Here is a 57,671-nt window from a genome sequence, read left to right as displayed (position 1 = left end):
ATATCGGTTGGGTAGGAGAAATCGACACCATTCAAACAGAGCTGATTACAGCCCTAATTGAAAATGATTTTATTCCTGTCATAGCACCTATTGCTTGTGATGAAAACAATAATACTTATAATATCAACGCAGACTACGTAGCTGGAGCCATAGCTGCTAAATTAGGTGCAGAAAAATTGATTTATTTGACAGATGTAGAAGGGGTCTTAAGAGATGTAAAAGACAAGACCAGCCTCATATCAAAGATTAAAGTAGATGAAATACAAAGATATAAGGACGACAAAATCATACAAGGTGGGATGATTCCTAAAGTAGATTGTTGTGCAGAAAGCATCAAAAATGGAGTAGCCGGAGTACATATACTAGATGGGCGGGTAGAACATAGTATTCTATTAGAACTTTTTACAAATTCTGGTATAGGGACAATGTTAATGCCGTAAAAAGTGCTAAAGGCACTTTTTAGGTGGTAAGGTGGTAAGGTGGTAAGGTGGTAAGGAAAAACCAAACTCGCCTATAGGCGAGTTTGGTTTTCATTTCAGCTTTCAGCTTTCAGCATAAAAATGTATGAAGTATATATATGTATATGAAAGGACGATTATTATGGAAAATAGCACCATTACAAAAGGTAACGAATATATTATGAGCTCTTATTCTCGTTTTCCACTAGTGCTGGAAAAGGGCGAGGGAGTTTATTTGTATGATGATAAAGGAAAGAAGTACTTAGATTTTGTAGCTGGTATTGCTGTGAATTGCTTGGGGTATGCTCACCCCGCTTTTGTAAAGGCTATAACAGAACAACTTCAAAAGATGAACCATGTTTCCAATCTTTATTGGACGAAGCCACAGGTCGAAACAGCTGAATTGTTGGTAAAATACTCTGGGCTAGATCAAGTGTTTTTCTGCAATAGTGGAGCAGAAGCGGTAGAATCGGCATTAAAATTAAGTCGAATTTACAGCGAAAAAAACAAAGGACAGGATTGTTACGAGATCATCGGCATGAACAAATCTTTTCACGGCAGAACTATGGGGGCTCTCTCATTGACTGGTCAAGAGAAATATCATGCAAACTTAGCTCCTTTGCTCCCAACGGTAAAGAGAGTAGAGTTTAATAATCTTCAAGACTTAAAATCTCAAATTTCAGAGAGGACTTCTGCTATCATCTTAGAGCCTATTCAAGGAGAGGGTGGCATATATCCTGTAGATATTGATTACTTAAAACAAGTAAGAAAAATCTGTGATGAGCAAGATATTGTCTTAATCTTTGATGAAGTACAGACAGGAATTGGACGTACAGGTAGCTTATTTGCTTATCAAGAATTAGGTGTGGTGCCAGATATTGTCACTTTTGCAAAAGGTTTAGGAAATGGAATTCCTATAGGTGGTATTATTGCTAAAAAGAAATTCTCTAAAGAATTTACACCAGGTACTCATGCATCTACTTTTGGTGGAAACTCTATCTCTACTACTGCTGCAAAAGTAGTCTTGACAGAGATTATGGAAAATGGAGTATTAGAAAGTGTTAAAGAAAAAGGAAATCATTTGAAGAAATCCTTAGAAGAATTAAAAAATTCCTTTGACACTATAGTAGATATAAGGGGAATGGGTCTAATTCAAGGAATTGAAGTGACAGCACCTGTTGGAGTTATTGTTAATAAAGCCATGGAAAAGGGACTGCTCCTAGTATCTTCAGGAACCAATGTAATTCGTTTTGTACCACCACTTATTATTACAATAGAACAAATTGACCAAGGTATAGCAATCCTAAAAAGCGTGCTGGGGGAAATAGAATGAAATCATTCATCTATTTAGAAGATGGAACAAAATTAGAGGGCAAAACCTTTGGCGTTAATAAAACGGTAGTGGGAGAATTGGTATTTAATACGGGAATGACAGGGTATGAGGAAGTGTTGACGGATCCTTCTTATAAGGAACAAGTAGTTATTATGACTTACCCATTAATAGGAAATTATGGCATTAATAAAAAAGACAAAGAATCATCAACAATTCATTTAAAAGCATTTATTGTAAGAGAGTATGCAAAAATACCAAACCACTACGAGAGCTATGAAACCCTTAATCAATTCTTAAAAGAGCATGATATTCCTGGAGTATATGATGTGGATACCCGAATGCTCACAAAAAAGGTTCGCGAAAAGGGCAGTATGAAATGCTTAATTACTTCAGAAGAGCTAAAGAATCCAGAGGCGTTATTACAAGATTATGAATTTCCTAAAGATGTAGTTAAAATAGTATCTCGAAAAAAGAAAGAGTGTTTTCCGGGAAGAGGAATAAAGGTAGGTATTTTAGATTTAGGACTAAAGGATGGAATTATAAATCATTTACAAAAAAGAAATTGCAGTATAAACATTTATCCTTATGACACAAAAAAAGAAGAGATTGTAGAGGATGGCATCGAGGTATTATTAATCTCTAATGGTCCGGGAGATCCCAAGAATTGCACTGAAGTCATTGAATTAGTAAAGCAGTTAACAGGTGTTATACCCATATGGGGGATTTGCTTAGGACATCAAATACTGGCATTAGCATTAGGTGGAGATACCTATAAAATGAAATTTGGTCATAGAGGAACAAATCACCCAGTGCAGGACATTACAACTGGAAAAATACTAATCTCTTCTCAAAATCATGGCTATGCAGTAGAGGAAAATTCGCTTCCTTCCTACGTAGAAAAAACCTACATGAACATTAATGATAATACATTAGAGGGGTTTGCATATCCTAAATTTTCTATAAAGGCTGTTCAATTTCATCCAGAAGAAGGACCTGGCTCTATTGACGGACATAGTATATTTGACGAATGGCTACATAATTTGAAAGCAGGTGAAGACTATGCCTAAGAGAACTGACATTAAAAAGGTTTTAGTAATCGGTTCTGGCCCTATTATTATTGGTCAAGCGGCTGAATTTGATTACGCAGGAACTCAAGCTTGTAAGGCTTTACGAGAAGAGGGAATGGAAGTAGTATTAGTCAATAGCAATCCTGCTACGATTATGACAGATGAAAATATTGCAGATCGGGTATATATAGAACCGATTAATTTAGAAGCGATTACTTATATTATTGATAAAGAAAGACCAGATGGCTTACTTGCTACTATTGGAGGGCAGACAGGGCTAAATATGGCAGTAGAACTAGAAAAAGCAGGTGTGCTAGACAAGTATAAGGTTCGATTGCTTGGAACATCTTTAGAAGCTATTGAAAAAGCAGAAGATCGTGAAAGCTTTAAAGCTTTAATGGAAGAAATAGGAGAGCCTATTCCTAGCAGTGAAATTATCTCTACTGTAGAAGACGGTGTGGCTTTTTCAAAAAAGATTGGATTTCCATTGATTATTCGACCTGCCTATACTTTAGGGGGTACAGGGGGAGGCATTGCCGAGAACGAAGAAGAACTTCGTGAGATTGTTCATACGGGAATTATGTTTAGCCCTATTAATCAAGTCTTAATTGAACAAAGTGTGGCTGGATGGAAAGAGTTAGAGTACGAAGTCATGCGAGACAGCAACGACACTTGCATAATCATCTGCAATATGGAAAATATAGATCCTGTAGGAATACATACTGGAGATAGCATCGTTGTAGCTCCTTCTCAAACCCTAACAGATAATGAGTATCATATGCTTAGAGAATCTGCTCTTAAAATCATTCGAGCTTTAAAGATTGAAGGTGGGTGCAATATTCAATTTGCCCTAAATCCTAAGAGTAAAGAGTATATTGTCATTGAAGTTAACCCAAGAGTAAGTCGATCTTCAGCCCTAGCGTCAAAAGCGGCAGGCTATCCTATTGCAAAAATTGCCGCTAAGATAGCAGTTGGACTACAGCTTCACGAAATTGACAACGCTGTAACAAAAAAGACAAAGGCTGCCTTTGAACCTACTTTAGATTATGTGGTTATTAAGATACCAAAATGGCCATTTGATAAGTTTGAGTATGCTAATCGAAAATTAGGTACCCAAATGAAGGCTACTGGAGAGGTGATGGCTATTGACCGTAACTTTGAAAGTTCTTTTCTAAAAGCAGTTATCTCATTAGAAGGCAATATTATTTCTATGAGAAAACAAGATTTAGAAAAATTAAGCAATAAAGAAGTAGAAGATTTACTTTATGTTGCAGATGACAGTCGAATCTTTACAATCTTTGAAGGTCTTCGAAGAGGTATCTCGATTGATAGAATTCACGAAATTACTGCAATAGATGAGTGGTTTTTAAACAAGTTTAATAACATCATCAATGTAGAGAAGGAAATGATGAACCAGCCATTAAATTACGAGTTACTTTATAAGGCTGAGAAATTAGGATTTACAGATAAGGAAATTGAAATTTTATCTGGTGAAAGCAGCAAGGTCATCGATGCCATTCGAAGAGCTCATCATTTGTATCCGGTATATAAAATGGTTGATACTTGTGCTGGAGAGTTTGAATCTTCAACCCCTTACTATTATTCTACTTATGAAACAGAAGATGAAAATGTCATCAGCAAAAAAGAAAAAATCATCGTCATAGGATCAGGTCCAATTCGAATTGGTCAAGGAATCGAGTTTGATTACTGTTCTGTTCACGCAGCTTGGGCTATACAAAAATGTGGCTATGAGTCTATTATTATCAACAATAATCCTGAAACAGTCAGTACAGACTTTGATACAGCAGATAAATTATATTTTGAGCCATTATTTATTGAGGATGTGTACAATGTCATTCGAAGGGAAATGCCCAAAGGTGTCATTGTTCAATTTGGTGGGCAAACATCATTAAACTTAGCTGAAAAGCTCATGAATCGGGGAGTTCAGATTTTGGGGACATCAGTTAATGCCATTGACGTAGCTGAAGACAGAGAACGCTTTGACCGATTGCTCCAAGAGTTGAATATTTTACGTCCAAGAGGAACAGCCGTTACAAGTAAAGAGGCAGGGATAGCAGCTGCAAAAGAAATAGGTTATCCTGTACTCGTCCGCCCATCTTACGTCATAGGGGGAAGGGCTATGCAAGTGGTTTATGATGAATCAGAACTCGTTAAGTACCTGAAAGAAGCAGCTCGAATTTCTACAGAACATCCTATACTTATTGATAAATATATTTTAGGTAAAGAAGTGGAAATTGATGCTATTAGCGATGGAACGGATATTTTAATACCTGGTATTATGGAGCATATCGAAAGAACAGGTGTCCATTCAGGAGATAGTTTTAGCGTATATCCTCCACAAAATATGAGTCCAGGTGTAGTAGAAAAAATTGTAGATTATACAAAGCAAATATCACGAGCCTTAAATGTAAAGGGCTTAGTTAATATTCAGTTTGCTATTCAAAATGAGGAAGTTTATATTATAGAAGTCAATCCTAGAGCATCTCGAACAGTGCCAATTATGAGCAAGGTTACAGGTGTGCCAATGATTGATTTAGCCATGAATGTTATTTTAGGAGATAAATTAGAAGATTTATCTTATGGAATTGGACTTAGGGAAAGTGGCAAATTAATTGCTGTAAAAGCCCCGGTATTCTCTTTTCAGAAGCTACTAGATGTAGATCCTGCTTTGACTCCTGAGATGAAATCTACAGGTGAAGTATTAGGGGTAGACCAAAAATATGAGCTGGCATTGTTAAAAGCATTTTTAGGTGCTGGATATAAGTTTGATTTAAAAGGTAAGGTTCTCTTTACAATTAATGAAAGAGATTTAGCAGAAAGCATAGAATATGGAAAAGAATTTAAAACTTTAGGTTATGATATTCTCGCTACAGACCACACTTATAAGTATTTTAAAGACAATGGTTTAGAATCAGAGATTATGAATAAATCTCAGATAGAAGAAATTAAGGGGCAAATCAAGAGTGGGGAAATCTGCGCAGTTGTCAATACGCCAACAATAGGAAAAGACCCAGATAGAATAGGATTCCAAATTCGTTCTTACTGCCAAATGTTAAATGTGCCGTGTTTTACGAGCTTTGACACCGTAAATGCGTATATTATAGCATTAAAGGCATTAATGGAAAATAAGGATATTACTTACGATACTATAGGGGAATACCTCTAAGTTGTAAGTTGTAAGATCTACGTTCTATGTAAAAGCCCTTAGGTATTCTTTTGGGGAAAAACAAAACAGCCCCATAAGGGGCTCAAATAATAAGTAGAAGGTGGGCTACATTTAAATGTGGCTCACCTTCTTTATCATTGTGGTCACCATCGGTGGACATATCTTTTACTTAGAACTTAAAACATACAACTTAGAACTGAGCTATGCTCTTTGTGATTGATTCCTAAATCTCTTTCGTTCTAATTCTGTCAATAATTTCTTTCGAATACGAATGGCGTCTGGAGTGATTTCTACTAGTTCGTCGTCGTTGATGAATACTAGTGCTTCTTCTAGACTCATAATTTTCGCTGGTGGTAATTTTATAGCATCGTCTGAGCCAGAGGCACGGACGTTTGTTTGTTTTTTTGCTTTGGTTGGGTTTACAGTCATATCATCGTTTCTAGAGTTTAAGCCGATAACCATACCTTCGTATACTTTAGTACCTGGTTCAATGAAGAGCTCTGCTCTTTCGGCAAGATTGTTTAAGGCATAACCCATCGCCTCTCCGTCAAATTGAGAGATTAGTACTCCGTTTGTTCTTTGTGGAATATCCCCTTTATACTCTTCAAATCGCTCAAATCTTCTTACTAATGTTCCTTCACCTCTGGTATCGTTGATGAATTCACTGGCATAGCCAAGTAAGCCTCTTGTAGGCACAAGATATTCAATATCTGTGTATTCTCCTTCACCAGACATTGATTCCATTACACCTTTTCGTACATTTAACTTTGAAATAACGGCACCAGAATATTGTTGAGGAACAGAGATTATTACCTTTTCAATAGGTTCTAATAATTTGCCGTTTTCTCTTCGCATAATAACTTCAGGCTTAGACGCGCTTAGTTCATAGCTTTCTCTTCTCATGTTTTCCATTAAAATAGACAAATGCAATTCACCACGGCCAGAAACTTTGTACCCATCTGTTCCTTCGATAGGCTCTACCCTTAACCCTACATTGACCTCTAATTCTTTTTCTAATCTTGCTTTTAAATGCCTAGTAGTAACATATTTTCCACTTTGTCCTGCAAATGGAGAAGAGTTGACTAGGAAGTTCATAGATAAAGTAGGCTCATCAATATGGATCATTTCCATAGGTTCAACCTTATCAATTTGGCCAATGGTTTCGCCAATGGTAATATCTGGTATACCTGATATTACCACGATATCGCCACATTCTGCTTCCTTTACGGAAGTTCGGCTCAGCCCCCTGTATACAAATATCTGACTTACTTTACCTTTGCCAATAGTACCGTCAATTTTTGCAATATCTACAGTTTGTCCTTCTTTAATAATACCTTTATAAACTCGACCAATTCCTAATCTTCCTAAGTAATCGTCATAGGCAAGAGAGGAAATCTGTAACTGGAGGTTTTCCTCTGTCAAATCAGGGTAGGCATCCACGTGTCCTAAGATGGTCTCAAACAAAGGTATAAGTCCGTTAGGTTCATCATCCATTTCTTTTTTTACAATTCCCTGTTTGGCAATACCATATAGTATAGGGAAGTTTAGTTGTTCATCATTAGCATTTAGATCAACGAACAAATCAAAGACCATATCTACAACTTCTTCTGCACGTTGGTCTTGTTTATCTATTTTATTAATCAAGAGTATTGGCTTTAGACCCATTTCAAGAGATTTGTTTAATACAAAACGAGTTTGAGGCATAGGACCTTCGCTTGAATCTACAAGAAGGATAACAGTATCTACTGTTTTGATAATTCGTTCAACCTCAGAAGAAAAATCTGCATGACCAGGAGTATCTACTATGTTTATTTTGATGTCATTATACATAACAGAACAGTTCTTTGAATAAATTGTAATGCCTCTTTCTCTCTCTAAGTCGTTGCTATCCATAACGCAATCTACAATATCTTCATTATCTCTAAAAACACCACTAGAAGATAAAAAAGCATCTACTAAAGTAGATTTTCCAGCATCAACATGGGCAATTACAGCAATATTTATTATTTTATTAGACTTCATTAACGTGCTCCTTTTTTTAAATTAACCTTATATAGTGTATACCTTAAGTGGCTTGATTACAAGTTTATTCTTTCAATAGTGATATTATTTTTTTTGAAAAAACAGATAGTAAACGTGTGCAGTTTTTCGCTCTAGGCAAAATATTCTCTTTTATTTTTAGATATCGATTCGCAAATATGTATATTCGTAGGCGAAAAGGTTGGACGAGAAAAGCTTAACTCGCCTATTGGCGAGGATGTTTTGCTTACCACCTTAAATAAATTTTAAAAAGTCTGATTTATTATGAAAATGTTAAGATTTGCTATTCATATTTCAAATGTTTTGTTGTATAATAACAGTGTAGAAACAATGAGTTCCTGAGATGTACGGCATACTCTAATATTTTGAACCTACAATTTTTTACCGGGAGTTCTTGTCCTTATGATAATGTCAGGCCCCTTTAAGGGGAAGGCAGAGGCATACGGCGGGACACCCACCTAGACTAGTCTAGGCGTCAAAATTTAGAGGACGGCATTTTGGGGCTCAACCTTTAAGCACCTTAGGGTGCTTTTTTTGTGTCTGTAGTTAAATTTCTTGTTTTAATTAAATTTTTTTAATAGAGCTAATTATGAAAAGCTACTGGGCTGAAAGTGGAAAGTGAAAAGTGGAACTCGCCTATAGGCGAAAAAGTTTGAATTTTTGACCTCTTACTTTTACATATCATCTGATTGTCTAGAGTGTATCTTTCATAAAAGCCACCATGGGTGACTAGTGACCTTTCCGCATTCCACATTCTACATTCCACGCCTTACATCTTTATTTTTTTCCAACATTTGTGTATAATTCATATAACTAAGGAGGGATTATGTCAAAATATAGTGAAAATTATCGTACTTATATATATACAGTGGAGCTTCCCGTAAAAATTAGAGCTAGAGATTATCTTGTGGAATACTGTAATTACTCTTCTCGATTAGTTCGCAAGATTAAGAGAGAAGGAGATATCTTAGTTAATGGCCAAAAGGTTACCCTATCATATTTAGTGGCAAAAGGCGATAAACTGATTATCTATCTAGGCGAGGAGGATATTGATGCAGAGCCAGAAAATATTCCTACAACCATTGTTCATGAGGATGAGGACATACTGGTTTTAAACAAAGATCCAGGTTTTGTAACTCATGCTACATTAGGTCATCCTACGGGCAATTTGGCAAATGCTATTGCTTATCATTGGAAAAATACGGGTGTACAAGCTAAAATTAGATTTGTCAATCGATTAGACCGAGACACCTCAGGTATTATTGTCATTGCAAAGAATAAATTTGCCCACCAATTTATTCAAGATGAAATGAAAGAAAATAAAGTAGAAAAAATATATTGGGCTATTGTAGAGGGTGCTGTTCAAGCTGAAAAGGGTACAATTGATGCAGCAATTGGAAGGCCATATGAAGATTCTATTGAGAGGGTAATCATGGAAGAAGGGCAAAGGGCTGTTACCCATTACCAGGTTATAAAGAGATTTAAGAATCACACTTTGATTCAGTTGCAATTAGAAACAGGAAGAACTCATCAAATTCGAGTCCACGCAAAAGGTATAGGTCATCCAATAATTGGCGACAATCTGTACAATCCCCATTCTATCGAATTGATACAAAGACAAGCCCTTCATGCAAAGAGAATAAAATTTGTACATCCGAGGACGAGGAAAATGATGGGGTTTGAGGCGGAGTTGCCTAGGGATATGAGTGATTTGGTTGTAAGTGAGAAACTGTAAATAAGGTGGTCAGGTGGTAAGCAAAAGCACAAAAACTTCAATGCACAGAGAAAAATGAACACTGAACATTGAACAGTACAAATATGCGACTTTTTATTAAGTCTTTTATATATTATTCATTGTTCATTATTCATTGTTCATTGCGACGTAAGTCGCATATTTGCTGACCACCTATAAAAGAGGTGAATATATCAATGAAAAAATTAATATTAATAGTGGCGATCATCCTAGTAACAATCTTCATCGCTTTTGGATGTAGTTATTCTCCTGTTGATGTGCAAAGTTATGAGTATAAACCTAATCAGAAAACTCAATACATATCATCAGATGGTGAACTTATTGAAGAGGCATATAATCAAAATAGAACCTATGTCAAATTGCAGGATATGCCACAGGATCTTAAAGATGGAATTATTGCAGTAGAGGATTCTCGCTTTTATGAGCACAAGGGTTATGATCTAATAGGAATAATTAGAGCTCTTTTTACCAATGTGAAAGAAGGAGAAATAGCCGAAGGAGCTAGTACTATTACACAGCAATTAGCTCGAAATCTATTTGAAGAGATTACTACAGAACAGACCGTCATGAGAAAAATAAATGAAGTGATGGTAGCAAGGCAGTTAGAAAAAAAATACAGTAAAGATCAAATTTTAGAGATGTATTTAAATGAAATCTACTTAGGTTCTGGGACATATGGCGTTCAAGAAGCTAGCGTAAAATATTTTGGCAAGGATGTAAAAGATTTAGATTTGGCAGAAAGTGCTATGCTAGCTGGGCTCCCCCAAGCGCCAAGTGCTTATGCGCCGGATGAACATTTTGACTTGGCAAAGAAAAGGCAAGAAATTGTCCTGAGGAGAATGGTTTCGGGAGAATATATTACTGAAGATGAAGCTAATAAAGCTAAGGAAGCTGAGATTATAATTGTCAGTGCAGAAGTAAAAGAGGATGATAAAGTTGACGGTGAATACAGAGCTTTTATCAATCAAGTAGTACTAGAATATGTTGGCATTTTACAAGAAAAACATCCTGATAGAGAGATTACGAGAGAAGACGCAAAGGAAAGCATACAAAATGATGGACTAACGATTCAAACGACTCTCGATAGTAGGGTGCAAGCACTAGGAGTAGAGTCCATAAATGACGGTCTCCGCTCCAGTGGATTGGACGAACTAGCAACAGGTGCACTTGTGACTGTTGATCATTCTACAGGTGCTGTGCTAGCTTATTATGGAGGAAACACCGAAATTGATATGGCAAGTAAGCCCAGATCTCCAGCTTCTGTTATTAAACCCTTTATCTACGCCAAGGCCTTTGACGATGGCTTGCTAACTCCAAATTCACTTATAAAAGATGAATCTATTACTTTTGCAAATTATACTCCCCGAAATGTTGATAATAAATTTGTAGGTTATCTTACGGCCAGGGAGGCTATTGTAGATTCAAGAAATATACCAGCTATTAAAACCATGAATGCCATTGGTGCCAACAATACCTTAGAGTACATTAAAAAGTTTGGTATTACAACGATTGCTCAAAAAGATTACAATAATCTAGCTATAGCAACAGGTGGAATGACAAATGGAATTACACCAATAGAAATGACTCAGGCTTTTAGTGCCTTTTCAAATGGAGGTGTAATTAATGAAGTTCATTTTATAAAGTCCATAACGGATAGTAATAAAAAGATAATCTATGAAAGGAAAGCTAGTGAAAAGAATAATTGGCAGATGATGAAGCCAGAAACGGCACGTGAGATGAAAGATATCCTCGTTGACGTTGTTGGACGAGGAACAGGGACAAATGCAAAATCTTCATATATAACCGGTGGAAAGACAGGGACCAGCAGTGAGAATAAAGACCTATGGTTTGTTGGATTTACTGGAAATATAACTAGCTCGGTGTGGATAGGCAATGTAGACAATAAATCATTATCTGGAAGCAGTAGTAGATCTGCACAAATTTATGGTGATTATACGAACAAATTAATTCAAGAAAATCTAATTCAGAAAAATAGTTTAAAGCCTGTTGTTAGCCATAATGATACTACATCTATCTTTATATTGTCACCAGATGTAAATTATACTGAAGGTCAAAGTATTTCCATTGGACAAGTGATCTCAATTGTAGTTCCAGCGGATCAAATAGGTTATTTTGAGGATAAAAGAGTATATCCAGTAGAAATTGATAAAGAAAGCGGCAAGCTATTTGTAGAAGATCACTGCCCGGTACAGAATAAAGAAACGAGATACTACCTAATGGGACAGGGACCAACACAGACTTGTGATTTAGATCACCTTTGGGATAAAATCGAAGATTTCTTCAATCCCGTTCCCAAAGAACCAGGTGAAGGAATAGAAAATACAGATGAACCAAATCTAGAAATAGAATCTCCAAACAGAGATTCTGATGATAATGTTTAAGTATTTGACTTTAATCCTAAGTAAACATACAAGAATAATACTTTTGTGGTCACCAATGTTTTAATACTTTGGTGACTTTTTTATATAATAGAAAGGTCCTACTTTTGACATAGGCTCTTACCTAGTCATCCTGAGTTTGAGCGAAGGATGTTGATCCAAAAGGAATACCCAAATGCTAGTGACTAAAGACTAATGACTAGCGACTAATGCGCCACAGGCGCTTTATTGCTCAAAGAAGATTATTACGAAAATTCTCTCTTTCTCGCTTATATGTGAGTTCTTTTCGGGTTTCCAGCTTCCACTATCTACTTTAAGCTTTCTACCAATTTAGTGCATAAATATTAACAAAATGATAAGAAATTAAGTGTATACAAAATCCAGGAATACGATTACAGTTGTTATATAAGTGACAAATTGGAGTCGATTTAGAAAAAGGAGTTGACATTGATGATGTTGTGATTTGTTTTTGCAAAACATAAAAATACATTCTTGAATGTTAGAAAATTTAGAAAATACTAATTATATCTTCTTAGCTTGTCCATTAGAAAATGGTTAAATTATTGCATTTATAAACTAAAAAATCTTAATAAAGAGAATAACTTTAAACATAAAGTCTTTAAAAAACAAACAAAGTGGCATATAGTATAAGAGTCTTTTTTATTCATCAAACAATAAAAAAAGATGGTCAACTTATCTTTTATACCACTAGAAAGTAATCGTTTTACACAAGTGACAACAAATTAACAAAAAACTCATAAATATTTCATTTTAGTATTGACAAATACGTGTCCAAAATATAAACTGATATTGTAAAGTTGTATATACAGGTTATTTGAGTATCTTAAAGGTCATGTTATTTAAAAGGAGGATTACAAAATGAGTCATGAAGCTCTAAAATTTGACAAAATCGCTGGTCCATTAATCGAAAAAGCAAAACAAGATGGCGCTGAAACAATGTGGGACAGAGATGTTGCAATGAAATCACGTTGTGGTTTCGGTGACAAAGGTATCTGTTGTAAAATCTGTAATATGGGTCCATGTAGACTAAGCCCAGTTGAAGGCAAAGGTGCACAAAGAGGTATTTGTGGTGCTACAGCAGACACAATCGTAGCAAGAAACTTTGCAAGAATGGTTGCAGCTGGTTCATCTGCTCACTCAGATCATGCAAGAAGTCTTCTACACACACTACATATGACTTCTCCAGATGGTGACTATCAAATAAAAGATGAAGCAAAATTATTAAGTCTTGCAAAAGAATACGAAGTTGAAACAGAAGGCAGAGATATTTATGACATCGCTCACGAAGTTGCTGAAATCGGTCTTATGGAATTCGGAAAACCTTTTGGTACACAAAGATTTATCAAACGTGCGACAGAGGGAAGACAAAAACTGTGGAAAGAACTAGGTGTTGAGCCAAGAGCAATCGATAGAGAAGTTGTTTCTATCATGCACTCTACTCACATAGGTTGTGCGAGTGATATGGAAAGCATATACGCATTAACAGTAAAATCAGCATTATCTAATGGATGGGGCGGATCAATGATTGGAACTGACGTAAGCGATATCATATTTGGTACGCCAACAGCTAGACAATCAGAAGCAAACTTAGGATGCTTAGAAGAAAACATGGTAAACATTCTTGTTCATGGACATGAGCCAGGATTATCTGAGATGATCGTATTTGCATCTCAAGATCCAGAAATAGTTCAATTAGCAAAAGACAATGGCGCAGAAGGTATCAACTTAGTTGGTATGTGCTGTACTGGTAATGAAGTATTAATGAAACATGGTGTTCGACTTGCTGGTACTTTCTACCAACAAGAATTAGCTGTTATTACAGGTGCGTTAGAAGCTGTAGTTGTTGACGTACAATGTATCTTCCCGGCACTTGCAACATTATCTGAATGCTATCACACTAAATTTATTGCGACTTCTCCAAAAGCAAAAATGGAAGGCGCTAGATACATCGAATTTGATGAAGAACGCGCATTAGAAATTGCAAAAGAAATCGTTACAGAAGCGATCTTAAACTACAAAAACAGAGATCGAAATAAAGTATTAATTCCACAAGAAAAAAATAAATCAACAGTAGGTTTCAGCATCAATACAATTGTTGGTGGATTAGATAAAGTAGTAAATAGTAATGTTGATCAACTTGGTACAGTAAAACCACTTGCTGACTGTATTATGGCTGGTGTACTAAGAGGAGCAGCTGGCGTTGTAGGATGTAATAATCCAAAAGTTGCTCACGACAATAGCCACCTTACAATCATAAAAGAAATGATTAAAAACGACGTTATCGTTGTAGTTACTGGTTGTGCAGCTCAAGCAGCAGCAAAAGCAGGTTTATTACAATATGAAGCAAAAGAATTAGCAGGTAGAGGACTTAAAGAAGTATGTGAAAGAGTTGGTATTCCACCAGTTTTACATATGGGCTCATGTGTAGATAACACTCGAATTCTTCGACTTGTAACAGAAGTTGCTAAATACTTAGGCGTAGACACTCCAGTTCTTCCAGTAGTCGGTGCAGCTCCAGAGTGGATGAGTGAAAAAGCAGTAAGTATTGGTACTTATTTCGTATCTTCTGGTGTTGATGTATTCTTAGGAACAGTACCTCCAGTAACAGGTTCCGCTAGATTTACAGATTACTTAACAAATGGATTAGAAGATGTATACGGTGCGAAATTCACTGTAAATGAAGATCCAGTTCAACTTGCACAAGCTATGTTAGACCGAATAGAAGAAAAAAGAACTCGCTTAGGAATATAGTTTAGGAATATAGGTGATCAAATGAAAATTGCTATTACAGGTAAAGGCGGAGTCGGCAAATCAACTCTCTCCGCCGCTCTTTGCAGAAGTTTTGCCGAATTAGGATACAATGTTCTTGCTGTAGATGCAGACCCAGATGCCAATCTTGCATTGGCACTAGGAATGGAAACAGGGAAAGCATCTAAAATTATACCAATTTCTGAGATGAAAGATCTCGTAGAAGAGCGTACTGGAGCGCCAAGTGGGACTTATGGTAGTACCTTTAAGCTAAATCCCAAAGTAGACGATATACCTGAAAGGTATGCGACGATATTTGATGGAATAAAAGTCTTGGTAATGGGTAGTGTAGATGCAGGTGGTACTGGTTGCGTTTGCGCTGAACACGTTCTTTTGAGAAATCTTATGACCCATCTAATTCTTAGAGAAAAAGACGTCGTCATTATGGATATGGAAGCTGGCATAGAACACCTAGGTCGAGGAACTGCCAGTGGCGTCGATGCGTTTATTACAGTTGTTGAACCTGGTGAAAGAAGTGTCCAAACTTACGACAAAGTAACGAAACTCGCTGCAGACATCGGAGTAAACAAGGTGATGGTAATTGGAAATAAGATAACCGAAAAGGACGATGAGGAATTCATTAAGGGCCATGTAGGAGAAGAGAACGCTCTAGGTTTTATCTATTACGATAAGAAAATTAGCGTATCGGACCGTGAAAATACATCCTCCTACAAGGCTAGTGAATCCCTTAAAACAGCAATCCAAGAGATTACTCAAAAACTGTTAGATAGTGTTAGTTAATTTTAGTAAAGTATGAGATAGTAAAAAGGAGGATAAGCAGAATGAATCTGTTTAAGGTTATATACACAGGTGCAAACCAAGCAGTAGAACTAGCAGGTCAATTAGTACAAAAGGCAATCGATGAAAAGGGCAAAGATGCTAGCGTAAGTTTTCCAAATACAGCTTACTCATTGCCAGTAATTTATGCAGCTACAGGTCAAAAGATTACTACACTCGCGGAATTAGAAGGTGCAGTAGGTGTAGCAAAGAGTTTGATCAACGAAACTACTCATTTACAAGATGCTTTAACTGCTGGTCTAGGCACAGCTGTAGCATCAGAAATTATTGAAGCATTAAAATACGTACTAGATGATGAGCCATACAAAGCTCCAATTCAAGGACATTTATCAGATGCTCAAGTAAGATCTCTTGGTGTACCTCTAGTAACAGGTGATATCCCTGGTGTACCAGTTATCATTGGAGAGTGCAAAGACAGCGCTACAGCTGCTAAAATCGTAAGAGAATATCAAGAAAAAGGTCTTCTTACTTTCTTAGTTGGTAAAGTTATCGACCAATGTTTAGAAGAAGGCGTAAAAATGGGCTTCGACTTACGTGTTGTTCCATTAGGATATGATTTAACTGCTGTAATTCACGCTGTATCAGTAGCGATAAGAGCAAGTTTAATCTTCGGTGCAGTTGCTCCTGGAGATTTACAAGCACATAAAGAATACACTAAAAACAGAGTAAAAGCATTTGTAAACGTATTTGGCGATATCAATGAAATTCTCGTTTCTGCAGGTGCTGCGGCTATCGAATTAGGCTTCCCATGTGTTCTTGATGTTCCAGTTCCAGAAGTTCCAACATTACTTTTATACCAACCAGATCACGAAAAAACAGTTGCGACCTCATTAGAAGCAAGAGAAATTAAAATCAAAGTTACAAAAATCGATGTACCAGTTGGCGTAGCTTCAGCTTTTGAAGGTGAAAGAATCCGTAAAGGTGACATGCACACTGAATTTGGTGGAAACAAGACAAAAGCTTGGGAATTAGTTCAAATGAAAGAACTTAATGAAGTAGAAGATCACAAAATTGAAGTAATTGGACCAGATATTGACACTGCAGATAAAGTTCCATACAATATGCCTTTAGCTGTTGTTGTAGATGTAGCTGGTAAAGCAATGCAATCAGACTTTGAACCAGTATTAGAAAGAAGATTGCACTATTTCATGAACTACACAGAAGGCGTAATGCATATAGGACAAAGAAATATCGCTTGGATTCGTATCGGAAAAGAAGCGTTTGAAAAAGGCTTTAGATTAAAACATATTGGTGAAGTTATCTACGCAAAAATGAAAGATGAATTTGATACAGTAGTAGATAAATGCCAAGTTACAATCTACACAGATGCTGATAAAGTAGCTGCTTTAGAACAAGAATTAGCATTACCTAGATACAAAGCTAGAGATGAAAGACTTGCATCTTTAACAGATGAAAGCGTAGATGTATTCTATTCTTGCTCTTTATGTCAATCTTTTGCTCCAGCACATGTTTGTATCGTAACACCTGAAAGACTAGGTCTTTGTGGTGCAGTAAGCTGGTTAGACGCTAAAGCAACAAAAGAATTAGATCCAACTGGAGCTGCTCAACCTGTACTTAAAGAAGGTTTAGAAGACGAAGTAAAAGGTATTTGGGCTTCTATGAATGAAGCGGTAGAATCTATTTCTCAAGGAGCTGTTTCTAGAGTATCCATGTACTCTATCCTTGAAGATCCAATGACTTCATGTGGTTGCTTCGAGTGTATTTGTGGTATCGTACCAGAAGCAAACGGTGTAGTTATTGTAAACCGTGAATTCGGCGATCCAACACCAACAGGTATGACATTTGGTGAATTAGCATCTATGACTGGTGGTGGAGTTCAAACTCCAGGATTCATGGGTCATGGTAGACACTTCATCGCTTCTAAGAAATTCATGAGCGCTGAAGGCGGTATCGCAAGAATCGTTTGGATGCCAAAAGAATTAAAAGACGATGTAGCTGAAAGATTGAATGCAACAGCTAAAGACTTATACGATATAGACAATTTCTCAGATATGATCTGTGATGAAACAATAGCTACAGATTCTGAAAGCTTATTAGAATTCTTACAACAAAAAGGACATCCAGCATTGACTTTAGATCCATTAATGTAATTAAATGACCTTTGAAAGGTCTGGGCTGTAGGGTCGCTGAATACAGCGACCCGTTACTCATTTTAGACAGAGAAAAATGTAAAATAAAGTATTAAAATAAAGTATTAAAATATAGTAAATATACATATAAAAACTTGTATATTAGGATGAGAATTTGTTATAATAGACATGGCTAATATAATGTTGCTTTAAAACTAGTAATTACAAAATTGACATAAGGTGCATTGTACACCATTTACAAACGAGGAGGCAAAAATATGTACAAAAGAATTGCCGTAGCTGGAAAAGGCGGTACTGGTAAAACTAGTTTAACTGGTTTAATTATCAATTATTTAGTTCAATCTGGTAAAGGTCCTATTTTAGCAGTAGATGCTGACTCCAACTCCAATCTTAATGAAGTCCTGGGCATCGATGTAGAACAAGATATTGGTAGAATACGTGAAGAAGTGAACTGGGCAGAAAGAAAAGGAACACCAATTCCTGGAGGAATGACAAAAAACGAATACCTAGAGTATCAGTTAAATTCCGTTGTCAGTGAAGGCAATGGTTTTGATATGTTAGTCATGGGTAGAACTCAAGGAGAAGGGTGTTATTGTTTTGTTAATGGTATTTTAAAGCGCCAAATAGAAAAGTTATCAAACAATTACAACCATACTGTAATCGATAATGAAGCAGGTATGGAGCACATCAGTAGAGGTACTGTTGGCAATATGGATTTATTATTATTAGTAAGCGATTATTCTAGAAGAAGCATACAAGCCGTTGGTAGAATTCAAGTACTTGCAGAAGAATTAAAATTGAATATTCCAAAGGTTGGATTGATTGTTAATAAAGCACCTAATGGTGAATTAACAGAATCCATTATGGAAGAAATTCAAAATCAAAACTTGAATTTAATTGGTGTTGTGCCATTAGATCCAATGATTTCAGAATATGATGCAAAAGGTATTCCGTTAGTACAAATGCCTGAAGAAGCTACATCTAAACAGGCGTTAAAAGATATACTAAATAAACTACAACTCATTTAAAGGAGGTTCACACATTGGCTTACAAGAAAGTTTCAAAAAAGTATAATGGAAAGATTAGTGAAGTAGTAATTGGTACTGGTGACAAGGCTACAGCTATTGGTGGAAGAAATGTACTACCACTTCATACATTTGATGGAGAAGCAGGCCAAGCACCAAAATTAGGATTAGAAATCGTTGACATTGCACCAACAGATTGGATTGATGCATTTAACGGAATCTATGGAGATGTTTGCAACGACGCTGCTGCATGGGCAAAATTAGTAGAAGAAAAATATGCACCAGATTTTATTTATTTAAGATTTGAAGGTGCTGACCCAGCTGGACAAAATAAAAGTGCAGAAGAATGTGCAGAATTAGCAAAAAAAGTTGCTCAAAACATTACTCTTCCATTAGTAGTTGGTGGATGTAATAACGCTGAAAAAGATGCTGAAGTATTTAAAGCAGTATCTGAAGCTCTTGAAGGAAAGAACATTTTAGTACTTTCTGCAAAAGAAGAAAACTACAAAGCAGTAGGAGCTGCAAGTGGATTAGCTTACAAACAAAAAGTTGGTGCAGAGTCTGCAGTTGATATCAACTTAGCAAAACAAATAAATATCCTATTAACTCAATTAGGCGTAAACAAAAACGACATCGTAATGAATGTTGGTTCTGCAGCAGTAGGTTACGGTTTTGAATATGTAACTTCTACTATGGATAGAATTATTTTAGCTGCATTAGGCCAAAATGATGAAACTTTACAAATGCCAATCATCACTCCTGTAGCTCAAGATGCTTGGTCTGTTAAAGAATCAATTGCATCAGAAGCAGACGCTCCAGCTTGGGGACCAACAGAAGATAGAGGTATCCACATGGAAATTTCTACAGCTTCTGCTTGTATTGCTTCAGGATCAGACGCAGTAATTTTAAGACATCCAAAATCTTTAGAAACTATGAAAACTTTTGTTCAAGGAATAATCGGATAATTATTTACATTAAGGAGGTATAACGATAATGGCTTTAAGCGGAATTGAGATATTTAAACTAACACCAAGAACCAACTGTAAGGAATGTGGTTTCCCTACTTGTATGGCATTCTCTATGAAAGTAGCATCTGGCGCAGTAGAAATTGGAAAGTGTCCACACATTTCTGATGAAGCAAAAGAAAAACTTTCTGAGGCTACAGCTCCACCAATGAAAACAATCACTGTAGGAACTGGTGACGCTGAAAGAAAATTAGGCGGAGAAACAGTATTATTTAGACACGAAAAAACATTAGTAAGCAGACCATTAGTTGCCGTACAATTTGCTGACTCTATGAGTGATGATATAATTGATGCAAAAATTGCAAATGTTCAAAAAGTTGACTATGAACGAATCGGCGAACAAATGAATGCTGAATCAGTTAGTGTTAAGTTCGACGGCGATAAAGATAAATACATAAAGCTTGTTGAAAAAGTAGCTGCATTAAACAAAGTAGTTGTACTTGTTTGTGATGATGTTGCTGTTGCTACAGAAGCTCTTGCCCTTGTAAAAGGAGCAAAACCAGTTTTAGTTGGTGCAAACAAAGATAATATCAACGAAATGGTTGCATTAGCAAAAGACAATGGTGCAGTATTAGGATTATGTGCTGATACAGTTGAAGAAATGTACAGCCTAGTAGAAACTGCACAAGCTGCAGATTATAAAGAGTTAATCTTGAATCCTGGCACAGCAAGCATGGCTAAAACATTAGAAAACACAATTGAAATTAGAAGAACAGCTATTACAGGTGGAGATAGAGTATTAGGTTACCCATCTATCGTATTTGTAAATGATTTAGCAGGTGGAGATCCATACTTAGAAACTGCTTTAGCTGCTACTTATGTTCTTAAATACGGTTCTATTATCGTATTAAGTGACATAACTTATGCACAAGCATTACCATTCTTTGGATTAAGACAAAATATCTTTACAGATCCTCAAAAACCAATGAGAGTCGAACCAAAAGTTTATGAGTTCGCTAATCCTAAAGAAGATTCTCCAGTACTTTTAACTGTTGACTTTGCACTTACTTACTTCGTTGTATCTGGCGAAATTGAGCGTGCTAAAGCACCAGCTTATTTACTAATTCCTGATGCTGGTGGATACTCAGTATTAACCTCTTGGGCAGCTGGTAAATTTGGTGCAAGCGTTATTGCAAACATGGTTAAAGAAAGCGGTATCGAACAAAAATTAACAGTTAAAAAACTTGTTCTTCCAGGTAAAGTAGCTGTATTAAAGGGTGACTTACAAGAAGAATTACCAGGTTGGGAAATTATTGTAGGACCAGAAGAAGCAATGCAAATTCCAAAATTCCTTAATGAATTTAAATAATAGGCACTAGTCTAATATAAAAAATTAAGAAAGTAGGTTTATTATGGCAAAATTTATGGTTATTGGGGAACGTATTCACTGTATCTCACCAGTTATTAGAAAAGCAATTGAAGAAAGAGATCCAGCACCAATCTTAAAAAGAGGTAAAGAACAACTTGATTGTGGAGCAACTTACTTAGATGCTAATATCGGTCCAGCAGAAAAGAATGGCGAAGAAATTATGCAATGGATGGTTCAAATTCTTCAAAATGAATTTGATAATGTGCCACTTGCATTAGATACAGCTAATACTAAAGCTATTGAAGCAGGTATTAAAGTTTATAATCGTTCTAAAGGAAAACCTATCGTTAACTCAGCTGATGCAGGCGAAAGAATAGACAATATTAACCTTGCTGCTGCAAATGATGCTATGGTTATCGCACTTTGTAGTGCAGAAGGTGTTCCAAGAGACAACGATGAAAGAATGGCATATTGCCAACAAATGCTTGAAAGAGGAATGGAAGCTGGCATGGATCCTGAGGACATGTTATTTGATCCATTATTCTTAGTAATCAAAGGAATGCAAGAAAAACAAGTTGAAATGTTTGAAGCTATTAGAATGCTTACTGAAATGGGCTTAAAAACTACTGGTGGCTTAAGTAATGTTTCTAATGGTGCACCAAAAGAATTAAGACCTATCATGGACGCTTATATGGTCGCAATGGCTATGCAAGCTGGATTGACTTCAGCTATTGTAAATCCATGTGATAAAAAATTAATGGAAGCTATCAAAACTGCTGACATCATTTTAGGCAATACTTTATATGCTGATTCTTACTTAGATCTGTAAGATCAATTAAAAAAAGAATATGATTTGTAAAAAAGGTGGTTTTAAAACCACCTTTTTCTATAAGAAAAAAAAAGTGTATTATAAACACAGTTTATTAAGAATCCGTTAAAATTAAAAACACTTTTAAGAGTACAAAAATATATTTATATATAAATGATTTAGACATTGCTTTCCAGAATGTAAAATCTGTATAATATAGACAGAGAGAATAATACATTAGTTTACTTAAGCTAGTTGTAATACTGGAGGGAATTATATTGGAAATTGAATTAAGATTACCTGAAGAGGTTAAGGTATTTGAAGCAAATGAAAATGATATTCTCATAAATGTGATTCGAAATGTAGGGGTACATATTGATGCACCTTGTAATGGAAGTGGAACTTGCGGAAAATGTAAGGTAAAACTCATTGAAGGAAAAGTTGGCACAATAGCGAATGGTCATAGACTTACTGATGAGCAGTCACAGCAAGGGTTTATCCTAGCTTGCCAAAGTATCGTTACTAGCCCTATTATTGTAGAAGTTCCTAAAGAATCCATTTTAGAAGTAACACATATTCGGGTAGAAAAAAGAACCCATAAGGATTTAGAAAAATACTACAATTTAAGAGAAGAGTTTTCAAGAGAACATGATTCCATGAAAAACTTAAGTATCTTAAATGTTCAATTGGATGAACCTAATCTAGATGACAATATTTCAGATGTAACGCGAATTAAAAAGTTCGTTGCAAAAGAATTAAACAATGATCATGTCCAAATAGGTGTTTTTTTGCTTAAAAAAATTCCACATGTCTTAAGAGAAAGCGCTTTTAATGTCTCAATTATTTATACAGAAGAAAAAGGCATCATACGAATAATAGATATTAGACCACAAGGCGATACTCAAATTTACGGTGTTGCAGTTGATATTGGAACTACTTCTGTTTCTGCTTGTTTGGTTGATTTAAATGATGATACTATTTTAGGAGAAGTATCCTGTGCAAATGCTCAATCTAAGTACGGTGCTGATGTAATTAATCGTATTGTATATTCTACCAAAAAGAATGGATTGAAAAATCTAAAAGAAGCTATAGTAGAAGAAAGCATCAATCCTCTAATAAATGAATTATGTAATAATCATAAAGTAAAAAAAGAGGATATATTGATATTTGCTGCTTCGGCAAATACCACTATGGCGCATTTACTTTTAGGAATACACTCAGATGATCTTAGAAAAGAACCTTATATCCCTGCCTTTACTAGTACAGAAGATGTAGACATTCGTGTAGACGATATAGGATTAAGCTTAAATAAAGATGCTTTAATTCTTATTTCACCCTCTGTAGCTAGCTACGTAGGTGGAGATATTTCTGCTGGCGTTATAGCTGCAGGTATGAGAGAAAGTGATGAGAATTCAATTCTAATTGATTTAGGTACCAATGGAGAAATCGTATTTGGTAATAGAGATTTTCTAATGACCTGCGCTTGTTCAGCTGGACCAGCATTTGAAGGTGGGGAAATTTCTTGTGGTATGAGAGCTGCAAATGGTGCAATTGAAGCCGTTCATATTGATCCGAATACTTTTGTAGCTGAGTTAGATATTATTGGCTCATGCGCTCCTTATGGATTATGTGGTTCTGGTATTATTGATTTAATCTCAGAATTAAAGAGGGTAGAACTTATTGATCCTAGAGGACGTTTTATAAAAGATAAAAATACGGACAGAATTCATTTTGATGAATACGGTATAGGCAGATATATAGTTGCTCGTAAAAAAGATTACGATTTATCAGGAGATATTTACATTACAGAAGTAGATATTGATAATTTTATTCGTGCAAAAGCAGCAGTGTATTCTGCGACTTATGTCTTGTTGTCAAGTTTAGGACTAGACTTTGATATGGTAAGTGAAATTAAAGTAGCTGGTGGAATTGGAAGTCATATTAATATTGATAGCGCCATTAATATTGGTTTATTCCCTGATATTGATAAAGATAAATATGCTTTTATTGGAAACAGTTCATTAACTGGCAGCTATATGAGCTTAATCAATAAGAAAGCAAAAGAGTATATTGACGATACAGCAAACAATATGACTTATATTGAATTAAGCGTGTATCCAGGTTATATGGACGAGTTTATTTCTGCATCTTTTATACCACATACGGATTTAGTGCGATTCCCGACACATAATAAATAAGGTGGTCAGGTGGTCAGGTAGTCAGGTGGTCAGCAAAACCTTAAATACGAAAAGCTGAAACTCGCCTTTAGGCGAGAAATGTAGGGGCGAACAATGTTCGCCCCTTTTTTGCCACCATTGGTGGCGTATTTGCTTTTACTGACCACCTTAAAGCTGACCACCTGACCACCTATATATGACGTTAAATCATTGACTTTACATGAATTTTAGATTATCATATTAGAAATACATAAAAATACATAAAGGGGTGAGTCCAATATGAAAGCGGCAAAGATCATTATGAAGTGTTTAAAGGAAGAAGATGTAAACCTTGTCTTTGGATACCCTGGTGGAGCTGTTTTACCTCTATTTGAAGCAATGCGAGAATCGGATATTGAGCATGTATTAGTTCGCAATGAACAATCCTTAGTTCATTATGCAAGTGGATATTACAGATCTACTGGTAAAGTAGGTGTTTGCATTGCCACTTCTGGTCCAGGTGCTACGAATACGATAACAGGGATAGCAACTGCTTATCTTGACTCCATACCAGTGGTTCTCATTACTGGGCAGGTCAATACGGATTTATTGGGTACAGATGCTTTTCAAGAAGCAGATATAAAAGGTGCTACGGAACCTTTTACGAAGCATAGCTACTTAATAAAAGATGCAAACGATATTCCAAGAGTCTTTAAAGAAGCATTTTATCTTGCAAATAGCGGAAGAAAAGGCCCGGTATTAATTGATATTCCTCGAAATGTTCAAGAAGAAAATATAAAGTATCAAAAGTGTGAGGAAATCAATATTATTGGTTATCAACCAACTCTATTAGGTCATCGAGGCCAAGTGAAAAGAGCCATAAATAAAATAAAAGACTCTCAACGACCTGTCATTTATGCAGGAGGAGGGGTTATCCTAGCTGAGGCCGAAAAACAATTACTAGAGTTTGCAGAAAAGAACAAAATACCTATTATTAACTCATTGATGGGTCTTGGTAGCTTTCCTCAAGATAATCCTCTTTATGCAGGTATTGTTGGCAGCCATGGATACCAATACTCCAATAGAATTATTTCTAGAGCGGATCTACTTATAGTAATAGGTGCTAGAATGTCAGATAGAGCTACTGGTAGATTTCATCAATTAAATAGCAATTTACAGTATATTCATATTGACATCGACCCTGCTGAAATCGGAAAAAATATAGAAGCTATGGTTCCCATAGTAGGAGATGCAAAACTAATTTTAGAAAATTTAACAACTAAAGATATTTCTGTAGATACAAGCAATTGGCTTGAGGAAATTGAATCTATTAGAGAGGCACTTCCAATTAATATGGATATGCAGCCAGGGTGCAATTATATTAATCCTAAAGAAATTATTGCAAGCATATCTGATATTACAGACGACTCCGCTTGTGTTGTCGCGGATGTAGGTTTAAACCAAATCTGGGCAGCTCTTTATTACAAATTAACAGCAAAACGAAGCTATTTTACATCTGGAGGCCTTGGAACCATGGGTTATAGCTTGCCAGCAGCTTCAGGTGTGAAAATTGGCAACCCTCAAAGACAAGTTATCTGCATCATGGGTGATGGAAGCTTTCAAATGACATTAGGAGAATTAGCTGTCATAAGAGAACAAAATATTGGCATTAAAATTATTCTCTTTAACAATCAAAGATTAGGTATGGTGAAAGGTCTGCAGGATAACTTTTATGGAAAAAACCATAACTGCGGTGTTCATTTAGAATGTAAAATTGAGTTTACAAAGCTAGCAGAAGCCTACTCTATACCGGCTTATAAAGTAGATACTATTGAGAGCTTTAGAGAAGTATTTAGTCAAGTTATGCAAAATGATGAGCCTTGTCTTATTCAGTGTCTCATTGATCCTGAATATACGGCATTTTAGGAGGAGTTTACATGAAAAAATACGTATTATCTTTATTAGTTGAAAACAACTCTGGTGTACTTAGCAGAATTGCAGGTTTATTTGCCAGAAGATGTTACAATATAGACAGTTTGACCGTAGGGAAGACAGAAAATCAAGAAATTTCAAGAATGACTATCACAGTAATTGGAGATGAACAAATATTAGAACAAATAAAAAAGCAGCTTAATAAATTAATTGAAGTAATTAAAATCGTAGAATTGACTCCAGGAGATTCTGTAAGTAGAGAATTAGTCTTTGTAAAAGTCAAGGCAGACAATACTACAAGATCAAATATCATACAAATATCTAATATATTTAGAGCTCAAATAGTGGATGTAGCTCGCAATAGCTTAATCTTGCAAATAACTGGAGATGAAGAAAAAGTAAAAGCCTTTATCGACATGCTTGAACCATTTGGCATCTTAGAATTTATCCGCTCAGGCGCAACAGGACTTCAAAGAGGAGATAAGGTTTTAAGTATATAAAAAAAGGTGGTAAGGTGGTAAGGTGGTAAGGTGGTAAGGTGGTAAGGTAAAAGCCATCTTCGATGGCGTAAATGAAGACGATAAGAGCGTAGCAAAAGGGGACACATTTATAAATGTGTCCCCTTTGTCCCCCTTTTTCACATCTTGTTAGCTGTTTCTAATTTGAATAAGCTAATTTTACAAGTTTATCGTTAATTGTATCTCCTACAAATGCTAGATCTTCTGCACTAAAATAAAAGGGTACATTATCGCTAAATAGGATTTGGGCGCTAGCAGAAAATTCTTCGTCTTGGGCGTACATGATGATATCTAAGTAAATATTTGGTAAAAATCTGACCCTATAGGAGAGATCTCCTAAGTCAAGACGCTCTGCATCAAGTTTTTCTAGGGCTATAGCTAAAAGATCAAATTTGTTTTTAAAAGTTTTAGCTAATCGTAGCAGGCACCTACCATAAAAATTATGGTAATATAGATTTCCATCTTGAACATCTCTATAGTTGATCATTTTGCCAGTGCCCTCAATATCTTTTCCTGAAAGAAGATATCGTAAAATCAAGGTCTTTAAAGAGTATTTAATATTAGGATTACCTTCATCTACTTCTCCAGAGGGATAGGATACAGTGTGGATATCACCTAATAGATTTACTTTGAAAACATTTTCTGTCTCGTGGAAAAGGACTGCTGAGTTGCCTAATATGAATTCAGCGCTTAAGGCTTTAAACTCTTCTTTGTAATATTCATAAGGAATTTTATCTTTTCTCTTTTCAATAACAGCTTCTGGTTTCATAATTCACCTTCTTGTCATTTGTTTTGATAATATTATATCATAAAATAATTTGGATTTATCGACTATTGTAGAATTTTGTGTTAAACTTAGAAGTAGGATACATAAATTGTAAACGAAATGAAAAGTATAACATTTAACGAACATTACGCAAAATAAGTTCTTGGCTTTACCTTTTTATAGTATAATATAAGATAAATTTGTAGAAAATAATCTAAAATTGACAATTTACTAGAGTTAATGATAGAATTAACTATAATTTGGCTTTTAGATACTAGGAGGTATTTTGATGATAGATATAAGCAAATTGTCACAGGTTATGGGAGATTTAGATGATGATGCAGTAATACAATTTGTAGAAGATTTTATGAAGTCTAATCCTACTCCAGAAGATGCTGACCAATTAATGACTGCAGCACAGGAAGGGATGGCTATTGTAGGAGATCGCTTTGAAAGAGGTGATTACTTTGTAGGCGATCTTATTTACGCTGGAGAGATACTCGCCGATGTAATTGATATGATTAGGCCTATACTTAGTGAAGTAAGCCAAGAACTAAATAGAGGTAAAATTGTTTTAGGAACAGTTAAGGGTGATTTGCATGACATAGGAAAAAATATCTTTAGAATTATGGCTGAAGCTGAAGGGTTTGAAGTTCATGATATAGGAATCGATCAACCAGTAGAAGCTTTTGTTGAAAAAGTAAAAGAAATACAGCCAGATATCGTAGGTTTGAGCGGAGTCTTAACACTTGCTCTAGATGCTATGAGATTGACTGTAGATGGATTAAAAGAGGCAGGCTTACGTGATGATCTAAAAATCATTATAGGTGGAAACCCAGTAAGTAAAGACGCAAACGATCAAATTGGGTCTGATGCATTTACTACAAATGCAGCACATGGGCTGAATATCTGTAAAGAATGGATGGAAGAAAAAAAATAACATCTAACGATGTTATTTTTTAGTCCCTAGTCTTTAGACACTAGTCCATAGCTTTTTAGCCCCTTATGGGGCTTTTTGCTTAAGAGGAATACCCCAATGCTAAAGACTAAGGTCTAGTGACTAGAGACTATCTCATTACTATTTATAGACTTCGACTTTATTCAAATACGTATTCTTCATATAATTCTTCGTAAAACTTGGATTTGTAGCAATTTCTATGTGTATTGCGTTTTTGGCGATTTCTATGCACTTTTCTTTTTCTTCTTGTGACAATAGGAAAAGTTGTGAGCCTGTAGCTGCTGCATTTCCAATGGAGTATACCGGGACTCCCTCAAAATAAGGAATCAAGCCTATAAGTTGAGCCATATCCATATTAATATAATTTCCAAAAGCTCCTGCCATAAGAATTTCTTCTAGATCTTCGCCCTTTAATCCAGCTTCTTCAATAAGCATAGTACAACCTGTAAAAATAGCCGCCTTCGCTAATTGCACCTGACGGATATCGTCTTGTGTCAATACAATAGGTCTACCATTTTCGGTTTCTTCGCCATGTGCTATGATAAAAGCTTTTTTATTATTGGTGTTTATAATTCGATTTGCTAAATTGGCTTCTTTTACTTCATCTGGATTTACAAAAGCACCTCTTTTGTTGATCAGATCATTGCGAAGCAATTCAGCAATAATATCGATGATACCAGAGCCACAGATGCCAATTGGAGCAACTTGTCCTATTACTTTGTAAATAATATTTCCATTATATATTGTAACTCTTTCAATTGCGCCTACAGTACCTCTCATGCCATACTCAATTCCATAACCTTCTAAAGCAGGTCCAGAGGCCATAGAAGCAACTTTATAATAATTGTCTTTTCCAACGGCAACCTCACCGTTAGTACCTAAATCGATAATCAACCTATTTTTTTCATCCTTTGGTAAGGATAAGAGCACTGCTGCTGTATCGCCTCCAACATGGCCTCCTAATAGGGGAAAGAAGGTAATAACTCCGTTTGGATTGATTTGAATCTTTAGTTCTTTAGCTTTAGCAATGATCTCATCATGAGTAGTACTTGAAAATGGTGCGAGACCAAGATATTGAGGATTTATTTCAAAAAACAAATGCTGCATAGTGCTATTTCCACAAAAACTTGCTTGATAAATAGAACTCTTGTTAATCTTATTTTTATCACAGATTTCGTTTATAATTTCATTTACAGTTTCAATTACTAAATCATGTAATCTTTTTAAACCATTAGGCTCGTTAATCGTATACTCAATTCGTCCAATGACATCACCAGCGACACTAGTTTGTTTATTTAACTGTGAGCTAATACCCAGTTGCTCGTAAGTAGTTAAATCATATAAATAAGCTACGATTGAAGTAGAGCCAATATCAAACGCTAATCCGTATAAATCCATATTTTTATCACCTGGTAGGACATCAATAATGGCATTATCATAAGCAATCAGATTTATACCAGTTGAATCGTGAAAAAGATTAGAAATTTTTCGTAAAATATGTATAGAAGGTCTGTCAAATTCCATTTGAAGTTTGTTACAAAGGGTTTCCCAATCGCTTTCTCCAATAGAGGTTTCTAATTTAGATTTATCTACAAAATAAAATTTTAGAGACGGGTTAGGGTATATATCTTTTAGTACACTGGTCGTAAGGATTTGGGCTGAGGAGTCTTGACTAGTAATCATTATATTAAGATTTTCATATACTTTTGTCACACAAGCTAATACACTTTCTATTTTTCCATTTGTTTCAATATCTACTCTACACTTTCCACACTTGCCTTTTCCACCACAGACTAAATTTAGGGGCTCACCAATTAAGGTGCACACATCTGAAATAGTGGAATCTTCGTTTGTTTGTATGCTTTTATTCAGTAAAGGGAAATTTACGGATATACGTTTTGACATAGTAGTCTCCTTTTTATAAATTATGCTAAATGTATTATATTACAAAAAAATATTTTATACAATGCAAAACCGCGAAAAGTAGATTATTATTGCTTTAGAGCAAATTTTAAGTAAAAATAAGGAAAACATTAATGTTGACAATAAAAAACTCTTTTGATAAAATAATGACAGAATAAAAAATTGATTAATTTTACAAATTTATAAAATGGATTAAATGTATCGTGTTAACAATTAGATTTGTAACAAGACTAAAACCTTGTATAATAGATTTTTACAGCCTTAGAGCTTGTTTTAAGTTAAGTATTAGACGAACATATACATTGACAATAAAAATCTCTTTTGATAAGATAATGGCAGAACATAAATAGGAATAGTTTTACAAAATCATTGAATGATTGTGAATAATTTTTCAATAATCGTGAATAATTTGCAATCGATACCGAAAGCGTAGGGGGCAATTATATTGATCATCATCGGTGAAAAAATAAATGGTGCTATACCCGCCGTAAAAAAAGCGATTGAAGAAAAAGATGCTGAATTTATTAGAAATCGGGCAATCAAACAGGCAGAAGCTGGAGCCGATTACATCGATATTTGCGCATCTACAACACCTGATATAGAAATAGATACTTTAAAATGGCTTATTGAAATTGTACAAGATGCGGTAGAAATACCTATTTGCATTGATAGCCCTAATCCATTATTTATTAAAGAAGTCTTTCCATTGATTAAAAGACCAGGTATTATTAACTCAGTTAATCTAGAACTTATAGAAGGAACAGATCAGGACAAATGTGATATCCTTTTTCCCCTCGTGGAACGAACAGACTGGCAAGTAATTGCATTAACATGTGATAGCGAGCATGGCACGCCACAAGATGTTGCTACAAGAGTTAAAATTACAAAAAGTATTGTTGAGAAAGCAGCAAAATATGGGATTACTCCAGATAAAATACATATAGATCCACTGGTAATGGCTTTATCCACAGACAATAATTCACTACTTAATTTCATAGAGAGTATACAAGAAATCAAAGCAATTTATCCAACAATTAAGATTACTTCAGGTCTAAGCAATATTTCATTTAGTATGCCTGCAAGGAAAATCATCAACCAAAATTTTATGACCCTAGCGATTTATTCGGGTATGGACTCTGCTATCATGGATCCTTTAAATAAAGGTGTGATGAGTTCTATATTCGCCACTGAAGCTTTATTAGCGCGAGACAGGCATTGTAGAAAGTACAACAAAGCGTTTAGAAGTGGAAAGATTGGCTAGATTAAATTTGTTATACCATTTATGGTAGATATATTCTGTCGTGAATTGACAGAAAAAAAACTATTAGGAGGAGTATAATAATGGGATTTAAAAGTGACATTGAAATCGCACAAGAGGCAAAACCACAGGATATTAGAGAAGTTGCTGCAAAATTAGGTTTAACAGAAGATGATTTGGATTTATACGGAAAGTATAAAGCAAAAGTTGACATCAACTTATTAAAGAAACCTTCAGGTAAAAAAGCAAAATTAATCTTAACAACTGCTATTAATCCTACTCCTGCAGGAGAAGGTAAAACGACTACAACAATTGGTGTAGCCGATGCTTTACAAAGATTAGGTAAAACTACTCTAGTTGCATTAAGAGAGCCATCTTTAGGACCAGTTTTTGGTGTAAAAGGTGGAGCAGCTGGTGGTGGTTACGCACAAGTAGTTCCAATGGAAGATATCAACTTACATTTTACTGGTGATTTCCACGCTATTGGTGCAGCAAACAATTTATTAGCTGCAATGGTAGACAATCACATTTTCCAAGGAAATACATTAGACATCGATGTAAGAAGAGTCGTTTGGAGAAGAGCTGTTGACATGAACGATAGACAATTAAGAAATATTATTAATGGTCTAGGTGGAAAAGCTCAAGGAATGCCAAGAGAAGATGGATTTGATATAACAGTTGCTAGTGAAATTATGGCAATCTTCTGTTTATCAAAAGACATTATCGACTTAAAAGAAAGATGCGCTAGAATCGTAGTAGCATACAATAGAAAAGGTGAACCTGTTACTGCTGGAGACATCAAAGCTCAAGGTGCTATGGCTTCACTTTTAAAAGATGCTTTAAAACCAAACTTAGTTCAAACTTTAGAAGGAACACCTGCATTCGTACACGGCGGACCATTTGCTAATATCGCTCATGGCTGTAACTCTGTACTAGCAACTCGTTTTGCTATGAACTATGCTGATTACGTAGTAACAGAAGCTGGTTTTGGTGCGGACTTAGGAGCAGAAAAATTCCTTGATATTAAATGTAGATTAAACGATTTAAAACCAGATGCAGTAATCATCGTTGCTACAGTTAAAGCATTAAAATACAATGGTGGAGTTGCTAAAGCTGATCTTCAAGAAGAAAATCTTGCAGCATTAGAAAAAGGTCTTCCAAACTTATTAAAACACGTTGAAAATATTACACAAGTATTCAAATTGCCAGCAGTTGTTGCAATCAATGCATTCCATACTGATACAAAAGCTGAACTAGATTTAGTAGAAGCTAAGTGTAAAGAATTAGGTGTAAACGTTGCTCTTTCTGAAGTATGGGCTAAAGGCGGCGAAGGTGGAGAAGAATTAGCTAAGGAAGTCATCAGACTTTGTGATATTGAAAGCGATTTCCAATTTGCTTACGATTTAGAAGATTCTATCAAAGATAAAATCAAGAAAATCTCTCAAAAAATATACGGTGCAGATGATGTAACTTTCTCTGCAAAAGCTGAAAAAGAAATTGCAAACTTCGAAAGATTAGGATTTGGCAATATGCCAATCTGTATGGCTAAAACCCAATACTCATTAACAGACGACCAAACTGTATTAGGTAGACCAACAGGCTTCAAAATCACTATCAGAGACCTTACTGTTTCTGCAGGTGCAGGATTTATCGTTGCATTAACTGGTGAAGTAATGAAAATGCCAGGTTTACCAAAAGTACCAGCAGCTGAAAAGATTGATGTTGATGAATTCGGTACTATTGGCGGTTTATTCTAAGGCGAATAGAAGAATTTAATATCTAAGATGAAGGTTTACACCTGTATACACCTTAGTGTACACTTCCACGGTGTAAACTTTTATTTAAGTAACATTTAACTTACGAGGGGGATACTTATATGAAAATGATCGATGGCTCATGTGTTGAATTTGCGGATAAATTAGCATCAAAAGCTGCAGTACCCGGTGGTGGTGGTGCTGCAGCATTGGTTGGTGCTCTAGGAACAGCACTTGCTAGTATGGTAGTAAATTTAACATTAGGAAAAAAGAAATACGCTGAGTTTGAAGAAATAAATAAGGAAATTATGGCAAAAGCTCTTAAGATTCAAGAAGAACTTCTTGAAATGGTAGATAAGGACGCAGAAAACTTCTTACCATTATCGAAAGCTTATGGGCTGCCTAAAGAAACAGAAGAAGAAAAGAAATATAAAGAAGAAACTCTTGAAAAATGCCTGATCGTAGCTTGTGGTGTTCCAGTAGATATTGTTAAGAAAACATATGAAGCAATTTTACTTCATGAAGAATTAGTAGACAAAGGTTCGAAGTTAGCAATAAGCGATGTAGGTGTTGGAGTACAGTGCTTAAGAGCTGCTTTGATTAGCGGGTGGTTAAATGTACTCATTAATATTAATATGATTAAAGATGAAGCATATGTAGCACAAATAAACGAAGAAATAAGACCGCTAGTAGCAAAAGGTACAAAAATAGCAGATGAGGTCTACAGTAAAGTAGAAGAAATGCTATAAAATAGGAGGTTTATTATGGGAACTTTATTAGATGGAAAAGTAGTAGCAGCTAGTTTAAAAGAAGAAACTTTAAAAGCAGCAAAAGAGTTGCGTGAAAAAGGAATTGCTCCTAAATTGACAATCGTAAGAGTTGGAGCAAATCCAAGCGATTTATCATATGAAAGAGGCGCTCTTAAGAGAATGGAAGGCTGTAATATCGATACAGAAGTAAAAGAATTACCAGAAGATATTACACAAGAAGATTTTATTAAAGCGTTGAAAGAAGTAAACGAAGATAAAAACACTCATGGTATATTAGTATTTAGACCACTTCCAAAACAATTAGATGAGGAAGTAATTAAGTACGTTATAGCTCCTGAAAAAGACGTAGACTGCTTTAGCCCAACAAATGTAGCGAAAGTAATGGAAGGAGATGCAACAGGTTTTGCGCCTTGTACTCCTACTGCAGTAATGGAAATCTTAAGCTACTACAATGTAGATTTAAAAGGAGCAAAATCAGTTGTCCTTGGAAGATCTATGGTAGTTGGTAAACCTGTAGCTATGTTATTATTAGGACAAAATGCAACGGTAACAATTACTCACTCAAAAACAAAAGAATTACCAGCTGTATGTGCTGAAGCTGATGTTTTAATAGCAGCTATCGGTAGAGCAAAAATGGTTACATCCGATTATGTAAAAGAAGGCGCCGTTGTCGTAGACGTAGGTATTAATGTAGACGAAGAAGGAAAATTATGTGGAGACGTAGACTTTGCTGATGTTGAAAACAAAGCTTCTATGCTCACACCAGTACCAGGTGGCGTTGGTTCAGTAACTACATCTGTATTAGCAAAACATGTAATAAAGGCTTGTACTTTACAAAATAAATAATTATATTATAAAATAATAGAAGAAGCTGTCGTAGGAGATTTTCATTGCGATAGCTTTTTTGATATAATTGAATAAGGTGGTAAGGTGGTAAGCAAAACCTTAAAAACTAAAAGCAAAAAACTGAAATGCTTTAAAGTCGAGAAGTAAAAATTAACAAAAAGGAAGTGATCCCAATATACATCGAGACACACATGCACATATCCCTAGATGGTATTGATGGTGCGATTTTTCGTAAGGAATTAAAGAGTAGTGAAAAAAGAGCAGAAGAGCTTATTCGAAAAAATATTCGAGCTTATAAAGATTGTGGAATAATAGCCTTGCGAGATGGTGGCGATCCTATTAATTTATCTGCTATTACTCGTAGAGTTGCTAAGGAAGAGGGGATTGTTTACAAGACTCCTATTCATGCTATTTACAAAAGAGGTCATTATGGTAGTTATATTGGCAAGGTTATTGATGATATAAGAGATTTCAAAACTGTTTTTTCAGAAATGGAAAAGGATAAACCTGACTTTATCAAGATTCCCTTATCTGGTATGATGAATTTTGATACTTACGGAGATGTAGGAGATCTAGCATTTAATGAAGAAGAATTAGACTATATGGTGAAATTTGCTCAGGATAAAGGACTCCCTACTATGGTTCATGTAAATTCAAGAGAAGGAGTACAAAGGGCTATTAAAGCAGGGGTAGACACAATAGAGCACGGTTACTATATGACAGATGAAGAGTTATACGCCTTAAAGGATTCAAAAACCATTTGGATTCCTACTTTAGCTCCATTAGGCAATATTTGCTTTAGTGAAGATGAGCGTCATAAAGAACAAATAAAAACGATAAAGAGAATATTTGATGAACAAAGCAGAAATGTAAAAAAAGCCTACAAAATAGGAGTGAAACTAGCGATAGGAAGTGATGGCGGAGCCTATAAAGTTTTTCATGGACAAGGCTTCTTAGATGAATTAAAATATATGAATGAAGCAGGCATTGAATTAGAGGGATTAATACGACTAGGTTATGAAAATGGAATGAAAGCACTGGGAATAAGCTAAAAGCTAAATGCGGAACTTTTTTAGCAGAATGCGGAAAGCGGAACTTTTAAGTTGGAATGTTGGGAAAAGTAGCTAGTTGGTTAGGAAATTAAACTTGCCTTCAGACGAGATAAAGGGAACGACGGCTTCGTCGTTCCACGCAACGGTCACCATAGGTGACCTAAATTTCAGCTTTCGGCATTCAGCATTCAGCTATTAACTCTTTGCTTAAAATATAGAACATAAAACTTGCAACTTAGAATTTACAACTAGAAAGTGGTGTTGTCCATGAACAAATGCATATTTTCCTGGTTTGGATATGTTTTGCCTCTGCAGGAGAGGTTAACATTAATTAAAGATACGGGTTTTGATGCTACTTGCCTTTGGTGGGAAGATGAGGTTTACCCTAAAACAATACTTGTTGATCATATGCCTGCTATGGTTAAGGATGCAGGCTTATTTTTAGACAATATTCATTGTCCCTATATGGGAGCTGATCGGTTTTGGAGCGAAAGCAAAAGTGCTCGCCAGAGAGAAATTGATACTTATTATTCCTATATAGAAGCTTGCGCAAAACATGAGATTCCACATATGATTATGCACGTTAATGATGAAAATCCTGTTATAGAAAGCACAGAGCTTGGTCTTGACAGTATGATTCATTTAGTAAGAAGAGCGGAAGAGTACGGTGTAAAATTAGCAATAGAGAATACTTTAAATAATGATATAATACATATGTTATTAAGTGAAATTCCTTCCCAAAATTTAGGACTTTGTTATGATTCCTCCCATGATTGGATACAAGGGCAGAGCTGTGGTGATTTATTAGAAAAATGGAAAAAGAGACTTTACTGCACTCATTTGTCGGACAACAATGGAAAAGAAGATAAACATTGGATTCCAGGAGATGGAGAAGTAAGTTGGGAAAAAATTATTCCTAACATTATAGATTCTCAGATCAATTTCATTACAATGGAATTATTGTCAAGTAAAATAAAGATTGAGGATCCTAAAAAATACTTAAAGACAGCTCATAAATCATTAGAACAGATTCTAAATATGAATGATTAATTAAATATAGATCAAAATAGACCTATATTTGGTAAAATTTAATAAAAATATATAGAATAATGTTATAATAAGTTCAAAATGTGTCAATTATAAAAATATACAGGTATATTATTCCTGTTGCTTTGATAAAAATTTGCAAAATTTTCAAACATATGTTAATATATAAAAACTAAACAAATGAGAATGGATGAAGTGTATATGAGGTATAGAAAAGGATTTGAAACAAAAGAGAACATTATTAATATATCAAGAAAGCTCTTCTATGAACTTGGGTATACAAAGGCAACAGTTCAAAACATAGCTGATACTGCAAATGTACCCTTAGGATTGATTCCATATTACTTTAAAACAAAAGATAATATCGTTTTGGAGATTAATTCTAAGTTCTATATTGAGATTTACGAATTTGTCAGTGGAAAATTGCGCATTAGAAAAAATGCCTATTTAAAATTATTTTTAGTAACGTCAATTTATTACAGAATCATTTTAAGTGATGAAAACAACAAAAAATTCTTCTATGAAGTATTGAGAAATAAGTCTAATTTTAAAACATTAAGATTCAGTACAGAAAGATTATTTACCCTTATGAACAAAGAAAACAATAAGAACTTTACTGAGCAAGATTTAGACACTATAAAAATTGCTGAATTTGGCGCACGACGCGAATTGTTGTTAAGCTATTTTGAAGGTAAATATGATGTAGATCTTGAGTACTTAGTAAGCGTATTATCTAGCGTTACTGGTAGATTGTTTGGTATTGATGAAAATATAATCGCTGAGTACAAAGAAAGAGAACATATATTCAGCCAAGAGTACGATTATTCAAATATTAAGTTTCTTGTTTAAAAAAAGCTCGTTTCCGAAGGGAACGAGCTTTTTTTAGGTGGTCAGGTGGTCAGGTGGTCAGCAAAAACTTAACTGCTGAAAGCGGAACTTTAAAGCCACTATAAGTGGCTAAAGTACTGGTGGCTATTTTCCTGACCTTAGATCCTGCCTGACTCTTTAAGGCTAGCGACTAAAGACTAGAAACTAATGCAGTTCTCGCTTCTCCAATCATATATAAAGAACCTACAAAAATAAATACATCGTCTTTAGAGCCATTTAAAGCTATTTCTACGCCCTCTTTTATTGTTTTTAAAGGAGTCACATTTATTTCTGGGGATCTTTTCTTGATATGTTCTGCTAATTCTTGTGACGACATTGCTCTTGGATTATTTGGAGTTACAGTATATACTTTGTCTGAAATCGTCCTTAGCTTGTCAATCATAGGATCGTAGTCTTTATCTGCTAAAACACCAAAGAACAATGTGACCTTCTTATCTAAATATGTTTTTACCGTATTTACCAGTGAATCGATGCCATTTTCATTGTGTGCACCATCAATGAATATAGTAGGATTTTCTCGTAAGAGTTCGAATCTACCAGGGAAGCGTACGCTAGACATTCCACTTTGAATGGACTCTGTAGAGATATGGTATCCTTTTTCTTTTAGAACATCTAAAGCCGTTAAGGCAGTGGCACAGTTTAAAATCTGATGATTTCCAAGTAGGCTTAGTTTAAAGTCAAATGGTTCTAGATTTTTACTACCTTTAAAGGAAAGCTCTTGTCCTTTTAGAGAAGCGCTCTTTGACTCTACTATACTTGGATTAGTTGGATAAAACTCATTGTTCCGCTCTACACAGATTCCACGAATTTGTTTTTCTACTTGCTCACCTTGTGGATATAAGACTACATGTCCATTTTCTTTAATGATACCTGCTTTTTCAAAGGTGATTTCTTCTAATGTATTGCCAAGGTATTGCATATGATCAAAAGCAATAGAAGTGATGATGGATATTTCTGGCGCTTTAATGATATTTGTTGCGTCAAAACGACCACCCATTCCTACCTCTAAAGTTACCAGATCTACTTTTTGTTCGTAGAAGTATTGAAGGCCAATAGCAGTGACCACTTCAAACTCAGAAGGGTGTGAATAACCATCACTCATCATTTTATCTATAGATTCCTTCACCTTTCCAGCAACTCTGCCTAAATCCTCTTTTGAAATATGAGCGCCATTAATTTGGATTCTTTCTGTGAATTCTTCTAAATATGGTGAAATAAACAAACCAACTCTATAGCCCGATTCTTTTAAGACATTGCTTATCATATTGCTTGTAGAGCCTTTTCCATTGGTACCAGCAATGTGCACATATTTTAATTTGTCCTGAGGATTATCCATGTATTCTAATAATTTTCCAATATTATCAAGACCTAATTTGATACCAAAGGCATAAGTGCCATGAATAAATTCTAAAGCTTCATTATAATTCATTTAAAATAACCTCCTATTATTTAACGATGGTAGAACAATTGTTAAACGATTGTTCTTTATCAGAAAAGTTCTACTTTTTGACCCTGTCTCTTGCCTAGTTATAATTGGTGACCTAAAAGCTTTTACTTACAACTTACAACGTAGAACTAAAGTGCCCAAGGCACTTGTTCATCCATTGTTCATTTCGATTGATTGATTTTGCTTTTTTAACTTGAGAAACTTCCACTTCGTTTCAGCAGTAATAATGGCCGTAAAAATTAAGACGGAGCCTACAATCATATTAGGACTAAATAGATCTCCTAAAAAGATTACAGACATAATGCTACCAAAGAAGGATTCTAAGCTAAGCAGTAAAGCTGCATGGGATGGGGTAGTATATCTTTGAGCAATATTTTGAATGAGATAAGCCATAAATGTACAAAATAATCCCAAGAACAGCACTTCATTTATTCCACTATCTGGAATAAATAGTATAGGATCACTGGTAACCAACATAGTTACTAAAGAAAGTATAAAGGCTACACCTAACTGAATGACTGTAAGTTTTATAGGATCGTGTTTTTTTGCATAAATACCAACTGCTATCATATGACAAGCAAAGAGCAATGCACATATTAAGGTAAGTATGTCTCCTTTGTTTAATACAAAGCCTTTGTTTAAATCAAGTGTTAATAAGCCAATACCTGCAATCATTAAAATAGCAGCAAAAACACTGAATTTATCTGGTCTTTCTTTACTAATAAGCCAAAATAAAAAGGGAACCATCACCACATTAGTACCAGTTAAAAAAGCTTGTTTTCCTGCTAATGTATACTGTAAGCCGATGGTTTGCGTAGTAAAGGCTGAAAATAAAAAAAGTCCAATAATAAACCCTGCTTTTAAGTGTTCTTTATCTATAGTGATGACTTTCCTATAAAATAATATTCCCGTTAGCAAAGCTGCAATGCCAAAGCGAAGGGTCATAATATACATAGGAGACAAAGTGTCTAAAGCATTCTTTACAGCAACAAACCCACTTCCCCATACAAAGGCAGTTATAAGCAAGCCTAAATCACCTAATAACATTTTCTTGTTATTCATACAAAGAACTCCTTTATTGTCCATAGCACTATTTTATAAAAATAGCGCCCAATGAATATTTTAGCATAATAAACGTCAGTTAGATATTAATTTGTATTATTTTGCTAAATAAATTCTCTTTCGTATAGGGGATTATATAAAGGGAAAAATGTATTCAAGTCTTTGTATCTTCTCTTTAAGAGGAATACATAAAAGTCGCTGAAGCAATCTGCGACATATTTATGATATAATAATAAACGAATTTCTTTCTAGAGGAGGGATTTTTTGTTAAAGAAGAAAGACATAAAACAAGTATTAGAATTATTGGGAAAAGAGTACCCTGATGCTGGGCCAGCTCTTCATTTTACAACTTCTTTTGAATTGTTAATAGCAACGATTCTATCTGCTCAGTGTACGGATGTTAGAGTAAATATTGTTACAGATAAATTATTTGTAGATTACAATACACCAGAAGCTATACTAGAGTTAGGGCAGCCTAAACTTTTAGATTATATAAAAACATGTGGTCTCGCCAATTCAAAGAGCAAAAACATTATCGCTACTTGCTCTATATTAATAAATGAGTATGAGGGTCAAGTGCCAGATACTATTGAAGAGCTCATGAAACTTCCAGGAGTGGGAAGAAAAACTGCAAATGTAGTAGTGAGTAATGCCTTTGGACAAAATGCCATAGCTGTAGATACCCATGTGTTTCGAGTCTCTAATCGAATTGGCTTAGCAGAGAGTAAAGATGTCCTAAACACAGAGATGGATTTGATGAAGAATATCCCTGAAGAAGATTGGTCTGTAGCGCATCATTGGCTAATTTTACATGGTAGAAAAGTATGTAAGGCTCGAAAACCCTTATGCGAAGATTGCGTGGTAAAGGGATTATGTCTATATTATAAGGAGTTAATTTGTGATTAAATCATATAAAAGCTCAGTATATTTGAACTGAAAAATAAAAAAACCTCGCCCACAGGGTGAGCATTCGGCATTCGGCTTTCCGCATTCAGCTTTTTATATTGAAATTTCATAGGTTTTGTGTTAGCATAATCTTATAAAATAAAATAGCTCTATAAGGTGCAAATGCTTAATAGGGAAAGTGGTGAAAAACCACTACAGCCCCCGCTACTGTAAGTGTGGACGAAACTCTAATAAAAACCACTGTCTAAACGATGGGAAGGAAGAGTGGAGATTGAAACACGAGTCAGGAGACCTGCCTTAAGAAACTAGGAACTATCGGGGAGGATGGTGTTGTGCGTGTTTAATATGAAAACCTTCTCAAATGTAGAAGGTTTTGTTGCGTTAAGAAACAAATTATAATGAAATAACTGGAGGTAACAAAATGAAAACATTAAAAAAAGTACTAATACTAATGCTCGTCACATTAATGGCATTTACTTGGACAGCGTGTTCAAATGATAAACCACAAGAAGAGTCGACAGGAGAGGGGAATACAACAACCGAATCAAGTGACGGTACGGAAACTATATACCCATTTACATTTAAGGATACTGCAGATAACGAAATTACCCTTGAAAAAACTCCTGAAAGAATTGTTTCTGTATCTGCTTCTATTACAGAGACGCTCTTTGCTGTAGGTTTAGGAGATCAAATCGTAGGTAGAGATGAATTCAGTAATTATCCTGAAGAAACAAAAGAGATTGAAGTTGTAGGAAATTATGTAGAACCCAATACGGAACTTATCATCGATTTAGAACCAGAGGTTCTCTTTGTATCATCACCTATGCCTGAAGATGCAACACAACTTATCAAAGCTGCAGGGATAAAAACAATTGTCATTTCAGATCAAACAGATGTAGATGGTGTTTTAGAAAATATCCAATTAATTGGAAAGATTGGAAATGTTCAAGAGACTGCAAATAAACTAGTAGAAGACTTAGATATTGCTCGAAAAGAGATTACAGATAAAGTCAAAGACACAGAAGAGAAAAAGGTATTTGTAGACTTACAAGATTTTGTTTCAGTAGGAGCAGATACGTTCATTGATTCTATGCTACAGGAGATTAATGCAGTAAATATTGCAGCAGACTCTGATACAGCATGGCCAACTTTGACATTAGAAAAAATTGTAGATGCAAATCCTGATGTTTACATTTCATTATACCCTACAGTAGAGGAGATCAAGGGCAATGGTGGACTTCAATCAGTTGCTGCTGTAGAAAATGATAATATTGTTTATTTCCCATGGGGAACAGAAGAAAATGACATTTTATCTCGTTCAGGTCCAAGAGTAATGAAAGGTTTAGAATTTTTAGCAAAAGCAATTCATCCAGAAGCATTTTAAGAATAGTCGCTAGTTGCTAGTCACTAGCGCTTGGGTATTCCTTTAGGGTCATTTTGCCACTGAAGATAGTAGTGGTTTATAATTTAGAAATTACCTGCTTAATAAAATGATAGGGCAATCGTTGGTTGCCCTATGAATTTATTACTTTCTAGGATACGAAAGTGCTATTCTTGACCTAAGGACATACATAAGGGGAAAATATGAAAAAACGAATTCGAAAACACTCATTAATCACAATAATTATTTTAGCTTTTATTACCATTCTAGTTTGTACTAATTTAGGTGTAGCAAATATCTCAGTAGGGCAAACATTTCAGGTATTATTGCACAAACTTTTTAATATTGGGAATGTAGAAGGAATTAAGGCATCTACGATAGCGATCATATGGAATATACGACTGCCCAGAGTAATACTGGCTTTATTAGTCGGAGGCACCTTATCCATTTGCGGTGTTGCATATCAGGGAATCTTTAAAAACCCTATGGCAGACCCATTCTTATTAGGGGTCTCTTCTGGTGCTGCGCTAGGTGCATCTATTGGCATCGCCATGAACCTAAGTTTCAATGGTAAAGATCTTGTTTCTATACTGGCTTTTATCTTTGCTTTACTTACCTTATTATTAGTTTACAATATCTCTAAAATAGGCAATAAAGTACCTGTACCTACATTGCTGCTTAGTGGTGTGGCCATGTCTCAATTTTTATCTGCAGTAAATTCCGTTCTTATGATTTTTTCGGATAAGATGAGTCAGATTATCTATTGGACTATGGGGTCTTTTAATGGAAAGAGTTGGGAGCAAGTTTTGATTATTATCCCTTATGTAGTTATAGGCTTTATTATTCTTTATAGCTTACATAGTCAGATGGACATTATGCTCATAGGTGAGGATAGTGCTTCTCAGTTAGGCGTAAATACAGACCAACTAAAGCTTATCGCATTAGTAGTTACTGCGTTGATGACAGCTGCTACGGTTAGTATCACAGGGATTATCGGATTTGTTGGATTGATTATACCTCACGTAGTTCGAATTTTTGTCGGTCCAAAGCATAAAAAATTGTACCCCTATTCATTTTTGCTAGGTGGTATTTTTCTAATATTATGTGATACGGCAGCAAGAAGTCTTATGACTCAAGAAATACCTGTAGGTGTTATTACAGCTATTTTTGGTGGTCCGTTCTTTATATATCTTCTTAGACAGAGAAAACGTGGAGGCATATAGTATGAATAGAGAAGTATTGAAAATACAGAACTTAGAAGTAGCCTATGGGGAGAAAAAGATCATAAATGGGTTGGATTTTTCTGTCTATAAAGGTGAATTTGTAGGAATTATTGGACCTAATGGTACAGGCAAATCCACTTTAGTCAAAGCTATTACAGATATTATTCCAAAGAGCAGTGGTTCTATTCGCATATTAGATCATGAGAGTACAAGCATATCAAAAAAAGAACTAGCAAAACTTGTAGCAGTAGTACCTCAAGAGTTTAATATTGAATACGAGTTTACAAATTTAGATATCGTCATGATGGGCAGAAATCCTCATATAGATCGAAAACATAAGAAAACTTCAAAGGATTTTGAAATTGTACAAGAAGCTATGGAAATGACCAACACATGGCGTTTTAAGGATGCATTGTTTAACGAGTTAAGCGGTGGTGAGCGTCAAAGAGTAGTCGTGGCTAGAGCAATCGCTCAACAAGCGAATCTAATACTACTAGACGAGCCTACTTCTCATTTAGATGTCCATCATCAATTAGAAATCATGGAATTGATTCATAAACTTAAAGAGAGTAGAGGGGTTACTGTAGTAGCTATTCTTCATGATATTAATTTAGCAGCTCGATTTAGCGATCGGCTAATACTTCTTAACAAAGGAAAAGTTTTAGCAGAAGGAAGTCCTGATGAAGTTATCCATGAAAAATATTTATCTCAACTGTACAAAATGGAAATGATTATTCGAGAAAATAAGATTATCGGCAAAAGAGAAATTGTGCCTCTTCGAGTTATCAAAGAAAAGGTGGATAAACAAGATACAAGAGTACACATACTTTGTGGTGGAGGCTCAGGAGAAGAAATTTTAGAAAGATTTAATTCTCTCGGAATGATCTTATCTGCAGGCATACTTAATAAAGGGGATAGCGACTGGGAGATGTGCAGAATATTAAATATTCCTGTAGTAGACGCCCCACCTTTTTCTGCAATGACGAAAGAACAAGGACAATTAAATTTAGAAATGCTACATCAGGCCGATTATGTTCTCGTCAGCAATATGCCTTATGGAAACGGTAATCTAATTAACTTAGAAATTTTAAAAGATGTAGATAAACCTATTTATTTTATAGAGAAAAATGGGCAGTATGATTATACAGAGGGTAAGGCAACAAAAATTATAGATGAACTAAAGAAAAAGAATAATTTTTATGTTATAGACCATTATGAAAAATTCTTAAGTAATTTTAATTTGGAGAGTAAAAGATGAAAAAAAAGAATATTATGTTTCAAGGCACGGGTTCATCAGTAGGAAAGAGCATTTTAACAGCTGGCGTATGTAGAGTACTGAAAGATATGGGCTATCATGTAGCACCTTTTAAATCTCAGAATATGGCTCTTAATTCCTTTATAACAAAAGATGGAAAAGAAATGGGCAGAGCTCAAGTAGTACAGGCAGAAGCAGCAAGAATTGAGCCTATGGTAGAAATGAATCCAATTCTATTAAAACCATCTTCAGATGTTGGGTCCCAAGTAATCGTCATGGGAGAGGTATATCAAAATATGACGGCAACAGAATATCATAAGAATAAGCCCAAGTTTAAGAATATCATCAAAGAGGCTTATGATAAATTAGCAGAAGAATATGATGCTATTGTAATTGAAGGTGCAGGAAGTACAGCTGAAATCAATTTACGAGAAAACGATTTAGTCAATATGGGAATGGCAGAAATGGTAGATTCTCCAGTTGTTCTCATTGGAGATATTGATCGAGGTGGTGTTTTTGCCTCTATATATGGCACATATATGCTGCTAGAAAAAGAAGAACAAGCGAGAATGAAAGGCTTTGTTATTAACAAATTTAGAGGAGATGTAAAACTTCTAGAGCCTGGAATCAAGATGTTAGAGGATAAAATAAATATCCCTTGTCTTGGGGTTATTCCTTATTTTACACTACATATTGATGATGAGGATAGCGTTTCCCTTAGATTATCTTATCAGGCGAAAAAAGATATCGTAGTAGGAGTTCTCCGATTGCCCCATATTTCAAACTTTACAGATTTTACGCCTTTTGAAATGGATGAAGATGTAGAAGTCAAGTATATAAAATCTGCATTGGATTTTAAAGACATTGATTTACTGATCATACCGGGCAGTAAAAATACCATTGAAGATATGGTTTATTTAAATAATACAGGCATGACGAAAAAGATTTTAGAGCATCATAAAAAAAGTAAACCGATTATTGGAATATGTGGTGGTTATCAAATTCTAGGAAGTGGAATCATAGATGAAGGTAATAATGAATCCTCCGTCCTCAAGACAAATGGTCTTGGCTTATTAAATACAAGCACCATAATTTCTAATAAAAAAAGAACAGTGCAAGTAGAAGGAACCATTGATATCTCTTTTATGGGAGAAAAACTAAAAGCAGATGTAAAAGGCTATGAAATTCACATGGGTGTTACGAAGTTTAACGAAAGCCATCAACATTTTGTACATTTGCAAGAAGGTCACATGGATGGGGCGATTAACCAAGAAGAAAATGTACTAGGAACTTATTTGCACGGTATTTTCGATAACGATAAATTCAGAAAATTTCTCTTAGACAATATCCGTAGACAAAAGGGAATCGAAACAAAAGACCAAACACTATCCTTCGAAGAATTCAAAGAAACCCAATACGTAGAATTAGGAAAGATTATAAAAGAGCATTTGGATGTTGAGAAGATTTTGGAGATTATGAGTGAGTTTTGAGTAATACTTGATTGAGTTATAATTATATAGGTTTGAATCAGTTGAAGGCTAAAATTTTTTAGTTGAACGGGAAGATCTTTAATGAATAATGAAAATTGAACATTGAACAGTACAAATATGCGACTCCTGTTGCCTTTTGAATTGTTCATTATTCATCGTTCATTGTTCACTATTCATTGCGACATAAGTCGCATATTTGCGAAAGGAGCACATATATGGGACGTATTACATTTATTACTGGAGGTGCTCGTAGCGGTAAGAGCACTTATGCAGAAAGAATCGCTAAAGAGAGCAATAAACAAATTGCCTATATTGCAACTTCTATACCTTTTGACGATGGTATGAAGAGCCGAATAAAAAAACATAGGGCCCAAAGACCAAAAGAATGGGCTACTATTGAAAAATATCGCAATTTCAATGAGGTCGTTGAGCTACAAGATTATCAAGAAGCAGATATACTATTAGTAGATTGTGTTACAGTTATGATCAACAATCTCATGTTTTACTCTGGCTTAGATTTTGATACATGTGAAGTAGAAGAAGTAGATGTATTAGAAAAAGAAATCATTGAAGAGGTAAAAAAACTCTTGGATTTATCTCATGAGAAAGACATGATCATCGTAACAAATGAATTGGGCATGGGTTTAGTACCTGCTTACAAAATGGGTAGTTACTATAGAGATATAGTTGGAAGAATCAATCAGTATATTGCATCTAGGGCCGATGATGTATATTTTATCGTCAGTGGACTACAGATGAAGATTAAATAAGGTGATGATCTTGTGAGAAAATTCTTTATAGCCTTAAGTTTTTATACTAGGCTACCAATACAAATTAAATCGGAAGTTAGTGAAGAAGATTTTTATTCCTCTATGAAGTTTCTACCTGTAGTAGGTCTGGTAATAGGTCTTGTTTTATATGCTTTATGGTATCTATTAAAAGACGTAGAAGGGCAAGTTAGCGCCTTTCTGCTGGTATTTTTGTACATATGGCTTACTGGCGGGCTTCATATTGATGGATTTATGGATACATTAGACGGAGTACTCAGTAACCGGAGTAGGGAAGAAACTTTAGAAATTATGAAGGATAGTCGGGTGGGAGCATTTGGTGCAATTGGACTATTGCTTTTAGTATTAGGCTATTTTATTTCTTATCAATTTGTGGACGGATATGCTATTATCATTGCCCCCATAATTGGAAGGACAGGAGCCCTTTTTTCTGCATCTTTTAGTGAGTCTGCAAGAAAAGGCAATAGCTTAGGTAAAGGATTTATGGAGCGAATGGGTAGGAAGGAGAGAGTTTTTGGTCTTATTTTCTCGACAATAATCATCTTATTATTTGATTTCTTTTATCTTATTCCATTTGCCCTGTGTATGCTCATGAGTGCTTATTTTATAAAGTACTTTAAGAATAAATTAGGCGGAATGACAGGGGATACCGTAGGCATGATGATCGAGTTAAATCAAATTGTCTTTCTTTTTGTATCTTATCTCACATGGTATTTCGTCGGTTAATAAGTGGTAAGGAGGAATTGTAATGGAATTTATCTTAGTTCGCCACGTAGAAACTACTGGAAATTACGAAAATAAATTTGTAGGTATTACAGAAGTAGAGTATACAGAAAGAGGAAAAGAACAATTTGTTCAACTAACGGATGCTTTAAAAGAATATAAAGTGGATCAGATTTATTCAAGTCCTATTTCTCGGGCATTAAAGATAGCAAAAAAAGTTGGAGAAGATACTTTAACAGATGTAAAAGTAATTAGTGAACTGTCGGAGATGAACTTTGGAATATTTGAAGGTTATCATTTCCAGGACATTCTTAAGGAGTATAAGGAACATTGGGACGATTGGCAAAAAGACTACTTAAATTATCACATCCCAAAAGGAGATAGCCTTCAATCCTTTCACAATAAAGTAATCTCTTTTATCGATACCATAAAAGAAGAAGAAGGTTCATGTATGATTGTATGTCACGGAGGTACGGTACAAAGCATCATGACTCATCTTTTAGACTTACAGGTTCTTGACCGCTGGCATTTTCACGTACCCCTAGCAGGAATTGTAGAGATTTCTTATACAGAGGGTTATGGCATGCTAAAGACTTTGACAAGTGCGGCAAAATAAAAAGAGCGCGAAATTTCGCGCTCTTTTTATTTTGCCAGCGATCAGCCACCAGCCACCAGCTACTAATAGTAGCCGTAAAGTCCTTTAAGAGAAAAGTCTTACACTTAGAATTAGCTACTATTAAGTTGTTTTTATCTACAGGGGGGGTGAAGTTTTGACCCATGAGACTTGACCCTAGAGGACTGGTGACTGGTGCTAGTGACTAATCGCTGATTTTTGTAACACTTAACCACATAAATTTATATATTAATATTAAGTTGTTACAGGAGGTACATATATGAATTATGAGATGATTGACTGTATTGACGCAGGGACACCCTATTGTCCTTGTCATTTGGCGGAAACCAATGAATGTATCCTTTGTTCACAATTACAAGGAAAAGAATTTTGTGATTGCAAGAATTGGAAGGGGACTTGTATTTATCAGGAACTCATTTGGAATAACAATGAGTCTAAAGCGGAGCGAGAAACGTATAAAGGTGTAATTGTTCAGAAAAGGGAAATAGAAAAGGGCTTAGTAGAATTTGTGATTGAAACAAATCACCAATTGTGCAAACAACTGTGTTCTCCTGGTAGCTATGCGTTCTTAAGGACACCAGAAACTACAGAATACTTTGATGTTCCTATATCCATCGTAGAGAGTGATATTCAAAAGAATAGGCTTCTTATGATTATTGAGATTGAGGGAATTAAGACAAAAAAAATTTATGAGAAAGAAGAAGGAGATACATTACTAGTAAAGGGTCCATTTTGGAATGGGGTTTTAGGTTTAAAGAATGTAGGAACTTGTAAAAACAAAAATGTCCTTTTAGTAGCTCGGGCTATTGGATTGGCTCCAATGATTCCAGTACTCAAAAAACTCTACAGACAAAACAATAATATATCCCTCGTAATAGACAAGGGAAAATACGAAGATGTATTTATCAAAGATTTTTTGCGTAAATATCCTTGTAATGTATTAGAGATAGAAACTCTTTATAAAGGTGATTTAACCCAGGGTTTTGGGGAAAAACTAGAAGATTTTATTGGAAATCATAAGGTAGGGCATATTCATATTTCTGGGCCAGATATATTGATTCTACAGATATTAAAAAATATTAATGGGAGAACGAAAACATCTTGCTGTAATAATGCAAAAATGTGCTGCGGTCAAGGGGTCTGTGGAGCGTGCACCACAAGATTCGAAGGACACGTAGTAAAAAGATTATGCAAATTACAAACAGACCCAGAATATATTTTTGAAGGGAGAAGAAATATATGAAAGTTGTAATAATAGGTGGTGGATGGTCTGGCTTGGCAGCTGCAATAACGGCAAAAAAAGCAGGTGCAGATGTAGAAATTTATGAAAAGACAGATTTAGTCCTAGGTTTAGGTAATATTGGCGGTATTATGAGAAATAACGGAAGGTATACCGCAGCAGAAGAATTGATTGCATTAGGTGCAGGAGATTTGATCTCTATAACAGATAAAGCTACAAGACATAAAAACATCGATTTTCCAGGTCACGAACACGCTTGGTTATATGATATAAATATTATAGAGCCTATGGTAAAAAAATATGTGGAAAACATGGGCATCAAAATTTTCCTTAAAACTAGAGTTATTGATGTAAAAAAAGAAGAAGATCATATCGTAGGAATTGTCTTATACGATGGAAGTTTTGTCTCTGGAGATGTATTTATAGAAACTACAGGCTCTACTGGACCTATGGGCAATTGTCTTAGGTATGGAAATGGCTGTTCTATGTGTGTTCTCAGGTGCCCTGCATTTGGCCCTAGAGTAAGTATTAGTTCAAGAGCTGGAGTCCCTGATTTACAAGGGGAAAGAGAAGAAGATATTTATGGCGCTTTTAGCGGATCTTGTAAGCTTGGAAAAGAAACTTTATCACCAGAAATTATAAGACAATTAGATGAGACAGGAGTGGTTGTTCTAAAGGTTCCACCAGAAGATATAAACTTGGATAAATTGAACCAAAAGGTATGTCAGCAATACGCATTAAAAGAATTTGCTGAAAACGTGGTTTTATTAGATACAGGTCATGCTAAACTGATGACTTCCTATTATCCTCTTGAAAAACTTCGAAAAATTAAAGGCTTAGAAAAAGCACAGTATATGGATCCATATGCAGGCGGAAAAGGAAACTCTATCCGTTATCTTTCTGTAGCGCCCAGAGAAAATAATATGAAAGTAGCTGGATTAAATAATCTTTTCTGTGCAGGTGAAAAATCAGGTTTGTTTGTCGGTCACACGGAAGCCATATGTACAGGATCTCTTGCAGGTCACAATGCAGTCAGATGGCATCTTGGAATGCCTCTTCTTATCTTACCAAGAAGCATAGCAATTGGAGATTTACTAGCTTATGAAAGTGAAATGACGAACACTGTTGAAGGAAAAAGAAAGAGATATACATTTGCAGGTGCGGGTTATTTTAATAGAATGAAGGAATTAGGCTTATATAGCATTAATAGTGAAGAGATTAGCAGTAGAGTGAAGAAATCAAATTTAGAAAATATTTTTGCTCAAAGATTAGTGTAGCATAAGATATTATTTTATAGAATTATCACTATAGCGAACACCATGTGCATAAAACATTTATTAAATATTATAATAAAAATAGTAAGGTCGCCTTTGGGTACCTTATTGTTTTTATTTTTTTGAATATTTTATATATAAACTTTATAATGATATAAATAAGATCTAAGTTTTAAGTTCTAAGTTGTATATAAAACCATCTAAACAAATACTTTAACTTAGAATTTACTACTTAAAACTAAATTAGGGGGTATTGCTATGGTAGATATAACGGATATATTAGAAAATGCAACTGTCGACCTATTATTTCGTTTTAAAGAAGAGTCACCAAATCTAATAAGTTTAAATCGTAATAATTTTTCAGATATTATAAAGGCAGCAGATCGTCAAGGACAATTAAAGGATACGGAAATCGATATGTATCTACGAATGCTTTCAGATGAAGATTTTATATCTCTTATTGCGCCAGCAATTGAAAAAGGACAATTCCAATGGATAAAAGAAGAGAATTACAGTTTATTAGTTGAGGATTATACACCTTCTAAGAAAAAAGATTATTTATTTATAAATGAAAAATATTTGACTAGGTTATTAATTAAAACATATATAAGGTACGAATGGGTTTTAAAAGCAATGGCTATAGATTATGCAAAATACCTTGATGGAGATTTGATGGAAACCTATAAAGAGTATTTTGAAAATAATAATCGAGTAATCGAGTTGATTCTATTAGAGGGCTATTACGACGAGAGCGCAAATCACTGGAAAATAGATTTGGAACACAATATTTTAATCTATTCCTTTGGCAAAAAGGAAGTGATTTGGACAAAGGGAGAAGCAGAAAATCGATTTGAAGAGTTGATTTAGTAGAGCGCGGAAAGCTGACAGCGGAACTTTGTAGGTGATATAGAATTCAAAATGCAAAATGCAGGATTAACTTTACACTTCATTGCAGCCCTTTGCTTGTCATTCTGAGGATCGTAGCGACGAAAAATCTGTAGAAACTAGCTTGTCGCCACTTAGAATCAAAAGGGCTCAAAATTGGAAAAAGTCATTAGCTGTATTTTTGACCCATAAGGTATGACCCAAAACACTGATCGCTACCAGCTGGTTGCTGGTGGCTTATTTTTCAGCTTTCTGCTTTCAGCCCATTCAAAAAAGATTCGCAACGAGATGAAACGCTAAAAAAATTAGTTCGCATACTTTATACAGTGGAGGTATTATTATGAGGATGTATGATATTATTCTGAAGAAACGAGAAGGGGGAGAGCTTTCAACGGAAGAAATCAATTATTTTGTAAAAGAGTACACCAAGGGAACCATACCCGACTATCAAGCATCTGCTCTATTAATGGCTATATTTTTAAAAAAGATGTCCCGTAGAGAAACAGTTGATTTGACTAAAGCGATGATGAACTCAGGAGATGTTTTGGATTTATCTCAAATAGAAGGGGTAGTTGTGGACAAACATAGTACAGGAGGAGTAGGGGACAAAACTACTTTGATTTTAGCACCATTAATCGCTTCTTGTGGTATACCCATGGCTAAGATGGCAGGTAGAGGACTAGGCCATACAGGAGGCACAATTGACAAATTAGAGTCTATAGAAGGATTTAATACTCAAATGTCAGAAGAAGATTTCATCCAACAAGTAAATAAAATAGGCGTAGCCATATCAGGTCAAACAGGTGATTTAGCACCAGCAGATAAGAAAATATATGCATTAAGGGATGTAACAGCAACTGTAGATAATCTATCCCTTATTGCTAGTAGTGTAATGAGTAAAAAATTAGCCTCAGGAGCACAGGGAATTCTCTTAGATGTTAAGATGGGGAATGGCGCTTTTATGAAGTCAGAAGAAGATGCTGTAGAATTAGGAAAGATAATGATCGATATTGGCACAAATATGAGCAAGGACGTAGTAGCAATCATATCTGATATGGAACAGCCTTTAGGTAGGACTGTGGGAAATGCCATAGAAGTCAAAGAGGCTATTGAAGTCCTACAAGGTGGAGGTCCAGAGGATCTAGTAGAATTGTGTCTTGTATTAGGCTCAGAACTTCTACTATTAGCAGGACTTAATGTAACACGTGAAGAAGCTAGAAATCTTATTAAAGAGAAAATCAAGAGCAGAGAAGCTTTTAGAAAGTTCGTAGAGCTTGTTAAAGCACAAGGGGGAAAAGAAGAACAAGTACTTCATCCTGAAACATTGCCTAAGGGAAAATACGAAATAAAGTTTATTTCAGATAATACTCAGTACATCGCTCATATAGAAGCAGAAAAAGTTGGCTCATGTGCTTTACTATTGGGCGCTGGGAGAGAAAATAAAGAAAGCAAAATCGATTTAGGTGTTGGGATTTACTTAAACAAAAAAGTTGGCGAACAAGTAAACAAAGGTGAAGCTATTGCTACAATTTACGCCAATGATGAAGAAAGAGGAAAACAAACAATAGAAAAACTAAAAACATGTTATCAGTACTCTGATACACCAATAGAAGAAAGAAAGCTTATTTATGGCATATACGATAAAAGTAATGTAAAGTAAAGGTCTAAGATTATTGTAAGCAACTAAAGGGGAAACGTACGTACTCGAAGTAAAGCTACCAGCGTCCAGGGACCATCCGCCAGTACTAAGGCAGTAGTGTTCTTATGTAGTCATCGTGAGCGCAAGCGAAGGATCTTAGACCTTAGAGCTTGACCTTAGTAAGATTTATCTATTGTAAAATATTATTTTGATTTAGAAAGTTGATGGTCAAAACTTAAAATTATTCAGCTACCAATGGTAGCTAAAATACTAAAAGCTGAACGCTGATTGCAAATTATATTTGCTTTTACTTAGAACATAGAACTTAAAACGTAGAACGAAAGCGCGAAGCGCTTTCTAAGAAAGGTGTATTCGCAATGAAAATAACAGAACTAAAGCCACAAAAGAATGGAACATTTTATAATCTCTTTGTTGATGGAGAATTTTTGTGTTCTGTAAATGATGAACTCATCTTTTTACATCACTTGTCTGTAGGAAAGGAAATAGATAAAAAAGAACTTATAGAAATTCAAAAACAGGCAAATTTAAAAAAATCTTATAATTTAGCAATAAAATATTTGGGTTTTCGAATGAGAACAGAACAAGAGGTAGAAAATTATCTTTTAGGCAAAGATTTTGATGAAAATACAATTCAAATAACTCTAGACAAACTAAAGGATTACAAGTTTGTCAACGATGCTCAATACATTAAAACATATATAAAAGGTAAAATTAATGAAGGACAATCTAAGAACAAAATTAAGTATTATCTCATAAAAAAGGGTTTAGAAGAAGAATCAGTTATTGCACAATTGCAATCATGCTATCCACACGATTTAGAGATATATCACTTAGAAAAACAAATGGAAAAAGCTACTGATAAATACAATCAACTGCCTTATCGGGACAAGGTGGCAAAAATCAGCCAATATTTTCTACAAAAAGGCTATCAATCAGAAGATATAAGGACAGTAAGTAACAAGATTATTTCCCGGGAAACAGAATTCGACCAAGTATTTATGGATCGACTCGAAAAATTGGGGAACAAGTACATAGAAAAGTACAAAAGAAAGAATCTAAGTGACCGAGAAGTTCGACAAAAAACCATGGAAGCTTTGTATCGCAAAGGATATGATGTAGATGTGATTAAAAAATACCTTAGTTCTGTAGATTTATATGATTAATAATATGCAGAAAGTGGAAGGCCGAAAGCGGAAAAAACCGTGCTATCAGCGGTCCAGTAATCAGCCATCAGATTTGAGCATTCCTTTTGGGTCAAACAATGGTGCTTTCGGCACTTAAAGAAAGGTCCGCGAAGCGGACCTAAGATAACTACTTAAAGAGGATTAAAAGCTAAAATGAATATTGAAAAATGAACACTGAACATTGAGCAGTACAAATATGTCACTTTTGGGTAAATCTCTCATGTGCATTTCATTGTTCATTATTCATTATTAATTATTCATTGCGACGTAAGTCGCATATTTGACCACCTGACCACCTTGTTTAATTCTTAAAACTATGAATCGGAGCAGGTATTCTGCCACCCCTATTGATAAAGTCTTCTGAACTAAATTTATGAACAGCCATAATAGGTGCATAGCCTAAAAGTCCACCGAATTCCACTGTGTCTCCAACGGTTTTACCGTGTACAGGAACGAGGCGAACTGCTGTTGTCTTGTGGTTAATCATACCAATTGCTGCTTCATCCGCAATAATAGCGGAAATTGTCGATTCCGGAGTGTCTCCAGGGATTGCAATCATATCTAATCCTACAGAACATACACTTGTCATGGCCTCTAATTTGTCAAAAGTTAATGCTCCATTTAAAACAGCTTGAATCATTCCTTCGTCTTCGCTGACTGGAATGAATGCTCCACTTAGTCCGCCAACAGAAGAAGAGGCCATAATTCCACCTTTTTTCACTGCATCATTAAGCATTGCAAGGCATGCAGTTGTGCCATGGGTGCCACAAGCTTCTAAACCTATCTCTTCTAAAATTCTTGCAACACTGTCTCCAATTTCTGGAGTTGGAGCTAAGGACAAGTCTAATATGCCAAAGGGAACTCCAAGTCTAGAAGAAACTTCTTTTCCAACGATTTGACCTGCCCTAGTAATTTTAAAGGCAGTCTTTTTTATATTCTCAGCTACGATATCTAGTGGAGCACCTTTATCTTTTTCTAATGCAGATTTTACTACACCTGGTCCACTGACGCCCACATTGATGACGACCTCTGGTTCTCCTACACCATGATAAGCTCCAGCCATAAAAGGATTGTCGTCTACAGCATTAGAAAATACGACGAGCTTTGCACAACCAATAGAATCTCGATCTTTTGTGAAATAGGCAGTGTCCTTTATGATTTTACCCATAAGCTTTACTGCGTCCATATTGATACCCGCTTTTGAACTAGCTAAATTAACAGAGGAGCAGACTCTCTCTGTTTCACTTAGAGCTTCAGGTATAGAATGAATGAGAATTTCATCGCCTTTTGCAAAGCCCTTTTGAACTAATGCGGAAAATCCACCAATAAAATTTACACCTACTTCTTCAGCAGCCTTGTCCAAGGTTTTGGCAAAAGCAGTGTAATTTTTGTCATCACTAGCAGCTGCGATAAGAGCTATTGGTGTAACAGAGATTCTTTTGTTAATAATTGGAATACCAAACTCTGTTTCAATTTCATTGCCAACTTTAACGAGGTTTTTAGCATAATTCGTTATTTTGTCGTAAATCTTTTGTCTAGCGCGCTCACCACTAGAATCGATACAATCTAACAAAGAAATCCCCATGGTAGTCGTTCGTATATCTAAATTTTCTTCTTCTATCATTCGAAGTGTTTCAAAAATATTACTGTAAAAGCTCACTAAATTACCCTCCTTAAATATTATGCATGGACTTGAATAAGTCTTCTAGCTGTACTTTTATAGACAATCCAATTTCTTCTCCTAATGCCTCTAAAGAATCCTTTAATTCTTTAAAATCACAATCCATATTTGAAAGATTGACCATCATCATCATAGTAAAATAATTCTGCATAACCGTTTGGCTAATATCCTCTACATTGACCTTTTTCTCTGCTAGTACCTTTGTAACATTGTAAATAATTCCTACCTTATCTTTCCCGATAACTGTAATAACACCTTTCATATGAAAGCACCTCCATGAATTTTCGCTAGTTGACGTCTACTAGCTTTCTGTATTTCTCATAAGTTAGAAACTTAGTGATAACTTGTTAATATGCTGAAAGCTGAATGCTGAAAGCGGAACTCTGACCGCGATGGGCTAATAAATATGAGATACTTTCCGCTTTCAGCCAAAAAGAAAATGAGACCGAAGTCTCAAAGAAAAAGTAAATTTAAATTTTAAGTTAAAATATACTTTTGTCTCTGTCCTTTTACCTGAGAGTTTTAACCATAATATGGCTTTATCCCCTTCGGTGCTTTTAGAAGTCTCTCCAGAGTCCTGTCCATTAACGAAAGTTACCCGTTAATTTCACCCAGCTAGTATGTAGTTATTTGTAGAATAATGAATTATATTTATAACTATAGCATTGGACGAAGAAAATGTAAATTCATTTTCTGAATTTGTAAACCCTATCGTGGAAAGCAGATAAATCAGCCATCAGCAACCAGCCGTCAGCGTTCAGTTTTTTGGGTCATACCTCACGCGTCAAAAGGACAGCTACAAGTTATCAGTACTGTGATAACAGTTAC

General features: G+C 35.2%; 44 protein-coding genes, 1 other RNA gene and 2 riboswitches (1 of these 47 only partly in view). Of the genes, 38 read left to right on the top strand and 7 right to left on the bottom strand.

Annotation, left to right across the window (positions count from 1 at the left end):
* From argB to carB, 4 genes are all read left to right on the top strand, one after another.
* Nucleotides 1-440, top strand: partial view of an acetylglutamate kinase gene (gene argB / locus DES36_RS01955; protein ID WP_113919536.1) — the 3' portion only. 421 nt of this gene lie to the left of the window's left edge; only the last 440 of its 861 coding nucleotides appear in the window; the start codon falls outside the window, past its left edge; it ends in the stop codon at nt 438-440.
* 160 nt (nt 441-600) lie between these two features.
* Nucleotides 601-1,791, top strand: a complete 1,191-nt coding sequence (locus DES36_RS01950) for an acetylornithine transaminase (protein WP_113919535.1) — start codon at nt 601-603, stop codon at nt 1,789-1,791.
* Nucleotides 1,788-2,858: a carbamoyl phosphate synthase small subunit gene (locus tag DES36_RS01945; protein WP_113919534.1), complete on the top strand. Its 1,071-nt coding sequence runs from the start codon at nt 1,788-1,790 to the stop codon at nt 2,856-2,858. Before DES36_RS01950 ends, DES36_RS01945 begins: the two co-directional genes overlap by 4 nt.
* Nucleotides 2,851-6,045: a carbamoyl-phosphate synthase large subunit gene (carB, locus tag DES36_RS01940; RefSeq protein WP_113919533.1), complete on the top strand. Its 3,195-nt coding sequence runs from the start codon at nt 2,851-2,853 to the stop codon at nt 6,043-6,045. The genes DES36_RS01945 and carB overlap by 8 nt, the downstream gene beginning before the upstream one ends.
* Before the next feature lie 201 nt (nt 6,046-6,246).
* Here carB and typA read toward each other — a convergent pair whose 3' ends face one another.
* On the bottom strand, nt 6,247-8,067 hold the full coding sequence (gene typA, locus DES36_RS01935) for a translational GTPase TypA (protein WP_113919532.1): 1,821 nt from the start codon (nt 8,065-8,067) through the stop codon (nt 6,247-6,249).
* A gap of 350 nt (nt 8,068-8,417) precedes the next feature.
* Here typA and ssrS point away from each other — a divergent pair.
* The 13 genes from ssrS to ilvN all read left to right on the top strand — a co-directional run bounded on the left by ssrS (nt 8,418) and on the right by ilvN (nt 26,730).
* Nucleotides 8,418-8,593, top strand: a non-coding RNA gene (gene ssrS, locus DES36_RS01930) — 6S RNA.
* A 318-nt stretch (nt 8,594-8,911) separates the two neighbouring features.
* Nucleotides 8,912-9,820: an RluA family pseudouridine synthase gene (locus tag DES36_RS01925; protein ID WP_113919531.1), complete on the top strand. Its 909-nt coding sequence runs from the start codon at nt 8,912-8,914 to the stop codon at nt 9,818-9,820.
* A gap of 194 nt (nt 9,821-10,014) precedes the next feature.
* Complete coding sequence (locus DES36_RS01920; protein WP_113919530.1) at nt 10,015-12,240, top strand: transglycosylase domain-containing protein; 2,226 nt, start codon at nt 10,015-10,017, stop codon at nt 12,238-12,240.
* 876 nt (nt 12,241-13,116) lie between these two features.
* Complete coding sequence (gene cooS / locus DES36_RS01915; RefSeq protein WP_113919529.1) at nt 13,117-15,009, top strand: anaerobic carbon-monoxide dehydrogenase catalytic subunit; 1,893 nt, start codon at nt 13,117-13,119, stop codon at nt 15,007-15,009.
* A 21-nt stretch (nt 15,010-15,030) separates the two neighbouring features.
* Nucleotides 15,031-15,807 carry an ATP-binding protein gene (locus DES36_RS01910; protein WP_113919528.1) on the top strand — a complete coding sequence of 259 codons (777 nt, stop codon included), beginning with the start codon at nt 15,031-15,033 and terminating at the stop codon, nt 15,805-15,807.
* 41 nt (nt 15,808-15,848) lie between these two features.
* Nucleotides 15,849-17,975, top strand: coding sequence for an acetyl-CoA decarbonylase/synthase complex subunit alpha/beta (gene acsB, locus DES36_RS01905; protein ID WP_113919527.1), 2,127 nt, complete (start codon nt 15,849-15,851; stop codon nt 17,973-17,975).
* Between the two features lie 257 nt (nt 17,976-18,232).
* A complete protein-coding gene (locus tag DES36_RS01900; RefSeq protein ID WP_113919526.1) occupies nt 18,233-19,003 on the top strand; it encodes an ATP-binding protein in 771 nt (256 codons plus the stop codon).
* A 14-nt stretch (nt 19,004-19,017) separates the two neighbouring features.
* Nucleotides 19,018-19,965: an acetyl-CoA decarbonylase/synthase complex subunit delta gene (gene acsD, locus DES36_RS01895; RefSeq protein WP_113919525.1), complete on the top strand. Its 948-nt coding sequence runs from the start codon at nt 19,018-19,020 to the stop codon at nt 19,963-19,965.
* A 28-nt stretch (nt 19,966-19,993) separates the two neighbouring features.
* Nucleotides 19,994-21,334: an acetyl-CoA decarbonylase/synthase complex subunit gamma gene (gene acsC, locus DES36_RS01890; protein ID WP_113919524.1), complete on the top strand. Its 1,341-nt coding sequence runs from the start codon at nt 19,994-19,996 to the stop codon at nt 21,332-21,334.
* Between the two features lie 43 nt (nt 21,335-21,377).
* Complete coding sequence (gene acsE / locus DES36_RS01885; protein WP_113919523.1) at nt 21,378-22,163, top strand: carbon monoxide dehydrogenase/acetyl-CoA synthase methytransferase subunit; 786 nt, start codon at nt 21,378-21,380, stop codon at nt 22,161-22,163.
* A gap of 257 nt (nt 22,164-22,420) precedes the next feature.
* On the top strand, nt 22,421-24,340 hold the full coding sequence (gene acsV / locus DES36_RS01880; RefSeq protein ID WP_242981672.1) for a corrinoid activation/regeneration protein AcsV: 1,920 nt from the start codon (nt 22,421-22,423) through the stop codon (nt 24,338-24,340).
* Between the two features lie 258 nt (nt 24,341-24,598).
* A complete protein-coding gene (gene ilvB / locus DES36_RS01875) occupies nt 24,599-26,224 on the top strand; it encodes a biosynthetic-type acetolactate synthase large subunit (protein WP_113919522.1) in 1,626 nt (541 codons plus the stop codon).
* Nucleotides 26,225-26,235: 11 nt separating this feature from the next.
* Nucleotides 26,236-26,730, top strand: coding sequence for an acetolactate synthase small subunit (ilvN, locus tag DES36_RS01870; RefSeq protein ID WP_113919521.1), 495 nt, complete (start codon nt 26,236-26,238; stop codon nt 26,728-26,730).
* Between the two features lie 157 nt (nt 26,731-26,887).
* On the opposite strand, the gene DES36_RS01865 is transcribed toward ilvN, so the two are convergent.
* On the bottom strand, nt 26,888-27,517 hold the full coding sequence (locus tag DES36_RS01865) for a DUF3786 domain-containing protein (protein ID WP_113919520.1): 630 nt from the start codon (nt 27,515-27,517) through the stop codon (nt 26,888-26,890).
* 286 nt (nt 27,518-27,803) lie between these two features.
* Here DES36_RS01865 and DES36_RS01860 point away from each other — a divergent pair, with 286 nt between their 5' ends.
* Nucleotides 27,804-28,454, top strand: coding sequence for a cobalamin B12-binding domain-containing protein (locus DES36_RS01860; RefSeq protein ID WP_113919519.1), 651 nt, complete (start codon nt 27,804-27,806; stop codon nt 28,452-28,454).
* Nucleotides 28,455-28,592: 138 nt separating this feature from the next.
* Here DES36_RS01860 and DES36_RS01855 read toward each other — a convergent pair whose 3' ends face one another.
* A complete protein-coding gene (locus DES36_RS01855; protein ID WP_113919518.1) occupies nt 28,593-30,377 on the bottom strand; it encodes an ASKHA domain-containing protein in 1,785 nt (594 codons plus the stop codon).
* A gap of 463 nt (nt 30,378-30,840) precedes the next feature.
* Here DES36_RS01855 and DES36_RS01850 point away from each other — a divergent pair, with 463 nt between their 5' ends.
* The 7 genes from DES36_RS01850 (at nt 30,841) to DES36_RS01820 (ending at nt 37,971) form a co-directional block, all read left to right on the top strand.
* The gene (locus tag DES36_RS01850) at nt 30,841-31,656 is read left to right on the top strand and encodes a methyltetrahydrofolate cobalamin methyltransferase (RefSeq protein WP_113919517.1); all 816 of its coding nucleotides are present in this window, start codon (nt 30,841-30,843) and stop codon (nt 31,654-31,656) included.
* Between the two features lie 80 nt (nt 31,657-31,736).
* Nucleotides 31,737-33,410, top strand: a complete 1,674-nt coding sequence (locus DES36_RS01845) for a formate--tetrahydrofolate ligase (protein ID WP_113919516.1) — start codon at nt 31,737-31,739, stop codon at nt 33,408-33,410.
* Nucleotides 33,411-33,535: 125 nt separating this feature from the next.
* Nucleotides 33,536-34,156 (top strand): cyclodeaminase/cyclohydrolase family protein, encoded by a 621-nt coding sequence (locus tag DES36_RS01840; RefSeq protein WP_341457117.1) that lies wholly within the window; start codon nt 33,536-33,538, stop codon nt 34,154-34,156.
* 15 nt (nt 34,157-34,171) lie between these two features.
* Nucleotides 34,172-35,023 carry a bifunctional 5,10-methylenetetrahydrofolate dehydrogenase/5,10-methenyltetrahydrofolate cyclohydrolase gene (locus tag DES36_RS01835; protein ID WP_113919514.1) on the top strand — a complete coding sequence of 284 codons (852 nt, stop codon included), beginning with the start codon at nt 34,172-34,174 and terminating at the stop codon, nt 35,021-35,023.
* Between the two features lie 191 nt (nt 35,024-35,214).
* Complete coding sequence (locus tag DES36_RS01830) at nt 35,215-36,075, top strand: amidohydrolase family protein (protein ID WP_113919513.1); 861 nt, start codon at nt 35,215-35,217, stop codon at nt 36,073-36,075.
* Between the two features lie 267 nt (nt 36,076-36,342).
* Nucleotides 36,343-37,125, top strand: a complete 783-nt coding sequence (locus DES36_RS01825) for a sugar phosphate isomerase/epimerase family protein (protein WP_113919512.1) — start codon at nt 36,343-36,345, stop codon at nt 37,123-37,125.
* Between the two features lie 198 nt (nt 37,126-37,323).
* A complete protein-coding gene (locus DES36_RS01820; protein ID WP_170128135.1) occupies nt 37,324-37,971 on the top strand; it encodes a TetR/AcrR family transcriptional regulator in 648 nt (215 codons plus the stop codon).
* Between the two features lie 169 nt (nt 37,972-38,140).
* On the opposite strand, the gene DES36_RS01815 is transcribed toward DES36_RS01820, so the two are convergent.
* On the bottom strand, nt 38,141-39,439 hold the full coding sequence (locus DES36_RS01815) for a bifunctional folylpolyglutamate synthase/dihydrofolate synthase (RefSeq protein ID WP_113919510.1): 1,299 nt from the start codon (nt 39,437-39,439) through the stop codon (nt 38,141-38,143).
* A gap of 168 nt (nt 39,440-39,607) precedes the next feature.
* Nucleotides 39,608-40,519, bottom strand: a complete 912-nt coding sequence (locus DES36_RS01810) for a DMT family transporter (protein WP_113919509.1) — start codon at nt 40,517-40,519, stop codon at nt 39,608-39,610.
* A gap of 264 nt (nt 40,520-40,783) precedes the next feature.
* Between DES36_RS01810 and nth the strand changes: the two genes are divergently transcribed.
* The 13 genes from nth (at nt 40,784) to DES36_RS01745 (ending at nt 55,141) form a co-directional block, all read left to right on the top strand.
* Entirely contained in the window at nt 40,784-41,425 is a 642-nt protein-coding gene (nth, locus tag DES36_RS01805) for an endonuclease III (RefSeq protein ID WP_113919508.1), read from the top strand.
* A 137-nt stretch (nt 41,426-41,562) separates the two neighbouring features.
* Nucleotides 41,563-41,739: riboswitch (cobalamin riboswitch) on the top strand.
* 107 nt (nt 41,740-41,846) lie between these two features.
* Nucleotides 41,847-42,809 carry an ABC transporter substrate-binding protein gene (locus tag DES36_RS01800; protein ID WP_113919507.1) on the top strand — a complete coding sequence of 321 codons (963 nt, stop codon included), beginning with the start codon at nt 41,847-41,849 and terminating at the stop codon, nt 42,807-42,809.
* Between the two features lie 200 nt (nt 42,810-43,009).
* Entirely contained in the window at nt 43,010-44,029 is a 1,020-nt protein-coding gene (locus tag DES36_RS01795; RefSeq protein ID WP_113919506.1) for a FecCD family ABC transporter permease, read from the top strand.
* Nucleotide 44,030: 1 nt separating this feature from the next.
* The gene (locus DES36_RS01790) at nt 44,031-45,287 is read left to right on the top strand and encodes an ABC transporter ATP-binding protein (RefSeq protein ID WP_113919505.1); all 1,257 of its coding nucleotides are present in this window, start codon (nt 44,031-44,033) and stop codon (nt 45,285-45,287) included.
* The gene (locus DES36_RS01785) at nt 45,284-46,774 is read left to right on the top strand and encodes a cobyric acid synthase (protein ID WP_113919504.1); all 1,491 of its coding nucleotides are present in this window, start codon (nt 45,284-45,286) and stop codon (nt 46,772-46,774) included. The genes DES36_RS01790 and DES36_RS01785 overlap by 4 nt, the downstream gene beginning before the upstream one ends.
* 215 nt (nt 46,775-46,989) lie before the next feature.
* Entirely contained in the window at nt 46,990-47,544 is a 555-nt protein-coding gene (cobU, locus tag DES36_RS01780) for a bifunctional adenosylcobinamide kinase/adenosylcobinamide-phosphate guanylyltransferase (protein ID WP_113919503.1), read from the top strand.
* A 12-nt stretch (nt 47,545-47,556) separates the two neighbouring features.
* Entirely contained in the window at nt 47,557-48,288 is a 732-nt protein-coding gene (gene cobS / locus DES36_RS01775) for an adenosylcobinamide-GDP ribazoletransferase (RefSeq protein ID WP_113919502.1), read from the top strand.
* Nucleotides 48,289-48,310: 22 nt separating this feature from the next.
* Entirely contained in the window at nt 48,311-48,901 is a 591-nt protein-coding gene (locus tag DES36_RS01770) for a histidine phosphatase family protein (protein WP_113919501.1), read from the top strand.
* A 277-nt stretch (nt 48,902-49,178) separates the two neighbouring features.
* Nucleotides 49,179-50,162 (top strand): sulfide/dihydroorotate dehydrogenase-like FAD/NAD-binding protein, encoded by a 984-nt coding sequence (locus DES36_RS01765; protein WP_113919500.1) that lies wholly within the window; start codon nt 49,179-49,181, stop codon nt 50,160-50,162.
* Nucleotides 50,159-51,436, top strand: coding sequence for an FAD-dependent oxidoreductase (locus tag DES36_RS01760; protein ID WP_113919499.1), 1,278 nt, complete (start codon nt 50,159-50,161; stop codon nt 51,434-51,436). Before DES36_RS01765 ends, DES36_RS01760 begins: the two co-directional genes overlap by 4 nt.
* A gap of 255 nt (nt 51,437-51,691) precedes the next feature.
* The gene (locus DES36_RS01755; RefSeq protein WP_113919498.1) at nt 51,692-52,300 is read left to right on the top strand and encodes a hypothetical protein; all 609 of its coding nucleotides are present in this window, start codon (nt 51,692-51,694) and stop codon (nt 52,298-52,300) included.
* 358 nt (nt 52,301-52,658) lie between these two features.
* Entirely contained in the window at nt 52,659-53,978 is a 1,320-nt protein-coding gene (locus DES36_RS01750; RefSeq protein ID WP_113919497.1) for a pyrimidine-nucleoside phosphorylase, read from the top strand.
* A gap of 356 nt (nt 53,979-54,334) precedes the next feature.
* Nucleotides 54,335-55,141 (top strand): regulatory protein RecX, encoded by an 807-nt coding sequence (locus tag DES36_RS01745; protein WP_113919496.1) that lies wholly within the window; start codon nt 54,335-54,337, stop codon nt 55,139-55,141.
* 322 nt (nt 55,142-55,463) lie between these two features.
* Here the strand turns inward: DES36_RS01745 and DES36_RS01740 are convergent, their stop codons facing one another.
* Together DES36_RS01740 and DES36_RS01735 are read right to left on the bottom strand one after the other, a co-directional pair.
* A complete protein-coding gene (locus tag DES36_RS01740) occupies nt 55,464-56,822 on the bottom strand; it encodes a PFL family protein (RefSeq protein ID WP_113919495.1) in 1,359 nt (452 codons plus the stop codon).
* Nucleotides 56,823-56,835: 13 nt separating this feature from the next.
* Entirely contained in the window at nt 56,836-57,105 is a 270-nt protein-coding gene (locus tag DES36_RS01735; RefSeq protein WP_113919494.1) for an ACT domain-containing protein, read from the bottom strand.
* 229 nt (nt 57,106-57,334) lie between these two features.
* A riboswitch (glycine riboswitch) is annotated at nt 57,335-57,426 on the bottom strand.
* Nucleotides 57,427-57,671: the final 245 nt, after the last annotated feature.

It is taken from the genome of Alkalibaculum bacchi (genome assembly GCF_003317055.1).
GTDB lineage: Bacteria > Bacillota > Clostridia > Eubacteriales > Alkalibacteraceae > Alkalibaculum > Alkalibaculum bacchi.
This window is presented reverse-complemented; position numbering and strand designations above follow the sequence as displayed.

Excerpts from the sequence above, each read along its gene's own strand:
- DES36_RS01950 (WP_113919535.1), top strand. The coding sequence starts at position 601 with ATGGAAAATAGCACCATTACAAAAGGTAACGAATATATTATGAGCTCT.
- DES36_RS01945 (WP_113919534.1), top strand. The coding sequence starts at position 1,788 with ATGAAATCATTCATCTATTTAGAAGATGGAACAAAATTAGAGGGCAAA.
- carB (WP_113919533.1), top strand. The coding sequence starts at position 2,851 with ATGCCTAAGAGAACTGACATTAAAAAGGTTTTAGTAATCGGTTCTGGC.
- typA (WP_113919532.1), bottom strand. The coding sequence starts at position 8,067 with ATGAAGTCTAATAAAATAATAAATATTGCTGTAATTGCCCATGTTGAT.
- DES36_RS01925 (WP_113919531.1), top strand. The coding sequence starts at position 8,912 with ATGTCAAAATATAGTGAAAATTATCGTACTTATATATATACAGTGGAG.
- DES36_RS01920 (WP_113919530.1), top strand. The coding sequence starts at position 10,015 with ATGAAAAAATTAATATTAATAGTGGCGATCATCCTAGTAACAATCTTC.
- cooS (WP_113919529.1), top strand. The coding sequence starts at position 13,117 with ATGAGTCATGAAGCTCTAAAATTTGACAAAATCGCTGGTCCATTAATC.
- DES36_RS01910 (WP_113919528.1), top strand. The coding sequence starts at position 15,031 with ATGAAAATTGCTATTACAGGTAAAGGCGGAGTCGGCAAATCAACTCTC.
- acsB (WP_113919527.1), top strand. The coding sequence starts at position 15,849 with ATGAATCTGTTTAAGGTTATATACACAGGTGCAAACCAAGCAGTAGAA.
- DES36_RS01900 (WP_113919526.1), top strand. The coding sequence starts at position 18,233 with ATGTACAAAAGAATTGCCGTAGCTGGAAAAGGCGGTACTGGTAAAACT.
- acsC (WP_113919524.1), top strand. The coding sequence starts at position 19,994 with ATGGCTTTAAGCGGAATTGAGATATTTAAACTAACACCAAGAACCAAC.
- acsE (WP_113919523.1), top strand. The coding sequence starts at position 21,378 with ATGGCAAAATTTATGGTTATTGGGGAACGTATTCACTGTATCTCACCA.
- ilvB (WP_113919522.1), top strand. The coding sequence starts at position 24,599 with ATGAAAGCGGCAAAGATCATTATGAAGTGTTTAAAGGAAGAAGATGTA.
- ilvN (WP_113919521.1), top strand. The coding sequence starts at position 26,236 with ATGAAAAAATACGTATTATCTTTATTAGTTGAAAACAACTCTGGTGTA.
- DES36_RS01865 (WP_113919520.1), bottom strand. The coding sequence starts at position 27,517 with ATGAAACCAGAAGCTGTTATTGAAAAGAGAAAAGATAAAATTCCTTAT.
- DES36_RS01860 (WP_113919519.1), top strand. The coding sequence starts at position 27,804 with ATGATAGATATAAGCAAATTGTCACAGGTTATGGGAGATTTAGATGAT.
- DES36_RS01855 (WP_113919518.1), bottom strand. The coding sequence starts at position 30,377 with ATGTCAAAACGTATATCCGTAAATTTCCCTTTACTGAATAAAAGCATA.
- DES36_RS01845 (WP_113919516.1), top strand. The coding sequence starts at position 31,737 with ATGGGATTTAAAAGTGACATTGAAATCGCACAAGAGGCAAAACCACAG.
- DES36_RS01840 (WP_341457117.1), top strand. The coding sequence starts at position 33,536 with ATGATCGATGGCTCATGTGTTGAATTTGCGGATAAATTAGCATCAAAA.
- DES36_RS01835 (WP_113919514.1), top strand. The coding sequence starts at position 34,172 with ATGGGAACTTTATTAGATGGAAAAGTAGTAGCAGCTAGTTTAAAAGAA.
- DES36_RS01830 (WP_113919513.1), top strand. The coding sequence starts at position 35,215 with ATGCACATATCCCTAGATGGTATTGATGGTGCGATTTTTCGTAAGGAA.
- DES36_RS01825 (WP_113919512.1), top strand. The coding sequence starts at position 36,343 with ATGAACAAATGCATATTTTCCTGGTTTGGATATGTTTTGCCTCTGCAG.
- DES36_RS01820 (WP_170128135.1), top strand. The coding sequence starts at position 37,324 with ATGAGGTATAGAAAAGGATTTGAAACAAAAGAGAACATTATTAATATA.
- DES36_RS01815 (WP_113919510.1), bottom strand. The coding sequence starts at position 39,439 with ATGAATTATAATGAAGCTTTAGAATTTATTCATGGCACTTATGCCTTT.
- DES36_RS01810 (WP_113919509.1), bottom strand. The coding sequence starts at position 40,519 with ATGAATAACAAGAAAATGTTATTAGGTGATTTAGGCTTGCTTATAACT.
- DES36_RS01800 (WP_113919507.1), top strand. The coding sequence starts at position 41,847 with ATGAAAACATTAAAAAAAGTACTAATACTAATGCTCGTCACATTAATG.
- DES36_RS01795 (WP_113919506.1), top strand. The coding sequence starts at position 43,010 with ATGAAAAAACGAATTCGAAAACACTCATTAATCACAATAATTATTTTA.
- DES36_RS01790 (WP_113919505.1), top strand. The coding sequence starts at position 44,031 with ATGAATAGAGAAGTATTGAAAATACAGAACTTAGAAGTAGCCTATGGG.
- DES36_RS01785 (WP_113919504.1), top strand. The coding sequence starts at position 45,284 with ATGAAAAAAAAGAATATTATGTTTCAAGGCACGGGTTCATCAGTAGGA.
- cobU (WP_113919503.1), top strand. The coding sequence starts at position 46,990 with ATGGGACGTATTACATTTATTACTGGAGGTGCTCGTAGCGGTAAGAGC.
- DES36_RS01770 (WP_113919501.1), top strand. The coding sequence starts at position 48,311 with ATGGAATTTATCTTAGTTCGCCACGTAGAAACTACTGGAAATTACGAA.
- DES36_RS01765 (WP_113919500.1), top strand. The coding sequence starts at position 49,179 with ATGAATTATGAGATGATTGACTGTATTGACGCAGGGACACCCTATTGT.
- DES36_RS01760 (WP_113919499.1), top strand. The coding sequence starts at position 50,159 with ATGAAAGTTGTAATAATAGGTGGTGGATGGTCTGGCTTGGCAGCTGCA.
- DES36_RS01755 (WP_113919498.1), top strand. The coding sequence starts at position 51,692 with ATGGTAGATATAACGGATATATTAGAAAATGCAACTGTCGACCTATTA.
- DES36_RS01750 (WP_113919497.1), top strand. The coding sequence starts at position 52,659 with ATGAGGATGTATGATATTATTCTGAAGAAACGAGAAGGGGGAGAGCTT.
- DES36_RS01745 (WP_113919496.1), top strand. The coding sequence starts at position 54,335 with ATGAAAATAACAGAACTAAAGCCACAAAAGAATGGAACATTTTATAAT.
- DES36_RS01735 (WP_113919494.1), bottom strand. The coding sequence starts at position 57,105 with ATGAAAGGTGTTATTACAGTTATCGGGAAAGATAAGGTAGGAATTATT.